This window comes from Lentzea sokolovensis, from assembly GCF_033949975.1.
GTDB lineage: Bacteria > Actinomycetota > Actinomycetes > Mycobacteriales > Pseudonocardiaceae > Lentzea > Lentzea sokolovensis.
This window is the reverse complement of record NZ_JAXAVU010000004.1, coordinates 1,148,831-1,206,501: the sequence shown is the minus strand read 5'-3', so window position 1 is coordinate 1,206,501 and position 57,671 is coordinate 1,148,831. Positions and strand designations below refer to the sequence as shown.

Here is a 57,671-nt window from a genome sequence, read left to right as displayed (position 1 = left end):
TGGTGCAGGAACACCAGCGGAACCCCCTCGGTGAGGCCGATCTCGCGGTAGGCGAACGGGGTGCCGTCGACGTCGACAGTGCGCGTGACAGCGGAGTTTGCAGACATGGTTCCTCGCGGATTCATAGAATAACGATCGCTATGTAACGAGCGTTATCGTATGATCATGACCCCGGTGGAAGTCAAGTGGGGAGCTCGGCGTGCGGTACGCGAAGGACCACAAGGAGCAGGCCAGAACCGCGATCCTGGCCGCGGCCGGACGCCGGTTGAAGGAGAAGGGCTTCCACGGCGTGGGCGTGGACGGTCTCGCCGCGGCCGCCGAGGTCACCTCCGGTGCGATCTACTCCCACTTCGGGAGCAAGGAAGGGTTCCTGGAACAGGTGATCCGCGCGAACGTCAGCCCGGAGTTCGAGGCGCTCCAGGTCGCCGACACCGACGAACGACGCCGCAGGCTGGTCGAACTCGTCTACAGCTACCTGAGCGAGGAGCACTGCGAGGGCGTCGCCGACGGTTGCGTGCTGACGGCGCTCACGGCGGACGTCGCCAGGTCCGGCGACTCGGTGCGCGAGGTCTACCAGCTGCAGATCTCCCGCATGGTCGCGCTCGTCCTGCCCGCCATGCCCGGTGACTTCGAGGAGCAGAGGCGGCGCGCCTGGGCGCTCGTCGCCGCCATCATCGGCGCGGTGTCGGTCGCGCGCGCACTGCCGGCCGGAGCGCACCGCGACGCCGTTCTCCAGTCCACGCTGCGCTCGATCGAGGAGTCGATCGCGCACTCCTGACCCGCTGCCTCTCTTCGGGGCGCTGAGCAACAGAACCGCATCTGGGGCTAGCGCATACCGAAGATTGCATACAGTATGGGCATAGGAGGTGCAGACGATGAGCAGGCGGAAGAAGACCGAGCCCTACGTGCGGCTGACCCAGCCACTGGTGCGCGACGCGGGAGTCCTGCGGCCGGCCACCTGGGAAGAGGCGCTGGACAAGGCAGCAGAGGGCTTCCGCAGGAACGTGGCCAGCGGTGGTCCGGACGCGTTCGGCATGTTCTCCTGTGCGCGGGCCACCAACGAGATGAACTACATGGCCCAGAAGTTCACGCGTGCGGTGATCGGCACGAACAACGTCGACTCGTGCAACCGCACGTGTCACGCCCCGAGCGTGGCCGGACTGGCCAAGGTGTTCGGCAGCGGCGGCGGTACCTCCTCCTATCAGGAGATCGAGGACGCCGACCTGATCGTGCTGTGGGGCTCGAACGCGCGGGAGGCGCACCCGATCTTCTTCCAGCACGTGCTGAAGGCGGTCAACAAGGGCGCGAAGCTGTACGTGGTCGACCCGCGGCTGACCAGCACCGGCAAGTGGGCGCACGGGTGGTTGCGGCTCAAGGTCGGCACGGACATCCCACTGGCGCACGCCATCGCGCGGGAGATCATCGCGTCGAACCTCACGAACATGTCGTTCGTCGAGCGGGCGACCGAGGGCTTCCAGGAGTTCGTGAAGGCCGTCGAGCCGTGGACGCTGCCGGTCGCCGAGCTGGAGACCGGGGTGCCGGCCGCGCTCATCCGCGAGCTCGCGCACGCCTACGCCAAGGCGGATCGCGGGCAACTGAGCTGGACGCTCGGCATCACCGAGCACCACAACGGTACGAACAACGTGCTGAGCCTCATCAACCTGTCGCTGCTGACCGGGCAGGTCGGGCGGTACGGCGCCGGGCTGAACCCGTTGCGCGGGCAGAACAACGTGCAGGGCGGTGGCGACATGGGCGCCATTCCCGACCGGCTGCCCGGTTTCCAGGACATCACCGATCCCGGTGTCGCCAAGAAGTTCAACGACGCGTGGGGCTCGAACTTCAAGGCCGCCAAGGGCTGGAACCTCACCCAGATGCTGGAGGCGATGGAACGCGGTGACATGACCACCGTGTACATCATCGGCGAGAACCCGGTGCAGTCCGAGGCCGACTGCGAGCACACGATCAAACGACTGTCCAACTTGGACCACGTCGTGGTGCAGGACATCTTCCTCACCAAAACCGCGCAGCTCGCGCACGTCGTGCTTCCCGCGGCGGCGGCGTGGTGCGAGACCGACGGCACGTTCACGAACAGCGAGCGCCGGGTGCAGCGGGTCAGGAAAGCCCTCACTCCGCCCGAGGGTGCGCGCGACGACATCGAGATCATGGGTGAGATCGCGACCAGGCTCGGGGCAGACTGGCAGCACAAGACCGGGCAGGACGTGTGGGACGAGCTGCGCAGCCTGTCGCCCATCCACACCGGCATGACCTACGACCGGCTGGAGAAGCTCGGCGGCATCCAGTGGCCGTGCCCTGACGAGAACTCCCTCGAACCCAGCTTCCTGCACGGCAGGCTCTGGGAGGAGGACCCGGTCAAGCGCGGCATGCCCGCGACGTTCTCGCCGGTGCCGCACAGCCCGCCCGTCGACGAGCTGACGGAGGAGTTCCCGTTCCGGCTCACGACCGGACGCCGGCTCGACTCCTACAACACCGGGGTGCAGTCGAGCGGGTTCGAGTCGCCGCTGCGCATGGGCGAGACGCTCGACCTGTGCCCGCAGGACGCCGAGATGCTCGGGGTCACTGCGGGTGAGGAGGTGGCGATCACCAGCAGGCGCGGGCAGATCCAGGCGCCGGTGCGGATCGACGACGGACTGACGCCGGGCCTGGTGTTCATGACGTTCCACTTCCCCGACGAGATCGACGTCAACATCATCACGATCGAGGCGACCTGCCCGATCGCGGGAACGGCCGAGTACAAGGCCGCGGCAATCCGCATCGAGAAGCTTCCGGTGAAGGTGGGCTGAGTGGATCTCAAACTGCTCGACGTCGAACCGTCCGAGGCCGAACGCGTCGTCGTGGACCTGTTCACCGGCATGGGACGGGACCAGTTGCTGCCCGCCCTGCACGCGGTCAACGACCGGGTCGGCTGGATCAGCCAGGGCGCGCTGAACCACATCTGCCGCGTCCTGCACGTCCCACCGGCCGAGGCCTACGGGGTGGCGAGCTTCTACTCGCTGTTCTCGCTGACCGAACGTCCGGCGAAGGTCGTGCACGTCTGCGTCGACCTGGCCTGCCAGGTCAACGGCGCGAAGGCTTTGTGCGACAGGCTGACCGTCGAGCTCGGTCCGGCCGGGGCGAAGAGCGGCTGGTTGCGCAGCCCGTGTCTCGGGGTGTGCGAGAAAGCTCCGGCCGCGCTCGCGTTCGAGGCGGGGGAGGTGGCGAAGGAGCAGCTCCTGGCGCCCACCCACGCCGGTGAGGTGATCGCGGTGGCGGCCGCCGGTCCCTCTCCTGTGGACGGTGGGCGCGCGGAGGTTCCGCAGGCCGGTGCGGCCGGCCTGCGGCTGCTCAAACGGGTCGGCGTCGTCGATCCGGAGTCGCTCGACGACTACCGGGCGACGGGCGGCTACGCGGCGTTGCGGACGGCTCTCCTCCTGGGTCCGTCCGGGGTGATCCGCGAGGTCACCGACGCCAAGCTGATGGGCCGCGGCGGCGCGGCGTTCCCGACGGGACGCAAGTGGGACGCGACCGCCCGCCAACCCGTCCGGCCGCACTACCTGGTCTGCAACGCGGACGAGAGCGAGCCCGGCACGTTCAAGGACCGGTTGCTGATGGAGGGCGACCCGTTCGCGGTGATCGAGTCCATGACGATCGCCGGGTTCGCGGCCGGTTGCTCGCGCGGCTACCTCTACCTGCGTGGCGAGTACCCGAGGGCGCTGCACCTGCTGCGCAACGCCATCGCGCGGGCCCGTGAGCGCAACTTCCTCGGCGAGAACATCATGGGACACGAAGGTTTCTCGTTCGACATCGAGATCCGCCGCGGCGCCGGGGCGTACATCTGCGGCGAGGAAACGGCGATCTTCAACTCCATCGAGGGCTTCCGCGGTGAGCCGCGCTCGAAGCCGCCGTTCCCGGTGGAGTCGGGGCTCTTCGGCAAACCGACTGTGGTCAACAACGTGGAGACGCTGGTCAACGTGCCGGTGATCCTCACGGAGGGATGCGAGGCCTACACCCGCATCGGCACCGAGGCCTCGACGGGCCCGAAGCTCTTCTGCCTGTCGGGCAACGTGAGTCGTCCGGGCGTGTACGAGGTGCCGTTCGGCACCACGCTCGGAGAACTCCTCGACCTGGCGGGTGGCGTGCCGCCAGGCCGGGAGCTGCGAGCGGTACTGCTCGGCGGGGCGGCAGGCGGGTTCGTCCGCCCGGACGAGCTCGACCTGCCGCTCACCATGGAGGACGCGCGCGCCGCCGGGACCACGCTCGGCTCCGGCGTCGTGCTGGTGCTGGACGACACGGCCGACCTGGGCAGCTTCCTGTTGCGCATCGCCGCGTTCTTCCGCGACGAGTCGTGCGGCCAGTGCGTGCCGTGCCGGATCGGCACCGTGCGCCAGGAAGAGGCGATGCACCGGTTGGTGGGCAAGCGTCCGCTGAGCACTTCGGCTGCTGATCTCCAGCTGCTGCGGGAAGTCGGGCAGGTCATGCGCGACTCGTCGATCTGCGGTCTGGGCCAGACAGCCTGGAACGCCATCGAATCAGCTCTCGACCGGTTGGGCTACGCGCAGGAGGCGGCGTCATGACCATCGTGGAGATCGGCCTTCCGAAGCGACTGGTCGAGCTGACTTTGGACGGCGAGTCCGTGCGCGTGCCGGAGGGCGCGACGATCCTGGACGCCTGTACGGCCAAGGGAAAGTCGATCCCGACACTCTGCTACGGCGACACTCTGAAGCCCGCAAACGCTTGCCGCGTCTGCATGGTCGAGGTCGAAGGGGCGCGCACTTTGGTGCCGTCGTGCTCGCGCAAGGTTGAGCCGGGCATGGTCGTGCGCACGGACTCCGAACGCACGCAACACAGTCGCAAGCTCGTGCTGGAACTTCTCGGGTCCGCCACGGACCTCTCCACCACGCCGCACGTGGACGAGTGGATGTCCGCGTGCGGCGCCGACCCCTCCCGCTTCGGGCCGCCGGCGCCGCCGTCGACCGACCGGGACGATCGCCGGGCGGGCGAGCACGAGGAGCCTGACGGCAGGACCGCCGCCACCGTGGCGCAGCCGACCAAAGTGGACAATCCGCTGTACGTTCGCGACTTGGGCAAGTGCATCATGTGTTACAAGTGCGTCGACGCGTGCGGCGACCAGTGGCAGAACACCTTCGCGATCTCGGTGGCGGGTCGCGGCTTCGACTCGCGGATCTCCACGGAGTTCTCCGTGCCACTGCCCGAAAGCGCTTGCGTGTACTGCGGCAACTGCATCGAGGTCTGCCCGACCGGTGCGCTGAGCTTCAAGCGTGAGCACGACAAGCGCGAAGACGGCACCTGGGACGAAGAGGTCCAGACCCAGACGACGACCATCTGCACGTTCTGCGGTGTCGGGTGCAACCTCACCTTGCACGTGCAGGACAACGAGATCGTGAAGGTCACGTCGCCGCACGAAAGCACGGTCACGCACGGAAACCTGTGCATCAAGGGCCGTTTCGGCTGGCAGCACGTGCAAAATCGCTGATCAAGCATCCGGGAGGGCGCTCCGATGTCGTTGATCCTCAAGCCAGGAACCTCGTGGCACGACGTCTACTCGCAATGCGTGAAAGCCGCACCCGAGGCGTTCCACGACGATCGGCTGCTCAACCACTTCGGCGGCGAGTGGAGTCGTTCCGGCGAACCGATGCCCGCCACCACGCCGGTCGACGGCTCCACCATCGCAGGCCCGCCGTTCCTCGACTTCGACGTCGCGGGACGAGCCGTGGTCGCGGCCGTCGACCAGCACATCGAGTGGCGCAACGTGTCGCTGGCGGAACGCAAAGCCCGTGTGACGGAGGCGTTGGACGCGCTCACCGAGCACCGCGACCTGCTGTCGTTGCTGCTGGTGTGGGAGATCGGCAAGCCGTGGCGGCTCGCGACGGCCGACGTCGACCGCTGCATCGAGGGCGTGCGCTGGTACGTCGAGGAGATCGACTCGATGCTCGTCGGCCGGGAGCCGTTGAACGGCCCGGTCAGCAACATCGCCTCGTGGAACTACCCGATGAGCGTGCTGATGCACGCGATGCTGGTGCAGGTGCTGGCGGGCAACGCCGTCATCGCCAAGGCACCGACGGACGGCGGCGTCAGCTGCCTGACCCTGGCGACGGCGCTGGCCGTGCGGTCGGGGCTGCCGTTGACGCTGGTGTCCGGAAGCGGAGCGGAACTCGCGCCGGTGCTGGTCGGGTCGTCGTTCCTGGGCTGTGTGTCCTTTGTGGGCGGTCGCGATGTCGGCAGTGCCATCGCGACGCGCCTGGTCGACTCGAACCGCAGGCACGTCCTGGAGCAGGAGGGCCTGAACTGCTGGGGCATCTGGGAGACCGACTCCTGGGACATGCTCGGCACGCAGATTCGCAAGGCGTTCGACTACGGCAAGCAGCGCTGCACCGCCTATCCGCGCTACGTCGTGCAGCGGTCGTTGTTCGACAAGTTCCTGAGCGTGTACCTGCCCGCCGTACGGGACGTGAAGTTCGGTCATCCGCTCGCCGTCGCCTTGCCCGGCGACGAGCTGCCCGAACTGGACTTCGGGCCGTTGATCAACGACGCGAAGGCCAAGGAGCTCGGCGACGTCGTGGACGAGGCGGTCCGGGCCGGTGGCGTGCCGCTGTACCGGGGTTCGCTGGATTCCGGCCGGTTCCTGCCCGGTCAGCAGACCGCCGCCTACCTGGCTCCGGTCGCGATCCTCGACCCGCCGCGGTCGTCGGTGCTGCACCACGCCGAGCCGTTCGGGCCGGTCGACACGATCGTCCTGGTGGACACCGAGGCCGAGTTGCTGGCCGCGATGAACGCTTCGAACGGTGCCCTGGTCGCGTCTCTGGCCTGCGACGACGAGGCCACGGCTCGACGACTGAGCGAGGACGTCCAGGCGTTCAAGGTCGGCATCAACAAGCCGCGGTCGCGGGGTGACCGGGACGAGGTGTTCGGCGGGCGCGGCGCCTCGTGGCGCGGTGCGTTCGTGGGCGGCTCGTTGCTCGTGCGCGCCGTGACGGAGGGCCTGCCCGACGAACGCATGTACGGCAACTTCCCCTCCTATTCGCTCTACCCGCCCACGTGACGTATCGGGCGGACCTGCTCCGCATCGTGCAGACCGTGGTGGCGCCGAACGCCGCGGACATCGACCAGCACTCCAGATTCCCGCGCGCCGCCCTGAACGCCCTGGGCGCGCGCGGCCTGCTGGGCATGACGATCTCCCGCACGGTCGGCGGGGGAGGCCAGGACGTCCGATCTGCTGGACGGGTGGTCGAGGAGGTCGCAAAGGTTTGCGGCGCAACGGCTTCCGTCCTGCGCTCGCACTACTCGGCATCCGCTGTGCTGGACCGGTCGGGCCCGCACTGGTTGCGCGCGGAGATCGCGGCGGGCCGGCACCTGTCGACGCTGGCGGCGTTCGGTCCGTCGGGTGAGATGTCGACGCACGGCGATGTGGTGCAGGTGCGGGCGCGCAAGAGCTGGGTGATCGCGGCCGGTGAGGCGGACAGCTACGTCTGGTCGTGCGGCTCGGAGTTGTTGCTGGTTCCCGCCGAGGCACCTGGCCTGCTCGTCCCGGCCGATCATGCCGGAATGGGCCTGCGTGGCACCGTCGCCACCTGCGTGGAGGCGGATCCGGTGCGAGTGCCCGCATCCAACCTGCTGTGGTCGGAGGAACTCGCGTTCCCGTGGTTCATGGTGCTCGGGGCCGCGGTGTCGCTGGGACTGATGGAGGGCGCGCTGGCGGCGGCGATCGGGCATCTGGGCGGCGGCGATCCGCGCACCCGGTCCGATCTGGCTCGGATGAGGCTGCGGACCGACGCGCTCAGGGTGCTCTACAACGACACGCTGTCTGCGGTGACGTGGCATCCCGAACGCTCGGCTGACCGCGTGCGGCTGCTGGCGGTCACCGCGACCGAGGCCGCCGTCGCGGTGACGGACCTGGCGATGAAGGTGTGCGGGGACGCGGCGTTCCGCCGGGATCTGGGCATCGAGCGCCGGTTCCGGGACGCGCGTGCGGCGGCCGCGATCGAGCCGACCGTCGACGTTCTGCTGGATTCAGTGGAGATCTGAATGTCGGTTGGCCAGGGTCGCGAGCATGTCTGACGGTTGCCGGCCGTGCTCATCGGCATGATCGCGATCGGCGACGTCGTCGGCCTTCTACGAGGCCAGTGGCAGGAAGTAGACGAGTGCGTCGTTCACGCCGTCGAGCCCGATGACGTCGTGGGCGATGTCGTCGTAGAACCCGCCGACCAGTCCGGTCCGGATGCCCAGGTTCGCCGCGGTGACGGTGAGGTTCTGGGCGAGATGCCCTGCCTCGGTGAACGCGAACCTGAGCGCTCGCAGGCCGTAGGTCTGCCGCAGTGAGCCGAGTCTGATGTACAGAGCCAGGACGGCAGGGGTGCCGGCGAGTTCGGTGGTGCCCTCGCCGAACCACATCGAGGTCGCCTCCAGGTCCTCGATCGACGGCGCCTCACCGAACCAGGTGAGGGCTCGCTCGACCTCGTTGACCTCGTAGCGTCCGCGGGCCAGGCCGTCGACGTTCAGCGCGATCAGCCTGATCCGGGCGCAGTACTGGGCGCCCGCACTCGGGTACGGCCACCTGCCGTCCTTCGGGGACATCGCGTTCCACAGCAGGGTCCCGAGCTGTCCGGCGTCGAGCTCGCCGGTCAGGTCGCGGCTGGTCCTGCGAGCCCTGAGGGTGTCGGTGTCCACCGTGGAGGGAAGGGACGTGGTGGCGGGCCAGGACTGCCTCGGCTCCGCTGTCTTGCGGGGCAGTTGGTCGCTGAAGCCCGGCAGGAACTTGCTCGCCTCCAGGTAACGGCGGTCCGGCGCGGTCTCGCCGTCGTCGTGGAAGTCCGTCAAACCGTTGGGGGACAGGGCGGCGGCCGCGGTCGTCCAGCAGATCATGCGCTCTTCGTTGGGTGTGATGCCCATGCGGTTGAGCAGCATGTGCAGCTGCGAGGCCCAGACGTACGGCAGCCAGACGTCGAGGCGCTGTTTGGCCTCGTTGATCGTCGTGCGCCAGTGGGCGATGGCGCCTCGCGGCTCACGATGCCAGCGCGCGGCCAGGTCGCGGCCGCGTTTGGCGAGGAGCTGGTTGGCGGCGTGCTGGGAGCCGATGGTCGGCGCGGGGGCCCGCTCCCGGACGTTGCGCCAGCCGGAACCGAGGCTGCGCAGCCAACTCGCGGCCTGCGGCAGGTTCAGGTCGAGCGCCTTGGCCGTCGCGATCGTCAGGTCGATGGCGGCGGTGAGGCGTGCGCTGTCGGTGTGGGCCGCCTTGAGCACGGCGACGGCGACCTCGGTGCTGTGGCAGAACACCTCCTCGGCGATCGGCAGCGCCTGCGGGCCGCCGTACCGTTCGGTTTCCGGGACGTACTCGACCTCGCGGACGTCGCCGTGCGGGAGCCAGTCCGGTTCGCCTTGTTCTGTCGCGAATTCTTGCACCGCGATGAGTTCTTCCAGTTGCCGCTGGAGCTTGTCGACGTTCTGCGCGTTCTTGATCCTGACGCGGAGGTGCGGGCCGGTCTCCCAGTAGCGCAGGAAGTACCACTCCTGGCCGGCCATCGCGGGGGCCAGCGTCTCGGCCACGAACGTGTCGAGGTCCGCTCGGTTCCAGTTGACCCTGCAGTGCAGGCCGGTCCAGGTCACAGCTGCTCCAACGGTGGTTCAGGGAAACGGGTGGGGATGTCCGGCCTTGCGGTTCAGGCGGGGAAGACCGTGTGTCCGGCGGTGCAGGTGGCCGAACGTCATGGGCAGCGTTCCCGGCACGATGACCTTGGCGGAGTGCAGCCCGAGGGTGATCGCCGTGTGCGGGTCGGACTGGTCGACCGCGATCAGCTCCAGGCCTTTGTTCTTCAGGTCTTCCGCGTAGTGGTCGAGCAGCTCCTTGAGATCGGTGTGGTGGGGCTGGGTGCTCAGGGCTTGCGGGGGTTCGTCGCTGACCAGAGACGCGTATCGGTCTCTCGCCTCCGGCAGGGTGTTGACCGCGACGTGGTCGTCCATGCTTCTGACCTGCGACGGGTCGTGGAGCAGGGTCAGCAGACGTTCTCTTTGGTAGGCCTCGGGGTTCTCTCGCGCGCGGTCGGCGAACGCCTCGACGTCCACGGCGACCTCGACCGCTGCCGACCGCATGGCCCTGGTGGGGTCCGGGCTGGCTCCCGCGGCGAAGAACGCCTGGGGCAGGCCTTTTCTGGTGGTTCTGGCCAGGGTGAGCACTGCCGGGATGCCGAGGTCGTTGGTGGCGTCGAGGAACAGGAGCTCGTAGCCGAGTTCTTCGAGCCGGTCGGTGAGGTGGTGCAGCAGTGGGTCCGGTGGGAGCTTGATCCTGGTCAGCGGCGTTTGGGCGTACCAGGCCATCAGGAACGCGTCGCGTTCGGCCACCTCGAACAGGCCGTGCAGCACGGCTTCGGTCAGGCTGTTGCCCAGCCCGCAACCGTTGGACGTCTCGTGGACGAACCGTTGTTCTGGCGGCGTGTGCGCTGCCCAGTACGCGACCTGCTCCGGTACCTGGATCGGCTTGCGCCGGGTGTACGACCAGCCCTGCGTCCAGCGGAACTTCAGGTCCGGGTGGTAGGTGTCGCCGAAGTCGTTGAGGCCCAGGGTTTCCGGGTCGAGTGCCTGGTCCGCTCCCAGCTCGGCGAACGAGGCTTCGAGTGCGCTCGGGACGCGGGGGCGCATGCCGTTGAGTCGTTCGATCGCCTCGAAGATCGCGACCCGTTCGGCCTCGTCGAACGACGTCGTGCGGCCGTAGCCCGCGGTGTGGGAGTCGAGTTCGGCGGTGACCGTGGCCAGAGGCAGGTCTCCGGTGCGGAACAGCGCGGTGACCGGTCCGTGCCTGAAGTCGACCACGGCGTCTTTCAGTCCGTCCACTGTGGTCTTGTCGTTCGGGGTGCGGAGTTCACCCAGGGGTGTCGCGGTTTCCTCGACGGTGCTGGATTCCGGAGCGCAGCAGGTGCCGGGTGCGATCCGGTGAGTGGACACCAGTCCGAGGTCGGTGCGGATCGCGATCACGGTGTCGTGTTCCCGGCCTTGGAGTGCCGTGACCAGGGGCTGGAACGCCGGTGCGATCAGGCCTTCCAGCTGGAGGTTCTGGCGTGGCGCCCGTGCGGTTGCCAGCCGTGCGTTCTCGGCGCAGTCGACGCAGACGTTCGCGGTCGGGCCGATGAGGACCAGGCCGCCGTCCACGCGGGTCATCGGTAGGCCTTCAGACCGGCGGCGCGGAGTTCCGGGTCGAGCCGGAGCGGGACGACCCGGACGCCCGGCAGCCTCGCGATCGCCTGCTGGAGCCGTTCTTCACGGTCTCGCACGTCGGCGGGCCACTGCCACTGCCTCGTGACCCAGCCGGGGTTGTCGGCGGTCTTGCTGGGTGCCGCGCCGTTGAGGTGGGCGGTGCCGGTGCGGCCTGCCTGGGCGTGGCCCGTGGCGGCGAGCGCGGCGAAGGCCACCGCGTCCGCGGCCGTCGCCTCGACGGCCCACGCGAGGATCTGCCGGCCGTTGCTGACCTCTGCCTTGTACGCGCCCGGTGCGAGACGCTCGACCCGGACGACCGCCGGGACGCCGAACCTCGCGGTCAGCGCCTTCCACCAGCGGTGCGCGGTCGGGTCGCTGGTCCACTCGTGCGCGTCGGCCGGCTCGCCCCGGTGATGGCGTGCGGCCCGGCGCAGTGCGGCGCCTCGGGCGTGGGTTTCATCGATGCCGATCACGCCGTCGGTCTTGAGGGCGTTGAGGGCGGCGTTGAGACGGGCGGCGTCGGCGGTGGTGCCGATGCCGAGGGCGTCGCCTGAGGTGGCGAGGTTGGCCGGCACCTGGGGGAGAGGGCCGAACTCAGGGGTGTCGACCGGGCCCAGTTCGCTGTCTGTCAGGGCTTCGAGGGCTTGCCACGGGTCTGACGGGGGAGGGCCTTGTAGAAGCGGGTGATAAGTGGCGCGGAGTGGGCTCGCGTGGGCCACCAGGGCCATCGGGTAGGTGTCGGCGAGCTCGGCGGCTGGGTCGGGCAGGCCCGCGATGGCGCAGACGAGGCGGTGGACGGCGGCGGATCCGATGAGGGTGGCCAGGATCTCGGGTGGTTCGCCGGTGATGCCCAGTCTTGCGGCGGTGCGCATAGTCACTTCAGTGTTGAGTGAAGTGAAACCCTCGGGGGCGGACGGGAGCACATAGCCGGCTTCGGTTCCACAACCCGCCTGGACGATGAGGTCGCCTGCGGAGATGACGAGTTCCCGGCTGGTGGAGGGAACGGCCGCGTCGCTGTCGCGGGGGAGCCCGGTGGTCGGCTGGTTCTCGCCGGCCTGAGGGGTGATGGGCTCGGGTGCCTTCGGGGTCGGTTCGTTCTTGCCGGCCTGAAGCTCACGTGCCTTTGTGGCCGTTCCTGACCGCTGAACCGCCAGCCCCACCGCCTCCGCCGCCTGAACAGCCGCGCGCTCCAGCGGCCCGTGTCCCGACACGATCACCGTGGCCGCCCGAAGCCGCCTCCAGGCCTCCACCGGTTCCGCGGCCGCGGACTCCAGCCAGGCCGCCACCTCCGGCGCGGGCATGTCGGTACCCCACGCCGGCATCTCGACCAGCATGTCGTGCTCCCACAACTGGTCCAGGATCAGCGAGACCGCCGCCCGCACGGCCGGAGCCGCGTCGGGCGGCACCTCCAGCGATGCCCGCGGGATTCCCGCCTCCAACTGCGGAGCGAGGCGTTGCCACACCTTCCACAGGCCGGTTCCGCCCGAGAGGGTGCAGCTGGACGCCCAGCCGCGCAGGTGCAGGCCGTCGGCGGTCGGGGTGGCGGTGACGACTGGGCGCAGCCGTACGAGCACGCGCGTCACCCCACCTTCGGCAGGGCGGCGAACTGTTCGGCCCAGGTGGTGCCGAGGACCTTCTGTGCGGCGTTGGCCAGGAGGTGAGCGGCGGCGTAGCGCTCCATCGGGGTGACGTCGCAGATCGCCAGGAGTTGGTAGAGAACGTTGGTGCCCAGGCGGTAGACGGTCATCGAGCGGGCGATCGCCGGGTCGGAGAGGTCCACGGTCCACATGGCGGTGTGGTAGTCGGTGAACTTCGTTCGCTCGCCGTAGTTGTAGCGGCGGATGGCGTCCTGGTCGCCGACCTCGTAGGCCCGTTCGCCGTGGCGTGGGTTGGGGTCGGAGGTGAGCAGGCCCGCGTCGTAGCGTTCCTGGGCGGTCAGGCGCAGGGCGATGGTCCAGGTCTGCCAGGCCGCTTCGAGGTGCGTGGTGGGGTGGCCCTGGGCTACCTGTTCGACCAGAGTGCAGGCGGCGGAAGCGTTTGCGGTCCAGATCGAGTCCAGTTTGGACCGGATTGTGCCGTCGGGATCGCTGGCGAGCAGGAAGTCTTCCACGTGGGAGAGGAACGAGTGGTAGCCGTACTGCAGGCCGGCCGGGTAGCGGCTCGCGTGGACGGCCATCGCGGTCAACGCGAGTGTCGGGCGTGACACGGACAGCGAGTGGCGCAACGCGGGCAGGCCCAGGCGGAGGCCTTCCGCGCGCAGCGAAACGTGAGCAGGGGGCAGGAAAGCGCGGGCGCGGGAGTCGTCCGTCGGCTCGATGCGCACGGAGTTGTTGGGGTGGAAAGGGGTGAACGGCGGCAGCAGCAGCTCGGCCACGGCCGCGGACTCGGCGTGAGCGAGCAGCTCGGACTCCGAAAGCTCCACTGTGGAGGGATGCGCGGCCAGGTAGGAACGGAGCAGGGTCGCCACCAGCAACGCCGCTGTCGGGGCGGACGGACCGGACAGCACGACGCGGACGTGCGGGCCGTGCAGCCAGTGGCGTTCGACGTGGCCCACGACGTCGGCGAACGTGGATTCGGCGGCGGCCAGGGCGGGTAGGACGCCGTCGCGCAGCAGCGGGGCCTTGATCGGGTCGTGGTAGTAGCAGACGACGTCGGTCATCCGGCCCTCCGGTAGGTCTCCGCCACCACTTCGAGCACCTGGCCGGACGGGACCGGGAGTGCCTCGGTGAGGCGGACGTGGTCGCCGTAGCGGGACGTCAGGCGCGGCAGGCAGCGCAGGTGCAGTGCGTTGGTGAGGTCGGCGTACTGCGGTTTCGGGCCGTTCACGCGGGCCTCGAAGTCCTCGCGGGAGGTGATGACGCCGCCCATACCCGCGAACAGTTCCGCGGGCATGCCGTAGCGGGCGCGCAACGCGGTCGCGCCGGCCACCGACGAGAACGGCTCCGTCAAAGAAGAAGCCGGGAAGTCCCAGTAGCGGCGGCCGAGCACGACGTCGCGGTAGCGCAGCCGATCGGCGACCCGCACGTCCCCGTCCAACGACACCGGCTGCAAAGGGGAGAGGTCGGCCGCGCCGCAGGTCAGATCGGAGTACAGGGCGGCGACGCGGTCGGGCAGCGAGATCGGCATGAGATAGCCGAGGTACAGCACGTCCAGCACCGCGCCGTTGTCGCGGCGGCGCAGTCGCAGTTCGTCGTTCTGCTGGTCGTGGAAGACTTCCAGGGCGTCCGGGGTGTGGTCGGCCCAGTGCGGGTCCTCGCCGATCTCCGCGCGGCCGAGCAGCGGGTGCAGGTTCGGGTTGAAGCCCTGCACCGGCCGGTACTCCACGAAGCCGCGCGGGAACACACCGTCCAAAGTGGCCCGAACCGTCGCGTACGCCTCGGGTGGCAGCAGGTCGAGGAACCGGCCTGGGAAACGGCCGAAGCCGTCGTAGACGTGGTTCACCACCAGGCCGTCCGGTGACGGCTGGGCGAAGAAGGAGTACGAGGTCGGCCTGGTCTTCATCCACGCGGGCAGCAGGTCCGCGGCGGCCGTGACGACCTCGTCGGTGATCACGCCGTCCCGCACCAGGTCGGCGACCTGGGCCCGGCTCGCGCCGAGACCACCGGTCGGCACGCCGGACATGGCCTCGTGCATCAACGGCGCGCAGGCGGCGAGGCGAGCGGAGCCGCCGTGACCGAACTCCGAGACGAACAGGTCGCGGGAGTGCCGCCGGATCGCGAGGTGCCGGTCGAACAGCATCAGCAACGGGGTGAGACCGGCCAGTGATCGCACGCCGTCGTAGCCGTGTTCGCGGCCAAGACGAACGGGCATCGGCAGAATGACGTCCTCGCTCAACGGCGTCACGTCACCGAGTTCCGTGCCGACGACCGAGCCCAGCTCTTCCCACGACGCGAACAGCGCGGCCAGTGCGGCAGGCCGTTCAGAAGCACCGGTGTCGGCGAACGCCAGGGTGTCCCGGTAGATCGAGATCACCCGGTCGGCGAGCTCGGGCCTGCCGGTGTCGCGCAGCCACGAGGCCAGCGCGGGACAGGCCTCGGGGTCCTGCGGGTCGGCGGGCAGCACCGGTACGAGGAGCTTGATGTCGAGCAGCAACGCGACGTAGTGCTGCGCGCGGTCGGACTCGCCGTCGGGCAGCCGGGTCGCGAGGGCGCTGGCGAGCTCGGCGGGGCTGATGCCCTTGGGGTTGGCGCCGGTGAGGCCGATCAGGAACTGCAGCGGCGGGCTGGACGCCAGTTCGACGTCCTCCTCGATGCCGACGCTGGCGCGCAGCGGTCCGCGGGCGGGAACGTCGCGGCGGAACTTCACCTGGCCACCGTCGGCGTGCACGTCGGGCGCTAGGCGGTGGGGGTGGTCGAAGAGGTGGCCGCGATCGGCGAGCAGCGCGGCGATCAGCCGGGTCAGCAGCACCTGGCTGACCCGCGTGACGGCGACCGCTGTGCCGAAGTCCGGCGTGGGGGCGTCGGGGGACCAGGTGGCCCAGCCGACCGCCGCGTACCAGGACAGGGGACTGGTCTTCGACGTCGCGCGCAGGGCGTAGCGCAGCACGGTGGGTTCGGCCTTGCGGGAGCGCTTGTCCCCGGCACCGGCGCGGGCGAGCCCCTGCCAGAGGTCGCGGCCGCTGAAGACGGCGGCCTTCCGCAGGGACTCGGTGCCGCACAACGACGCGAGCACCTCGCGTTCGGCGGCGAGCGCGTCCGGCAGCAGCTGATCGATCTCCGCGGTCACCTCAGCGCGGTGATCCATGGCCGACAACCACTCGCCCAGCTGCGGAAACCGCGAGACCAGCCCATCGGCCTCCGAGCGAAGCGAAGGCCGCGGCGACCGTCCGTTGTGGACGTCACGGCGCAACGGCAGCACGACTGTGCGGTGGTAGGAGTCGGAGTGCGTGCCGACGCTGTCGTGCAGCAGGTCCGACACCGGGCCGGCCAGTGACAGCAGCGAGGCTTCGAGCGCCGCCAACGTCTCCACCGCCCGCCGGAACGGCGCTGCCGCCGCAGCGCCGTCCGGGTGCGGCAGGGCCGCCAGGCGCACGAGTGCGTATGGCGCTGTTTCTCCCTGCACGCGATCGCTCATGCGTTCTGGACGGGAGGCTGGGTGCAGCTGCTGCACGACGAGCTGCCACACGAGCACGACGAGGCGCCTCCGGAGGCACCGGACTCCGGCAACGCGACCGAGTCGCGCAGGGAGGTGACCGCGAGGTCGCCGAGCTCCAGGTCGTCAGGGTCGAAAGAGAGATCCTTCATGCCGTGTCCTCACGTCTTCAGTTGTTGTTGAACTCGCCCAGGGGCTGTTCAGCCAGGCTGAAGAAACGCGATACGGCACGGATCGCGCTTTGCTTGATCGCACGGACTACAGACGCGCGCGGACCTCGTCGGCCTTGGGCTCGCCCAGCTCCTCGAACAACGTCACGGACTCCAGCCAGCACTTCTCCGCGCCACGGCGGTCGCCGAGCCCGTCCAGCGCCAGCCCGAGGTTGTCCAGCGACTCGGCCTGCCCGTAGAGGTCGCCGATCGCCCGGAACGTCTCCAGCGCCCGGTCGACGTACGACACGGCCTCGGGGAAGTCGAGCAGCCCCCGGTACACCTCGCCGATGTTGTTGAGCAGGATCGCCTCGCTGTACGGGTCCTTGATGTCCTTGCGGATCTCCAACGCCCGCAGGTACCTCGCCAGCGCGACGTCGAACCGGCCCGCGTCGGCGTGCAGCAGCGCGATGTTGTTCAGCGTCACGGCTTCCGAGTGCAGGTTGCCCAGCTCACGCGCGATCTCGGCGGACTGCTCGTAGCACGCCAGCGCGTCCTCGGGCCGGCCCGTCACCATGTAGACGATGCCGAGGTTGTTGAGAGCCGGTTCCTGACGGGCTTTGTCGCCGGTCGCGCGGAAGATCGCGAGCGCCTGCTGGTTGCACTCGATGGACTCCTCGTGCCGCCGGACCTCGCGCAGCGCGATGCCCAGTGTGATCAGCATCCTGCCCTCGGCGCTGCGGTCACCGACCGAGCGTGCGGCGGCCAGCGCGACGCTGTGCGTGTCGAGCCAGTCCGCCCAGTGCTTGCGCAGGTTGAAGAAGTCCCACAGACATTGAGCCAGGCTCCAGCAGTGCTCCGGCAGCTCGTGACCGGCGGCGTCCCGCACCGCCGCGACCAGGTTCGCGCGTTCGGTGTCGCACCACAGCAGAGCGGCGTCGCGGTCGGCGAACGAACGTGCGTGCACGACCGGGTCCGCGGGGCTGATGTCCAGCTTGCGCTGCGGGTTGAGCTGCTGCGCGCTCTGCCACGACGTGTGCACGTACCAGTCGAGCACGCGGCGCCGCGCCAACGCACGGGCGGGCGGCGGTTCGGCGGCGGTGACCTGCTCGACGGCGTACGTGCGCAGCAGGTCGTGCAGGCCGTAGCGGCCTGGGGTGTGTTGCTGCAACAGGTGTTCGTCGAGCAACGTCTCCAGCAGGTCGCCGGCCTCGTGCGGGGTCAGTCCGGCGAGCGCGGCGGCCGAGTCGGCGGAGAAGTCCTCTCCCGGATGGAGTCCGAGGAGTCGAAACAGGCGCCTCTGGTTGTCCGGCAGCGCCTGGTACGAGAGGTCGAACACGCCCCGGACACCGAGACCGCCTCCCCGTTCGAGCTGGTCCACCAGGTCCCGCATCGTCCACTGTGGACGACGAGCTAGGCGCTTGGCTGCCAGTGCGACGGCGATCGGCAGGTGCCCGCAGAGCTCCGCGATCCGTTCCGCGGCTTCGCGATCGGCCTGCACGCGGTCCTCGCCGGCGATCCTGGAGAACAGCGCGAGCGCCTCGCCGGGCGTGAAGACGTCGAGGAACAGCGACTGCACGCCGTCCAGCCGCAGCAGCGTGCGGCGGCTGGTGATCAGCACCATGCAGGTGGAGCTGCCCGGCAGCAACGGCCGCACCTGGTCCTCGCCGGCTGCGTTGTCGAGCAGCACCAACGCGCGCTTGTCCGTCAGCCGGTCGCGGTAGAGCGCGGCCCGTTCCTCCAGCGAGGCCGGGATCTGGCCGCCGGGCACGCCGAGCAGCCGCAGGAAGCTCTCCAGCACGGCGGACGGGTCCGCGGGCAGTTCGTCGGCGTCGAAGCCGTGCAGGTCGGCCCACAGTTGCACGTCCGGGAAACGCTGAACGAGCCGGTGGGCCGCACGGACGGCCAGCTTCGTCTTGCCGACACCGGCCATGCCCTCGATCGCGGAGATCACGACGGTGGTCTGCGGTCCCGGCTCGCACAGCCGCCGCAGCTCGGACTCCCGGCCGGTGAACTCGGCGATGTCCATCGGCAGCTGGCGATGCGCGTTCAAAGCCGCGGGCGAGGGCACCCGGCTTTCGAGGATCACCTGCTGCAACTGGCGCAACCGCGCGCCCGGCTCGACGCCGATCTGCTCGACCACGTGCCTGCGGGCCGTCGCGAAGGCCTCCAGCGCCTCGCTGCGACGGCCCGAGCGATCCAGCGCCAGCATCAGCTGCGCCCAGAGCTCCTCGCGCAACGGGTGCAGCGCGGTCTCCCGCCGCAGCCGGTCGATCACGTCGTCGAACCGGCCGAGTTCCAGCGAGGTCTTGGCGAACCGCTCGACGGCGGTGAGGCGGCGTTCCTGGATTCGGGTGAACTCGGCGCGCAGCAACGGTCCCGCGTTGAGCTCGGCGGTCGGGATGCCGTGCCACCGGCCCAGCGCCTGCCCGAAGAGGTCCGCGGCCGCTTCCGAGTCGTTGTCCGCCAGGGCGTTCTCGCCCTCGCGGACGAGCTGGTCGAACGCGTCGAGGTCCAGTTCGCCGGGGTCGACCACGAGCTGGTAGCCGTGGCCGGGATGCGTGATCAGCCGTTCACCGAGGACCTTGCGCAACCCGGCGACGTACGTGCGCAGGTTCGACTCGGGCGACACCGGCGGCGAATCCCAGACCGCCTCCGTCAGCTGTGCGACGCTGACCGCCTCGTTCGCGTGCAGCAACAGCATGGTGAGCACCGCGCGCTGCCGGGGTCCGCCCAGCTCCAGCAGTGTGCCCGTCCGCCGTACCGCCAGCGAACCGAGCAGCAGGAACTCCACGGGTATATCGCTCCTCGATGATCCAGGCGTTGGGGTGCACAGCCATCCTCGCGCACTTCCTGACGGTCTGTGCACGGCCTGGGCGAAATCTGTGCACGCCCCCTGTCATCTTTGTGTCCAGAACCGGTACCTGCGCCGCCGGGCCCGAGAAACTCCCGGGAGTGGGGGTCGGCGCAGTTACCGGATCTGGTTCCCCCAGAACCCGGCCGGCGTGTGAAAGTCACCGCACACGTCGGCCACCTTTCGCAAGACCGGTGGCCCGGACGGGTCCCCCAGACTGAACCGGGCCACCACCTTGCGTTCGGGCTCTCAGCGAGCCCAGCGGGCGCGCAGAGTTCCTGTGAACGCCTCGAATTCGGCCGTCATCGACACTTCGTCCGGTTGGAGCAGCCACTGCTGCTGCAGTCCGTCGATCACCGCGATGGTCGTGCGCACGATCGAACCGACCGGGGCGTCCGCCGCGATCTCGCCGTCTTCCTGTCCTGAACGCACGGCAGCGGCCAGCCATCGCTGCAATCCGCTGTAGTGCTCCCGCACCCACGCGTGCGCGGGATGGGCGGGTTCGGTCGCCTCGGCGGCCAGTCGCACGAACAGGCCGACCAGGTGCGGCCGCGCCGAGTTGCGCGCCACCAGGGCGGCCAGCGCGTCGAACGCCGCCCAGCCCAGCGGCGGACCCGCACTTCCCGCGAGGAATTCGCCGTCCTGCCGGTCTCGTTCCTCCAGCACGGCGGTCAGCAGCACTGCCTTGCTCGGGAAGTGGTGCAGCAGACCGGACTGCGACAGACCCGTCTTCGCCGCCACGGCCGCCACCGAGGTTCCCTTGAAACCGGTCAGCGCGAACAGTTCGGTCGCCACGGCCACGGCTTTGGCCCTGGATTCCTCACCGGAGACGTCCACCCGCGACTTGGCCCGGTACCGGGGCGGGACCGACACGGCGTCACCTCACTCCTGATCAGCGGGCAGGGTAACGCGGACGTCGCCGAGCCCGCGTGCGATCAGCACCTCGCCGCCGCCGACCGGCTGCCAGCCGTCCGCCCACACCCGTTGGGCCCGCGGGTCGCACAGCACCTCGACCCTTGTGCTCTGACCTGCCTCGACATCGGCCACGGCGAACCCGACGAGACGGACCGTCTCGTCTCGCGGGCGGAGGTAGACCTGCACGACCTCGCGGCCGGCCCGTTCACCGGTGTTGGTGAGCTCCACCGACACCGAGTCGAGCACGCCGTCCACAGTGGACCGCGAGGCGGCACCGTACTCCCAGGTCGTGTAGCCGAGTCCGTGGCCGAACCAGAACAACGGATCGCTCGCACCGCGGTAGCCGATCGCGGTTCCTTCCGAGTACACCAGTTCGCCGTTGGACGGAATCAGCGGCAACGCGTCGGAGTCGGCGCGCGGGAACGTCGTGACCAGTCGCCCGGCCGGTTCGACGTGGCCGAGCAACGCGGCCGCGACGGCGTCACCGGCTTCCTGACCGGGCAGTCCCGCCCACAGCACGGCGTCGACCTGCGCGAGCCACGGCATGAGCACGGGCGTGGCGGCGTTCACCACGACCACCGTGCGCTTTGCGGCCGCCGCCACTGCCGCGACCAGTGCGTCCTGCTCGCCGGGCAACGCGAGCGTGGTCTTGTCGAAGCCCTCGGTCTCCTGCTCCTCGGTGAGTCCGACGACCACGACCGCCACGTCGGCCTCACGCGCGGCCCGCACCGCGGCACCGATCGCGTCGGCGGGAGCGCGGGGGACCGGCTGGGTGATCAGGCCGACCAGCGCGCTGGCCTCGCGGACACGGGCCGTGATCCGGTCGCCGGGCGACAGCAGGACCTCGGCCGTCCAGTGCGGTGGCTTCAGCAGCGCCTCCTCGACGATGCCGTTGGCCCAGGCCAGAAGCGTGGCGTACCGGCGGCCGGCGACGTCCAGCGTCCAGTCGCCGAACCCGCGCACCCCGATCAGCATCCGCGTCGGCTCGTCCAGCACGACCTCGCCGGACACCTCGATCGACGCCGCGCCCTGCGCCCATCCGCCGTACGCCGCGAGCTCGGCGATCTCCATCTCGCGCGAGGCCAGCACTTCGCCATCAGCGTCGTACGTCGTGGCGCGAATGTCCTTGAGCACCCCGGGACCGGGAGCGGCGTACCGGAGCCGGACCTCCACACCGTCCACAACGGACACCGCTGAGCCGAGCTGTGAGGCCAGACCGTCCGCGATGCTGATGACGTGCGGCGGCCGCACCCCGGCCGAACCGCCGCCCTGGGCGACGGTGTCGATCGCGTGCCGCCCGATCAGCGCGACGCTGGAATCCTGCAACGGCAGCACGCCGGAGTTCTTCAGCACGGTCATGCCACCTGCCGCGAACCTCCGCAACTGCTCGCGGCGCACCTCGCTGTCGGGCGCGGGCAGGTCCTGCGGCCAGGAGCGTTGCTCGCCCAACGCCCCGGTCCGCGACGCGAGAAGCAGCAGGCGGCCCAGGTGGTCGTCGATGGTCGACTCGGCGACCTCGCCGGCCTTCACGGCCGCGACCAGGTCGTCCTCCCACGGTCCACCGGGACCGGGCATGACCAGGTCGAGGCCGCCGTTCGCGCTGGCCGCCGTGGACTTCGTGGCGAACCAGTCGGACATCAGCAGGCCGTCGAAACCCCACTCGCCCTTCAGCACGCCCTCGACCAGTTGGGTGTGCTCGGTCGCGGGGACGCCGTTGACCAGGTTGTAGGCCGCCATGATCGCCCACGGCGCGGAGTCCTCGACGACGATCTCGAACGGCAGCAGGTAGATCTCGCGCAACGTCTTCTCGTCCAGGACCATGCTCGCCGTGCGCCGCTCGGTCTCGGACTCGTTGGCCACGTAGTGCTTCGGCGTCGCCGCGATGCCCTTGTCCTGCAAACCCCGCACGTACGCGGCCGCGATCACGCCCGTCAGCAGCGGATCTTCGCTGTAGGCCTCGAACAGCCGGCCACCGAGCGCCGTGCGGTGGAGGTTGATCGTCGGGCCGAGCACGACGTGGACCTGTTGTGCCGCCGCCTCGTCCGCGAGCACCTCGCCGACCTCGCGGGCCAGCGCCGGGTCCCAGTGCTGGGCGAGCAACGTGGCGTTCGGCAGCACGCAGGCGATCGTGCCGCCGCGCAGTTCGGCGCCGCGGACACCCGTCGGGCCGTCGGACACCTTCAGCGACGCCAGCCCGATCTCCGGCTCCGGGTGCAGCGCGAACAGCGCGGAACCGGTCAGCAACCGGACTTTCCGCGGCAGGTCCAGCCGGGCAATCGCTTCCTGGGTGTCCATGCGTCCGAGCAGACCAGAACCACCGACCGAGTGGTCGGTCGGTATACCGTGCTGTTACCTCTAGGTTATGGCGCTGTGATGTGACGCGGCGCGGCACACCCGTGGCACGCCTCTACCTGTGTCCAAGGGGAGGGGAATGGTGATGAAGATCGAGGTGCGGCTGCTCGGGCCGCTCGAGGTGCGCGGACCGAACGGGCCGGTGCACTTCACCGGGGCACGGCGGCGGGCCGTGTTCGCGTTGCTGGCGTTGCGGACCGGCCGGTTGGTGTCGAGGTCGGCGCTGGTCGACGGCCTGTGGGGCGAGGACGTGCCGCCCACGGGGACCAAGACCCTGCAGGGGCACGTCGCGAAGGTCCGAAGAGCGCTGGAGCTGGCCGGCGCGGACGGCGTGGTGCTGACGCGCGAACCCGGCTACCTGCTCGACGTCACGCAGGTCGTGGTCGACGTCGAGGAGTTCGACGAGCACCTGCGGTGCGGCAGGTACGCGGAGGCGCTGGCGTTGCACCGCGGTGATCCGCTGGCGGACTGCCCGGTCGAGGGCTGGGCGGGCGCGGAGATCGTGCGGCTGCGGGAGGCGCTGGCGTTCGCGGAGGAGAACCAGGCGGCGGCGCTGTGCCTGGACGGCCGGTACGCCGAGGCGATCACCCAGCTCGAACGGCTCGTCGCGCTCTACCCGCTGCGGGAGTCGTTGTGGGAGCTGCTGATGGAGGCCCAGCACCGGGCGGGCCGCGCCGGTGACGCGCTGCGCACCTACCGGCGGGTGCGGGCGCTGCTCGTCGAGGAGTTCGGCATGGAACCCGGCTCGGCGTTGCGGCGCAGGGAGGCCGCCGTTCTGGCGGGGTAGGGGCTCCGCGACTCGTGTCGGGGGTGCGAGCCGCGGAGCTGGATCGTGGCTCGCCCTGGGGGGCGCGAGCCACGATCCGGTTCTCCCCCCGAAGAACCTGTTCTCCCCTTGCCCCGAAGTCTGCGGGCCCTCGGTGGCCAACCGGTTGCCGCGCGGTGGTCAAGATCAGTCGGGCTGGTACGAACAGTGATAGCCCGTGGTCACGGCCTTGCGCAGCGCGTCCGCCGTCGGCTGCTCGGTCGCCGCGATCGTGTCGATGGCGCGGCGGATCGCCTTGCGCACAGCGGTTCTGGCGCGTTCGGCCGGGCCCGCGAAGTTCCGGCCACGACCACCCATGCCGGTCTCGCGTTCGAGGTGGCTGAGCAACGCCTCCAGTTCGGCTTCGGCGCGCGGCGTCGGGTTGTCGTCGAGCTGCGCGCGAAGGTCGCGGATGCGTGTGAGATAGGCGGCGCGGGCCACGGGATCGAGCACCGGCTGGTTGCCGCTGTCCTGCCCGCCGACGAGTTCCAGCGCGGCGATCTCTACGCCCGGATCGGCCACGAGCCGCGCGAGGTAGCGCATGCCGACGAGGTCCTCGACGCGCGTTTCCCTGCCCTGGTGGGAGACGATCCACCACGCGTTCTCCTTGCGGATCACGATCCGGCCGGACAGCCCGTCGCGGGCCTGCGCCCACATCGCGGCGCGCGCGGTCATGCCGATCACGTTCGCGTCGCGGATGGCGACGTCGAACAACGCCCTGCCCCGCTCGCCGCCGACGGTCTGGGCCAGCGTGGCGCGGGCGTAGGCGGTCATCGGCAGGTTGCCGAGCCGGATGTTGGTGGTGACAGCGCGTTCCAGGTGCCCGGTGGCGAGCGCGGGCTCGCCGAACGTCGTGGCGGCGATGCCCAGCAGCAGTTCGGTCGAGCCGAAGCAGACGATCGCGGTGGCCGGCACGACCGGTAGCGGCGCGAACGGTCCGAGCAGCCGGTAGGCCTCCCGCGCGATGTCGGCCTCGCCCAGCGCCGCGGCCACGTGCACCACGCAGAACAGGCACGTGATCCAGGTGCTGGACAACGGAACCGCGGTGAGTCCGTTGATGGTCAGCCGGTGCAACGCCGACCGTGCGCGATCCCGTTGGCCCGCTTCGAGTGCCAGCAGCGCGAGCGCGGCCTCGAAGCTGAACTCCAGGTCCGGCAGCGTGGGGGAGTGCGTGACCTGCTCGGCCAGGTCGACGAGTTCGCCGCCGCGGCCCTGCAACCAGCGGATCGCGAACAGGTGCGTGCTGTGGAACGTCTCCGCGTCCACGTCGCCCGCTTCGAGCCCGAGTCGCAGACAGGCCAGGGACTTCTGCTCGGCCTCGGCGAACCGGCCGGCCCGGATCGTGCGCATGACGTCGATCGCGGCGTGGAAGAACAGCAGCCCCGGATACCCGGACGCCCGCCGCGCCAGTTCGACCTGCGACCGTTCCGCGTGTGGGTCTCCCAGGCAGAACAGGTCCATCGTGCGGCGGCACAGACCGCTGAGCGCCAACAGGTCCAGCCCCGCCGCCGACGCCACGGAGATGAGCTCGTCGGCCAGCGCCAGCCGGAAGGCCGTGTGCTCCGGTGACCACAACGCGTGATGTGCCAACGACAAGGCCTCGGCCAAGGTCAATTGGTCACCGGTGTTCCTGGCCTGCTCCAGCGCTTCCAGCACGCACTCGGTCTCGCGCCGGTCGTAGGCCTGTTCGGCCGCCAGCCTCGTGACCAGCCGGGTGCGCAGCGGTTCGGGCGGCTGTGCGGCGACGGCCTCGCGCAGCCGGGCGAGCGCCAGCGCGCGGTCGGCCCGGCCGCGGAACTTGTTGACCCACATGCCCGGCAGCCCCAGTGCCGCCTCCGGATCGCCGTCGCGGGCGGCTTGGTCGAGCAGGTCACGTGCCTCGGTGATCCGGCCCCTGGCCAGCACGGCGTGCGCCCGTTCGACGAGCCGGACCGCGTCGTCCAGCGCGGTCGTGCCGGTGGAGGTGACAACGATGACCACGGGCAACTGGTGGACGGTCCCGGCCACCAGTCGCGTCAGCTGGAAAGCCTCTTCGCCTGCCACGTCGACGTCGTCCATCAGGATCAACGCGGGCGTGCGCCTGAGGACGTCGACGACCTTCCGCGCGCAGACCTCGGGGCCGGCGTCCAGCGCCGCCGCGTCGCCGCCCAGACCGGCGAGGACGGCGTGCCACGGCCAGTACGCGGGAGCGTCCGCGCGACAGGTCGTCCAGACGACGGCAAGCCCCTGCGCCTGAGCCTGCTCCACGGCCTGGACCAGGTACTGCGTCCGTTCGGCGCCCGGCGGCCGGTTGACCGCGACGAGCTGCCCAGAGCCCAGTTTCGCCCGTTCGAACGCCGACTCCGGCACCAGCACCGCTTCACCCTCGAATGCACTTCTTCAGCCAGGACTGGGGCAACCTAGCGGAGGGCGGCGACCGGCACGTACGCGGTCGACACGCAGTGGGAAGTGCGTTGATACGAACAGCGGATCGGTATGGGCCGTGAGCGGGCATGGCCCGCCGCTGGGTCACGCGGGCTGATGCGGGAACATCGCGTACGACAGGTCGTCCGTCAGAGGCGTGGAGAGGTGAACTTCGCCCTCGGTGTCCTCAAAGGACAGCAACGCGCCCGCGCCGAACTCGCGCCGCTCGCCGTCCGACACCGTGACGGCGGCTCGTCCGGTCAGCACGATCAGCCACTGCCTGCGCGGGGCGACGTGGAGTTCCCACTCCGGTGTGCCGCCGGACGGTTGTTCGACGACCAGCATCGAGGCCGCGGGAAACGGGCCTGAGACGAGCAGCGGTGGCACGCCCTCGACCGTGACCGTTGGTGTGCCTTGTACGTCGACGTCCTCGAAGGCCGATTTGCCGTTCTCGTCCGTGAAACCCGCACGTACCGCATGATCCCGAGGCTACCCGCGGTCTTCGAGGTAGCGGGTGTGGTCTGCCTGCCGTTGCGCGTCGGCCGCGTGGAACCGTTCCGCGGTCCGGACGGCGTCGGCGTGCAGCAGGTCCAGCTGCCGCACCAGTTCCGCGCCCGAGCCACGTGCGGCGGCGTACCACCACGGCAGGTTCAGGTAGGTCTGCACGGACAGCGGCAGGTCGGTGCCGACGAGCCGGGTCACGGCGTGCAGCGCGTCCGGGTCGGCGCGCAGCTCACGCGGGCGGTCCAGCATGCCGCGCAGGACCTCGGCGATCTCCGCGAACCTCGGCGCGACCTCGTCCGGCACCCGGAATCCCCGGACCCGCTCGACCAGCGCGTCCAGTTCGGACCGCAGTGCGCCGGCTTCCTCCACCGGGTCGGTCACCAGCGTGACGCGCTCGGGCGGCGCGACCAGGGCTCCCACGCCGTAGAGGCCGATCACGACCAGGACCCAGTAGGAGCCGGCCAGTCCGGCGAAGTGCAGGCCGAGGCCGATCAGCCCGCCCGTGCAGCCGGCGAGGTTCTTCCAGGAGCCGAGATGTCTACTGATAGCCACGGATCTCCTTGAAGGCGGACGACAGCGAGCGGTTGCGGGCGTCGAACACCTTGCCGCCGCTCATCTTCGCCACCTGTTCCATCTCGGCCGTGGCGCTCTCGCCGAACAGCACCGGGAAGATCGGGATGCCCTTGAGGTTCTGCGGCAAACCCCGGTGGAACAGCTGGAAGTCGGTGACGTCCTCGCTGCCGGTGTTCTCGCCGTCGGTCATCAGCACGATCGACGTGAAGCGGTCGGGGTCGGCGTCGATCTGCTGGCGCAACACGTCGTAGCCGCCGCGCAGGCTGCTGTAGATCGCCGTGCCGCCGGCCGCGTCGAGTGACGTGGCGGTGTTCCGGATCTGGTCGAGGATCGGGCGCGGATCGTCCTGCGGCACCTCGTACTTCACCGCGGGCCGTGCGCTGCTGCTGAACGGCAGCAACGTCACCTGCTCGCGGCCGTGGAACCGGCTGAACCTGCCGGCGAGCGACTCGTCGGCCCCGGTCAACCCGACCAGCGCCTGGCGCAGGCCGTCGATGCGGTCGCCCTGCATGGATCCGGACGTGTCGAGCACGTAGAGCGTGCGCGACGGGCGTCGCAGCTGGTCGAAGTACGTGGTGATCAGACCGTCCACAGCGGACTGGCTGCCGGGGAACGGCAGTTCGACCAGGTCCCGCACGGTGAACTTGGCGTCCGGCCGCACCTGCGGCACGGCCGGTCGGCGGTGCGTGGTGTCCATGATCCTGCGCTGAACGTCCGCGCCGCGCAGGTACTCGGAGAGCTTCTGGTGCGCCTGACGGGCTTCCGAGGACGCCGACGTGAGCAGCGTGAGCGGATAGTCCGCCGTCACCACGCCGTCGCTCGGGTAGACCAGCGTCAACGGGTCGGGCGACGACAGCAGCACCGACTCGTAGTTGATCAGACCGTCCACTTCGGCCCCGGGATCTTCACCCCTGGCTCGGCGCTGGTAGGCCTCCGACAGCCAGCCGGACGACCCCGCCGACAGCGTCTGGGCCGAGAAGAACTGCTTGAGCTGCGGCGCCACGGCGTCGATCTTCGCCGCGTCCAGCGCGGAGCCCGACCCGGACAACGCGGCCGCGACGCCCACCAGTGCGGAGAACCCGGAGTTGGAGGCGGACGGATCGGTCATGCCGTAGGTGAACTTCCGCGCCCCGGCCGCCGCGGCGATCTCGGCCCAGCCGACGCGCCTGCCGTCCCAGCCCAGTTCCGCGACCTTCGCGGCGGGCAGGCCCAGCACGACGGGGGAGGACATCACCTTGGTCGGGGTGCCGAGCCGCTTCTGGGCCTCCGGCACGAGTTCCAGGTAGCGGTTGGAGGAGAACCAGACGGCGTCGAAGCCCTGTTCGGCGGTGCCGCTCGCGACCTTCTCGGCGCCCTCGACGGTGCCGCTGAAGCTGAACTTGACGCTGATGCCGGTGGCCTTGGCGGCCTCGTCGAGGATCGGCTGGAGGTCGGCCAGTTCGCTGCCCGCGAGGACGCGGAGAGTGCCGGGGGTGGCGTCGCCGACAGGTCTGGACGGGTCGGCTTCGTTGGAACATCCCACCAGCAGCGCCACTACGGCGACCGCGGGGATGAGGCGGCGGATCATGTGGGCTCCTTGGCGAGGAGGTGGCTGTGTGTGAGCGCGGCGGGCGGCGTACCGGAGGCGGTCACGCCTGCTCCCCGGTTTCCCTGACGCGGCTCAGGTGGTCGTGGGCGCGCCGGATCTCGGTGTCCAGCGCGGAGACCGTGCTGGACATGGAGTCGGCGGCGCGGGCCTTGAAGGCGTCGATCGCGTCGATCGCCGCGTAGATCTGGTCGAACGAGGTCCGCACCGCCTCGATGCCGACGGCCGGCGTCGACGCGATGCGCTGGATCTCCTCGCCCTGCAACGACATCAGCGTCGCGTTCGAGCGCAGGATCGAGTCGGTGAGGCCGCGCACGGCGTCGACCTGGTCGATCACCTCGCGCTGCCCGGCCAGTGCCGCCGCTACCGCCACGCCGATCCGCAACGCCGTGACGGTCGTGCTGACCGCCCGTTCGATGCCCTTGACCAGCTCGTCGTTGTTGCGGCGCACCACGTCCAGCGCCATGTACCCCTGCGCGCACACGGCCAACTGGGTCAGCAGGTCCTGATGCCGTTGCCGCAACCCGAACAGCACGTCGGCACGCAACGCCTGGGCGCGGGCGGGTTCGGCCAGGTCGAGGATCGCGATCTGGCGTTCGACGGCCTCGTCCATCTCGGCGGCCAGCGCGGCGTCCTGCGACAGCTTGGACATCAGGTCCCACAAGCGCTGCCGTTCGCCCTTGATGGCGGCGTTGTCGCGCTTCAGCGCGTCCTGGCCGGACCGCAGCTTCAGCACGATGCGGTTGAGCGGCTCGTCGGCCGCGCGCAGCCGTGCCAGCAGACCGCGGGCCGAGTTGCCGCCGGGGATGAATCCGAGGATCTTGCGGCCGGTCAGCCTGCTCAGGTCCTGTGGATCGAGCTCGCGAACGGACCTGCGCAGCTCGGTCAGGCTCGTCGAGACCTGGGCGCCGTGCGGCGACGAGGCGGACGCGAGCGTGCGGTCGAGCAGACGACCCGCGATCTGCGCCGCCAGCCGCATCTCCGCCTCGCCGAGGACCAGTGCCTCGTCGGCGATCCGGCTGAAGTCCGGTGACCGCGGGTCGACGGCGCCCAAAGCCGAGATGAAGGCCTCGGCGCGCGACGACAGCTCGGCCTTGGCGTCGTCGGCGACGGGGATCAGCCCGGCCGCGCGGTCGACCGGCACGGGTTCGACGGGATCCGGTGGCGTCAGCACGAAATCGGCCATGTCAGTACTGCTTCGCGATCGCTTCGAGCATCCGCTCCAGGGTCTCGTGGGCGGGCGGTTCGACCACGTCCACGACCGTCTGCGGCACGGTCAGGCCCTTCTCCCTGACGACTTCGTCGAAGTGCCTGGGATCGGCGGTGCGGAAGCCGAACGTCGCGGCGAGCCTGCCCAGTTCGGCGTCGCTCTGCAGCAACTGCCCGACGCGGTCGCCGGCCTCGCGCAACGGCACGAGCGTGTGCTTCGACAGCACCGTCGGCGCCGGGTAGAGCAGCTTCATGTCCGGCCGGACCGAGGAGTCGCCCCGCACCACCCTGTCCACGAACTGCGCCTCGTACGCCAGCACCAGCGGCGTCTTTCCCATCCCCGCGGACAGGTAGTCCTCGAACGGCCCCTCGCTGCTGCTCTGCGTGTATCCCTGCTCCAGGAACAGCTTCGACACCGCCGGCAGCACCTTCGCCTCGGCGTCCTGCGACGACACCACCCCGCCGTTGGCGACGAACGACGTGATCGCCAGGTACATCGCCGCCGAGTTCGAGTCACGCGGATCGGTCGTGGTGACGAGCAGGTTCTTGCGCGCGGGATAGGAGGTGTTGCCCGGCAACTGGTCCCAGCGCGTGCCCCTGGCCGCGAGTTCCAGGTAGGCCTGCACGTCGAACGTCTGGTAGCCCGGCCCGGACTTCACCACGCCGGCCTTCGTCAGCAGGTCGACGATCGGGTCGAACGTGGCGACCACCATCGGCGACGAGAACGGCGCGTACGTCCGCGCTGCCTTGCGATCGCGCTGGATCTTCTCAGCGGCGGGTGCCGAAGAAGGAAACGCGAAGTCGTACGAGTTCAGGTCCGTGGCCGTGGCGATCTGCCGCGACCCGGCCGGATCCACCTCGACCTTGAGCCCGTGCTTCGCGAACACGTCCTTGACCCGCTGGTCGGCGAAGAAGGCGAGCTTCTCCGAGCCGATCACGCCGCGCACGGTCTGGAGCCGGGCCGGTTCGCCTCCGCCCTGTCCCAGGACGATGGCCGTCACGACACCCACGAGCAGCACGACCGCAAGACCGATGCCGAGCGTTCTCTTCACTGTCCACCTCTACGAAAAGCCCTGTCAGAGAACAGATCTTTCGTCACTTCGACGCCGTGGCGGGGTGGCTGGTCGCAACCATGAGGTGAACAGTCGATGAACGGGCCGATGAGTTTCGCGAGGCTCGGAAGTCGGTATGGCTGAAGAGTCCGAATCGAGGAGGTTCCGCGATGAAGTTCGTGACGATCGGCTACGGAGAGCGTGCGGACTACGACCGAACGGCACCGGCCGTGCGCGATGAGGCGCACGCCCACGACGAACGGCTGAGGGCCGCCGGAGTCGAGATGGGGATCGCCGGAGCACCGATCCAGGTCCGCAACCCCGGCAACGCCGGCACGACCGTCGAGGACGGCCCGTTCCTCAAGTCCGACCTGCCGATCGCGGGGTTCGCGATCATCGAGGCGGAGTCCGTGGACGAGGCCGTGCGGATGGTGGCCGGGACTCCGTGCGCGGTGGCGCACGGAGTCGTCGAGGTGTGGCCGCTCCAGTCAGCCCAGGGGTGACCGGTCGCCCACGGACCACTTGTGGCCGAACGGATCAGTGAAGCCGCCCTGCCGGTGCGTGCCCCACGGCATCTCGTGACTCACGGCCGCGGAACCAGCGGCTCCCGCGGTCACAGCTCGCGCGATGACGCCGTCGGGGTCGTCGGTGAACAGTTCGATCCGCACGCTGGTGACGCCGCCGGGACTGGACTCCGCGGGGTTGTCCGGGTTGACCGCGTGAACGAAGAACGCGGCGCCGCCGATCTCCAGACCGGCGACGCCGCCGAGGTTCCACAGCTCCGTGGCGCCCAACGCGGCTTTGTACCAGGCAACGGCCGCGTCGGCGTCCGGAACGATCAGCATCACCGAGATCACCGGAGGTGTCGACATGGCGCCTAGCCTGCCGGATCCGCTCGTAGATCGCCGGACGATCAACGGCGGCGCAACCGCTTGTCCTGGAACCTAACTCAGCAACCAAGCGACGTCGCGCACCAGCGCGTGCCGCCAGCCTGCCCGGTCGTGCCCGGCGGGGGAACGGTTCACCCGCACCGTCGCACCCGCCTGCGCCGCAAGCTCTTCCACGGCTTCGCAGTGCCGGTGCATCCGCGGTTCGTGCTCGCCGACGTCGAACGCGACCCGCAGCCCGGACAGGTCCGGCAGAGAACCAAGGCGTTCCGCCGTGTCACCACCGGCAGGGCCGTCGAGCGAAAGTCCGTGTTCGGGCAGGTCACGCGCCCACCAGAACGATCCGGACTGGCAGGCCACCTTCGACACCAGGTCCGGGAAGTCCAGCGCGGCGCGGAACGCGCTGAGCCCGCCCAGACTTTGACCCGCGACCACGAACCGCGACAGGTCCACGGTCACGCCGTTCTCCGCGAGCAACGGCAGCAGTTCGTCCCGGATCGCCTGCCACAGCGCGGAAGAGCTGTACTCGGCGTCACGATCACGAGGCGTGGGCAGGAAAACCAGCGTGGCGGGCGGCATCTCGCCGTTCTTCACCGCCGACTCGAACGCGGCCACGGCTGGATGCACGTACATCCAGTCGTCGCCGTCGAGCAGCAGCACGACCGGCTCGCCACCCTGGTGCACGCGAACTGTCTTGCGCCCCAACGCCCCGTTCCACCGGATGCGCAGCGACGGCACGTCCAGCACCTCGTCCGGGCCGACGATCGGCCAGTGCGGCTGCGGTTCCAGGTCGGGGGTCGCGAAGATCGACCGGTTCGGGCCCGCGCCGGACGGGTTCGACGGATCGGCGTGCTCGTCGGAGTCGAAGAAGTGGTACGTCACGCGCAGCCGGGCCGGCATCTCGACCTCGGCCGACCAGAGATCGTCCTTCTCGTGCGTCAGCTCGACCGGGTCCAGCACGCTCTCGAACCGCACCGAGGCAGGGCCTCCACGCCACTCGAACCTCGTCATCGGGCCACCGCCAGCTGGTAGGAGGAGTCACGGCCGAGCAGTTCGCGGTGCGTGCCCTCGGACGTGACCGCGCCGCCGTCGAGCACGATCACCCGGTCGGCCACGTCGAGCAACGCCGGACTGCTGGTGATCACGATCGTCGTGCGGCCGCGGCGCAACTCGGTCAGGTTGCGGGCGATGAGCTGTTCGGTCACCGCGTCGACGGCCGTGGTCGGGTCGTGCAGCACCAGGATCTCCGGGTTCGCGGCCAGCGCACGGGCCAGCGACAACCGTTGCCGTTGCCCGCCGGACAGGTTCGCGCCCCGGTCGCGCACGGCGTAGTCGAGGCCGTCGGAGTGCAGAGCGACGACGTCGGTCAGCATCGCGGCGGACACGGCCTCGTCCACCAGCGTGCTGGAGCCGGCCGGATCCACGTTCTCCCGCAACGTTCCCGCGAACACCTCGTGGTGCGACGGGTTGACCAGCAGGTGGGTGCGCACGCTGTCGATCGTCAACGATGCCACCTCCTGCTTGCCCACCCGCACCACGCCTTCGTAGGAAGCCGGTGGCACGTCGACCGACAGCACCGACGCCAGCTCGGCCGCCGCCTGTGGCTGGTAGGCCGCGATCGCCACGAACTCACCGGGCAGCACGGAGAACGTCAAGTCCCGCAACGTTCCGTGCGTGACGCCGGCGACTTCGAGCCCGCTTTCCGGACCGGGCTCTTCCACGCCAGGGGTCATCAGCGCGGGCGCGGCGAGGATCAACGCCATCCGTTCGGCAGAGGCGCGCGCGATCATCACGTACTTGGGCATCTCCGAGAACAGCTTCAAGGGCTCGATCAGGAACTGCGCCAGGCCGACCGCCATCACGAGCTGACCGATGGTGATCTCGCCCTGGAACGTCAGCAGGCCCGCCCACAGCGTCACCGCCGCCGCCAGCAACGAGTTCAGCGCCAGCGCCAGCCCGGCGTAGACACCGTTCACGCGGGCCACGACGATCGACTGCTTCTTCGCCTCGGTGCTCACCCGGCGGTAGGCCTGGAAAGCCGCGTAGCTGCCACCGAACCCGTGCAACGGCCGCAGTCCGGCGATCAGGTCGGACACCTTCGCCCCGGCCCGCGCGACCTTCGCCTGCTGCACCTGGGTGTTGGTGCCGATCCGCCGCGACATCACGCTGAGCACGCTCAGGATCGCCGCCGTGCCGACGAACACCAGCACGCCCAAAGGCACGCTGATCACCGCCAGCACGACACCGGTGATCACCACCGACACCAGCGAGCTGATCAGCAGCGGCACCACCTCGATGATGTCCGCGGTCTGGTCGGCGTCCTCGGTGGCGATGGTGAGGACCTCGCCGGACTTCAGGTCGACCTCGCGCGCCACCGGCTGCAGGCCGCGGTCCGCGACCTCGACGCGCCACCGGTGCGCCTCGGTCGTGTTCGCCTTCTGCAGGATGCGCATGCCGAACCGCCACGAGTACGACACCGTGGCCATCACGAGGCCGAGCGCGAGCAGCGCCAGCCCGAGCGAGCTGAGCTGCCCGCCGCGCAGCGCGTACTCGACGATCACGCCGAGCAGGATCGGCACGGCGGTTTCGGCGGCCTGGTAGGACCCCATCAGCAGGGTCCCGGCCGCCATGGCGCCTCGGTTGCGGCGCAGGGCGACCCGGAGGATCTCCTTGCCCGTGCGGACTTCAGTGTTCGTCAACGTGCCGCGCAATCGCTTCGGGGGTGGAGAGGGACAGCAGGTCGCGGATCGTGACCACGGGACCGAACTCGCGGCGGAGCAGTCCGATGAGCCGCACCGCGAGCATCGAATGTCCGCCCAGGTCGGTGAAGCCGCTCGTCATGCCCACCTCGTCCTCGTCGAGATCGAGCGCCTCCGCGAACATCTCGCGGACGACGATCTCGGTCTCGGTCAGTTCGCGTTCCTCGACCTTGGTCATCAGGGTGCCGAGCGGACGGGCCTGCGGCAAGGCCGACGTGTCCGCCTTGCCGTTGACCGTGAGCGGGATCGCGTCCACCGCGGCGTAGTGCGAGGGCCGCAGGTAGTCGGGCAGGCCGGCGCCGACCTCCGCCGCGATCGACGGGATGTCCGCACCGTCGGTGAGAACGAGGTAGGCCGCGAGCCGGTACGCGCCGTCGACCTGCGGGTCGGCCTGCGCGACGGCCGCGACGAACCGGACCGCGTCGTGGGCGGCGAACCGCGCCTCGACCTCGCCCAGCTCCACGCGGTGCCCGCGGATCTTGACCTGCTTGTCCGTGCGGCCCAGGTAGAGCAGGTTGCCGTCCGGGCGCCGGATGACCAGGTCGCCGGTCCGGTACATCCGCTCACCGGGCACCCACGGGCAGGCCACGAACCGCTCGGCGGACTGCCCCGGTTGCCCGAGGTAGCCCCGCGCGATGCCCACGCCCGACACGTAGAGCTCGCCCGCGACACCGTCCGGCACGTGCCGCAGCCACGGGTCCAGGACGTAGACGTCGGTGTTGTCGATCGCCACGCCGACCACCGGGTCGACGCAGTCGAACGTGCCGACGCCCAGCGTGTTGATCGTGTACTCCGTTGGCCCGTAAAGGTTGTAGCCGATCGTGCCAGGAGTGTCCGCGAGCTGCTGCCACAACGTCGGCGTGACGGCCTCACCGCCCAGCAGCACCAGCGCGGGCTTGTGCTCGGCCGCGAGCAGCCCTTCGGCCACCAGTTGCTGCGCGTAGGTCGGCGTCACGTTGATGACGTCGATCTCGTGCTGGAGGCAGTACTCGACCAGCCCGGTGGCGTCGCGGCGCAGTTCCTCGTCGCAGATGTGCACCTCGTGGCCGTCGGCGAGCCAGAGCAGCTCCTCCCACGACATGTCGAAGGCGAACGACACGGTGTGCGCGATCCGGAACGTCCGGTGCCCGTGCTCGGCCAGCACCGGCTCGAAGATCCTGCGCTGGTGGTTGACCAGCATGTTCGTCAGGCCGGCGTACTCGGTCACGACGCCCTTGGGCTTGCCGGTCGAACCCGAGGTGTAGATCGTGTAGGCCGCGTGCTTGAGCCTGTTCGAGTCCTCGGGCGCGAACGTGGTCACCGGTTCGGCGTCCGGCCACGGCTCGTCCAGCTCGAAGGTGTCGCCCTGGATCCGCGGTGCCACCGCGGCGGTCGTGATGATCAGCGACGGGTGCGCGTCCTCGATGATCGCGGCGATCCGCTCGTCCGGGTGGTCCAGCTCCAGCGGCACGTACGCGGCGCCGCAGCGCAGGATTCCGAACAGCGCGACGACCCAGTCCAGCGAGCGCGGCACCGCGATGGCGACCGACGTCTCGACGCCGATTCCCTTGCCCGCCAGCACTCCGGCCAGGTGACGGCTGCGGTCCCTGAGCTCCGCGAACGTCATCGTCTTGCCGTGCGCGACGAGAGCGGTCCTGTCAGGACTGCGATCGGCGGCCTGATCGAACAGGTCGACCACGGTCAGGTTGCCGAAGTCGTTGGCGGGGTTGAGTTCCGGCTCCGGCCCCGTGCCGCGGATCGTGCCCAGCGGGCCTTCGGCGGTGGCGAGGTCGGCGAGGATCCGCAGGTAGTCGTCGAACAGCCGCTCGGCCAGTTCCGGTGCGGTGACCTCCGGCCGGTACTCCAGCTTGACCGTGAGCTGCCGGCCCGGCGTCACCACCCAGGTGAACGGGTAGTGCGTCGAGTCCTCCGACTCGTGGTCGACGATCCCGTTGCGGGCGTTGAGCTCGTCGAACGTGCTGTCGTCCAGGAAGTTCTGCAGCACGAACAGGTTGTCGAACAGCTGGTCGTGCCCGCTCGCCCGCTGGATCTCGCCGAGCCCCACGTGCTCGTGCTCCATGGCGTCGACCCGCGAGGCCTGCACGGTCGCGAGGAACTGGGCGGCGGTGTCCTGGGGGCGTGCCGAGACTCGCATCGGCACGGTGTTGAGCAGCACGCCGACGATGTTCTCGGTGCCCTCCTCCTCGCGTCCGGAGACGGTGACGCCGAAGACCGCGTCGCCCCGGCCGGTCTCGCTGCCGAGCATCAGCCCGAGCGCGCCCGTGACGACCGAGTTGAGCGTGACGCCGTGCCTGGCGGCCGCCTCCCTGATCCGGCTGGAGTCCTCTTCGGACAGCGTGCGCACGATCTTCGTCGGCAGAGCGTCCGAAGTGGACCCGTCGCCGAGCAGCGTCGGACCGGGCAGCTCCGCCAGGTACTGAGCCCAGAACCGTTCGGCGGCCTGCTGGTCCTTGGCCGCCAGCGCCCGGCAGTAGCTCTCGAAGCTCGGCGTGGCGGGCGTGGAGTCGATCGGCTCACCGGTGAGGAGCGCCTGGTACGCGCCGAACAGGTCGCGCAGCACGATCTCGCGCGACCAGCCGTCCCACAGCAGCAGGTGGTAGCTGAACAGCAACGCGTCCCGGCCGTCCGGCAGCCGCAGCACGGTGAGCCGCACCAGCGGGGGCCGTTCGAGGTCGAAGCCCGTGCCGCGGTCCTCGATCCGCAGCGCGTCCACGGCGTCCTGGTTCAGCACGTCGACGGTGCGGACCTCGACCTCACCGCCGGACGTGAGCACCTGGACCGGCGTGCCGTCCTCGTCCGCGAAGCCCGCGCCGACGACCGGGTGCTTGGCGATGACGTGCGCCATGGCCTTGCCGAGCTTGCCGGCGTCGAGGCGGCGGTCGAACGTGAAGTAGCTCTGCGCCACGTAGTGCCCGGCCGCGCTCAGCGCGGCCTGGAAGTACAGGCCGCGCTGCAACGGCGACACCGGAGCGGTGCGGGTCGCGGTGACCGAGGTGTCCGCGATGCGTTCCAGCGCGAGCAGCCAGCGTGCCGCGATCTCGTCCGACACGTCCTCGCTGAGCGCGAACGTCGCCCGCAGACTGCCGGTGCCCGTGTCGACCCAGCAGTTGACCTCGACGGCGTACGGGCTCGGCTGCGAGCCCATGTCGAAGTGGAGCGCCTGCGACTCGCTGCCCCGGCCCAGGTAGTTGAACAGCACCTGCGGCCTCGGCAGCGCGGCCAGCACCGGCGCGGTCTGCGGGTTCAGGTACCGCAACTGGCCATACCCGACGTGCTGCTCCTCGTCAGGCTGGCGCCGCACGAGCTCGCGTGCGGCGTCGACGGGGTTGGTGTGCGGGCTGAGCTTCACGGGCGCGATGGAGGTGAACCAGCCGACCGTGCGCGTGTAGTCGTGGTGTTCCAGCACCGGTACGCGGCCGTGGCGCTCCAGTTCGAGCACCAGGTCCGTGGGCGTGCCCTGGATTTCGGTGAGTGCTGTGCGCAGCGCACCTGCCAGCAGTTCGGTCAGGCCGATGCCGAGCGCGGTCGGCGCGGTGTGCACGACGCGGTCGGTGATGTCGGCGGACAGGTTGACCGTGACCTCGCGCTGGTCGCCGATCTGCGGGGTGAGGGACGGGGTGTCGAGCACCTCGATCCACCGGCGCAGGTCGCCGCCGGTGTGCGCGCTCAGGGCCAGCGCGCTGGTGTAGGCGGCGAACGAGGTGGTCGCGGGTGCCAGGTCCTCGCCGCGCAGGGCCGCGGTGATGTCGTCGAGCAGGATCAGCCAGGAGACGGCGTCGACGGCGAGGTGGTGCACCACGACGACGAGCGTGCGCGTGCTCTCGAGCCAGCCGAACTGGATCGTGCGGCCGGCTTCGGGGTCGACCCAGACGGCCGTCTGGTTCACCGCGACCGCGAGATCGTCCCCGTCCACCGACATGAGGTCGACGTCTCGGTCGGGATCGATGACCAGCGACCAGACACCGTGCTCGACCCGCAGGCGCATCCGCAGTGCGGGGTGAGCGTCGATGACGGCCTTCGCCGCCCGCCCGATGTCCCGCAGCTCGAGGCCTTCGGGCACCTGCAGCCGCCGCACCTGGACGAAGCGCTTCAGGTCGCCGCCCAGCTCCCGCTGCCGCAACACGATCGGCGTCGGTACCACCGGTCCGTCCTGAGCCTCGAACACCACCGGTGCCGCCACCGGCGCGACCGCGAACTTCTCCGCCAGCGCCCGAGGAGTCTTGTGCAGGAACAGGTCACGCGGCGCGATCCGCAGACCCGAGGCACGAGCCCGGTTGACCACACCGATCGCGATGATGCTGTCCCCGCCGGCCACGAAGAAGTCCGTGTCGGCGTCCACCGCGGATCCGGGAAGCACGTCCGCGAAGATGCCGACCAGCGACTCCAACGCCGGCGAGCCCGCGACGACAGGAGTGTCCTCGGTGGAGCGAGCACGTTGTTCCAACGCCTTGCGGTCCAGCTTGCCGTTCACCGTCAACGGCAACGCGTCCAGCGCGATCACCCGCTGCGGCACCATGTGCACCGGCAGCTTCGCCCCGAGGAACACGGTGATGTCGGTGGCAGGCGTGCCCACCACGTGCGCGACGAGATGGTCGGCGGTGTCCGCCACCGTCACGGCGACGTCGACGACACCCGGTACCGAGCGGATCGCCGACTCGACCTCGCCCAGCTCGATCCGGAATCCCTTGAGCTGCACCTGGTCGTCGGCGCGGCCGACGAACTCCAGCTCACCGTCGAGATTGCGGCGCGCGAGGTCACCGCTGTTGTACATGCGCGAGCCATCAGCGGCAAAAGGGTCCGCCACGAACCGGCCGCAGGTCAGATCCGGCCGGTTGTGATAGCCCAGAGCGAGCTGCGAGCCCGCCACGTAGATCGCGCCGACCTGCCCGGGAGCGACCGGACGCAGCGAGGCGTCCAGCAGGTACGTGCGCAGGCCGGGGATCGGCCCGCCGATCGGGCTGACCTCGCGCCCTGAGGCGAAGTCCGAGGAGTCCAGCACCCGATGCGTCACGTGGACCGTGGTCTCGGTGATGCCGTACATGTTGACCAGCTCGGGCCGCGAGGTGCCGTAACGCTCGACCCAGCCGCGCATCCGCGACAGCTCCAGGGCCTCACCGCCGAAGATCACCCGGCGCAACGCGGGCAGCGGCTCGCTGAGCCGGTCCGCCTCGACGAACTGGTAGAACGCCGACGGTGTCTGGTTCAGCACGGTGACACCACGCTGGCGAACCAGCCTGTGGAAGTCGACGGGTGAGCGCGTCAGGCCGTGGTCGGGAACGAGCAGTTCGCCGCCGTGGACCAGGGCGCCCCACAGCTCCCAGACCGCGAAGTCGAACGAGTACGAGTGGAACTGCGTCCACACGTCGTCCGGCCCGAAGTTCATGTCCGGCTGGGTGTTCGCCAGCAGCGACACCACGCTGGCGTGCGACACGACGACACCCTTGGGCTTGCCCGTGGAGCCGGACGTGTAGATCACGTAGGCCGGGTTGCGCCAGTCGAACGACGGAAGCTGTGCCTCGCCGGCGACTTCCTCGCCGTACACCAGCACCCGCGCCGACACGCCGGCCTCGACCAACAGGCGCTCGAAGCGTTCGCGGTGCTCGGCCTCGACCAGCACGACCTGCGGTGCGGAATCGGCGAGGACGTGCTGAAGTCGCTCGTCGGGGTAGGCGAGGTCCAACGGCACGTAGGCGCCGCCTGCCGACACGATGCCGACCAGCGCGACGACCTGCTGCAACGACCGCCCGATCGCGACCGCGACCCGTTGGCGCGGACCAACCCCCGCGTTCACCAACGAGCGCGCGAGCCGGTTCTTGGCGTCGGCCAGCATCCCGTACGACAGGCCCTCGGCGCTGCCGTCGAGGTGGCACATCGTCACAGCCCGCGCGGACGGGTCGCGCAAAGCCGTGGCATCGAACAGCTCCGCCAACGTCACAGGCTCGACAGAGGCCGCGGCACGCGCGGACGAAAGCGCGACCGCAGGGATGTTCTCCTCGTGCAGCAACGAGTTCAGCGTGTCCGAGAACGCCTGCAAGATCGTGCGAGCGCCTTCCGCGCGCACCACCGTCGTGTCGTAGATGAGGTTGAACCGCAGCGCGCCGTCGAGAGAACGCTCGACCACCAGCGTCAACGGGTAGTGCGGCGCGCCCTCGTTCACGACCTCGGCGATCTTGAACGGACCTTCCAGCGTCGTCACGTCCGTGGCGACGTCGAAGACCACGAGCGTGTCGAACGCCGAACCGTGCGGAGCCTGCCGCCCGATCCGGGTCAGCGACACGTGCTGGTGCGGCAACACCGCCGTCTGATGCGAGCGCACCGAATCCAGCAACGAACGTGCGGAAGAACCGGACCAGCCGACGCGCACCGGAATCGTGTTGATGAACAGGCCGACCATCTCGTCGATGCCCGGCACGTCGGCGTCACGACCGGACACCGTCGACCCGAACACGACGTCCTGGCTGCCCAGGATGCCGCCCAGCGTCACGCCCCACGCGCTGTGCACGGCGACGCTCAGCGACACACCGGCCGCACGCGTCGCGGCGTCCAGGTCCGGAGCCGCGTCGATCACCACGTCCTCGAACAGCTCAGACGGCGTGTGCCCCTCCGCCACGAACGAAGGCGCCGCGAGCCCGGCGAGCTCGGAGGACCAGACCCGGTCGCTCTCCGAGGCATCGGCGTTCACCAGCCAGCGCACGTAGTCGGCGTAACTGCCGCTCGGGTGCACCGAACCCGGCGTGGAGTACTCGGCCAGCAGCGCGCGCAGCATCGGCGGGACCGACCAGCCGTCCGCGATGATGTGGTGCACGGTCTGCACCAGCACGAACCGTTGCGGGGCCACCCGGATCAGCGTGAAGCGCATCAGCGGGCCGCGCGCGAGGTCGAAGCCGGCGACGCGGTCCCGTTCGGCGTACTCCTGGATCTCCTCGTCGGTCATGCCCTGACCGTCCACGGTGGAGAACTCCGGCCGGACACCGGACTCCAGCACCGACACGACCCGGCCGTCGTCGAGACCGACGAACCGGGCGGCGAGGTTCGGGAACAGCTCCAGCACACGGGCAGCGGCCGCTTCGAGCTTGCGGGCGTCCACGGGGCCGGTCAGCGTCAGCAGCTGCTGCTCGACGTACCGGTGGGCCGACTCGTCGTCGAACACCGAGTGGAAGTAGAGGCCTTCCTGCAGCGGAGTCAACGGCAGGATGTCGCGCAGCACCGCGGAATCCAGTGAGTCCACATCGGACTGGGCGAGCGGCAGCAGGTCGAAGTCGCTGGGAGAGTGGCCGCCCTGCGTCAACGCGGCGAGCCCCTCCAGCGCGGCCACGAAGTACGACCCGATCCGTGCGGTGTCCTCGTCGCTGAACACCCCGGACGGCCACGAGATCACCGTGACCAGTTCCAGCTCACCGTCCGCGCCGGGCTCGGCCGAGGCGTTGAACTCCAGCGCCCGCGGCAGTCGCATCGCCGGGTCGCGCTTCTCGCCGAGCTGACCGGCGTTCTCGGCGAGTTGCCAGTCGCCGGACGTGCCACCGGAGAACCGGCCGAGGTAGTTGAACAGCACCTGCGGCCGGGACGCGTCGAACTCCGCACGCCCCAGGTACTTCAACGCGCCGTAGGAGACACCGTTGCTCGGCACCCGAGCGAGGTCTTCCTTGACCCGCTTCAAAGCCGCACCGAGATCATCGGCGGAACCAGGATCCACCGTCACCGGGAACAGCGTCGTGAACCAGCCGACCGTCCGCGACAGATCGGGGTCGAGCGGCACGAACCGGCCCTCGCGGCCGTGGCCTTCGAGCTCGACGTGCGCGAACGTCTGCTCCTGCCCGTTGTCCCGCCGCCACCGGGCCAGCGCGACGGCGAGACCGGTCAGCAGCACGTCGTTGACCTTGGCGTGGAACAACGCCGGCACGTCGCCCAGCAACGCGGCGGTGACGGCGGAACCCACCGTGACCGTGCGAACCTGTTCGCCCGCGACGACATCGGCCTCGGTCAGCTCACGCCGCCCGAGCAACTGATCCACCCCCGGCAGCGGACGCTCGTAGTACGAACGATCTCCCTCGAACCCGGCCTTCTCCAGCAACTGGGTCCAGCGCCGGAACGACGTGCCGACCGGTCGCAGCTCGACCGGCACCCCGGAAGAAATCTGCTGCCAGGCCACGGCGAGATCGTCGAACAGGATCCGCCACGAGACACCGTCGATCACCACGTGGTGGATCACGATCACGAGCTGCCGGGCCTCAGGCCGCCACACCGCGCGCAGCATGACGCCCGCGTCCGGGTTCAGTCCCTCGGTCGCCGCCGCGACGCACTCCTCCAGCGGCGCATCACTCCGCTCCCACGACGCGGTGCCGTCCGCGGGGATGTCGAACGACCACCGCTCGCCCCGAACGAGCTTGGCCCGCAACATGTCGTGCCGCGCGACGACCGCGTCGAGGATCTGGGTCAGCGCGCCGGCGGTCAGGGAAGCCGGAGTGTTGAGCACGACCGACTGCACGAACCCGTCGATCGCGTCAGTCGTTTCCCCGAGCCACTGCACGATCGGCAGGCCGGCGACCGGACCGGTGGGAACGTCGTCGTGGTCGACCGCCGAAGCGCCGTCCCGCGACGCGACCGCGGCCAGAGCGCGCGGCGTGCGGTTCACGAAGATCTGGGTGGCGGTGACGAACACGCCCTCCGCCCGCAACGCGGACAGCAGCGAGATCGCCAGGATGCTGTCGCCGCCCAGTTCGAAGAAGTCCTGGTCGGCGCCGACCTGCTCGACCCGCAGCACCGACGCGACGGCGGCGCAGATCACGGCCTCGTCGTCGGTGGCCGCGGCCGTCACCGGCCCGGTCTCCACCACGGGCTCCGGCAGGGCGCGGCGGTCGAGCTTTCCGTTGGCGGTCAACGGGAACTCGCTCATCACCACGATGTGCGCGGGAACCATGTACTCGACGAGGTTCTCGACCGCCCACTGCTTCACGGCATCCGAGGTCAGGTCCGAGTCGGACGGCACGACGTACCCGACGAGGTAGTTGCCGCCCGCGGAGTTCTTCCTGACCACGACACAGGTGTGGCGCACCTGCGGGTGCTCGGCCAGCGCGACCTCGACGTCCTCCAGCTCCAGCCGCATGCCGCGGATCTTGACCTGGTTGTCGACGCGGCCGAGGAAGTCGAGCGATCCGTCCGGAGCGAACCGCGCCAGGTCACCGGTCCGGTAGAGCCGCGAGCCGTCAGTGGCGAACGGGTTCGCCACGAACCGCGACGCCGTCAGGCCCGGCGCGTTCACATACCCGCGCCCCAGCAGGAAACCGCCGATGTACAACTCGCCGCCGACGCCGACCGGGCACGGCCGCAGCTCGTCGTCCAGCACGTACAGGTCGGTGTTCGGATTCGCCCTGCCGATCGACGTCGACAGCCGCTCGGCCTCGCCGCGGTAGATCACGTGCGAGACGCCGATCGTCGCCTCGGCCGGGCCGTACCCGTGGTACATCGGGATGTCGAGCTGAGTGCGGAACCGGTCGTACAGCTCGGGCGTGAGCACCTCGCCGCCGCACCACACGTGCCGCAGACTGGCCAGCTCGCCGTCGCCCGCGATGTTCAGCAGCACGTCCAGCATCGAGGACACCAGGTACACGAACGTCACGCGGTGCCGGTCGATGGTCGCCAACAGGTGGTGCGGGTCGCGTTCGCCGCCGGACCGCACGACGACGGTCCGACCGCCGCACACCAGCGGCAGGAAGATCTCGTTGATGGAGATGTCGAACGACAGCGGCGCCTTGAACAGCGACGCGTCGGAGTGTCCGAAGTGGAGGATCTGGTCGACCTGCCACAGCAGGCGTTCGCTGATCGCCTCGTGCCGGATCATCGCGCCCTTGGGGCGGCCGGTCGAGCCGGACGTGAACATCACGTACGCGAGCTGTGCGCCGCGGATCGTGACATCGGTGGGATCGCCGGAGTGGTCCGAGAAACCCCAGGCGGAGAGGTCGACCTCGACGGCCGCGGGCTCATCTTCCTGGCCGTTGCCCAGGAGCAGGACGACCTGCGCGTCGGTGATCACGGACTCGCGCCGCGACGCCGGCCACTGCGGGTCGAGCGGCACGAACGCGGCCCCGGCCTGCAGCACGGCGAGCAGGCTGATCACCATCTCGGCCGAGCGCGGAAGCGAGATGCCGACGACCTGTTCGGCGCTGAGGCCGCGTTCGATCAGGTGGTGGGCGAGCTGGTTGGACCGGATCAGCGCCTCGCCGTAGGTGAACGCGCGGTCACCGTCGTTGATCGCGACCGCGTCCGGGCGCTGCCGGGCCTGCTCGCGGAACAGTTCCACGATGCTCGGCCGGTCACGCGGGAACTCGTTGTCGTTCCAGCGGGCCAGGTCCGCGAGTCGTTCCTCGACGGTCTGGGAGGTCAGCGTGCCGATGGTGCGGTTGGGGAACTCGGCCAGGTCGTCCAGCGCGCGCTGGGCCTCGGCCAGATCGACGCCGTCCGGAACGGGAACGGCCCAGCCGTCCGGCCGTTCGGCGACGTCCCAGGCCTGGCCCTTGTCGGCCCACACGAGCAGGTCGCTGAACAGCGTCGCGGGCGTGAGCTCGAACCCGTCGACCGAAAAACCGGGGTTCGCCCAGTGGTTCAGTGCGACGGCACTCGCGACGGCGATGGTCCGCTGCGGGTACTCACCGGCACGGCGCCGAACGGAGGCGATCCGGGCGGTCGAAAGAAGTACGTCACGGTCGGCCATCTGTTCCATCGACGACTCAGCCATCCCTTCACATCGGTGAAGGAAGCCTAACCTAAGTAGTTGTCGTTCCGAATCGCCAAGCGGCCCAAAGAGCTGCGTAACGCCCATCACGCGCCACGAGTTCTTCGTGGGTGCCGTGTTCCAGCACGCGACCCGCGTCGAGCACGGCGATCCGGTCCGCGGCGATGGCCTGGGTCAGGCGGTGCGCGACCAGAAGCGTGGTGCGGCCCCGGCAGGCCGCGAGCGCGGCTCGTTCCAGCGCGGCGGCACCCTGACTGCCCGCCTCGGCCGTCGACTCGTCCAGCACGACGACGGGGGAGCGGCCGAGCACCAGCCGGGCCAGCGCGATCTGGGCGATCTTGGTCACGTCGAGGCGTTCGCCACCCTCGCCGACATCGGTCTGCAGGCCTTGGGGCAACGTCTCGACCCACGTGTCCGCGCCGACGGTCCGCAACGCGTCCATCAGCTCGTCGTCGGTCGCGTCCGGTGCCGCCAGCCGCAGATCCTCCGCGAGAGGACCGGCGAAGACGTGGGCTTCCTGGGTCAGGATGCTGACCAGCGCGCGGGCGCCCGCCTCGTCCAGATCGACGAGATCGGACGAGCCGATGTGCACGGATCCGGCCAGCGGAGTGCCGGTGCCGGCGACCAACGCCGCCAGCGTCGTCTTGCCCGCCCCGGTCGCCCCCACCAGCGCCAGCGACGTGCCGGCGGGGATCTCCAGATCGATGTCCTGGAGCACGTCGTGCTCGGAATCGGGATAGCGGAAGGAAAGCCCGCGCACCGACACCGGAAGTGGTTGTGCGTCAGGGGCGACCGCCACCGCGCTGCGCACGAGTTCGTCGCCGTCGGATTCCGTCGTCACGCCGACCAGCCGCGTCAGCCCGGCACCGGACTTCTGCGCCTCGTCGAAGAACGCCATGATCAGGCCGAGCGGCACGAACAACTTGTGGAACAGCAGTGCGGCAACGGAGACCTGGCCCAGCGAGGACTGCCCGTTGGTCACCAGGAAGTAGCCGACGACGATGATCAGCCCGAGCCCGATGAACTCGGCGCGGTTCTCCCTGCCGATGAACCGGCCGAAGAACCGGAAGACGTCGATGCCGATGTCGCGCACCCGCCACGACTCCGCGGTCACCTTGTCCCGGAACACGTTCTCCAGGCGGTAGGCGCGCACGGTGGCGATGCCGTCGAGGCCGCTGATCAACGCCTGCGCGCGATCGGCCTGAGCCTCGGAACGGGCGCGGTAGAGAGGCTGGGAACGCGGCAGGTACCAGCGCAACGCCAGCCAGTAGGCGGGCAGCGCGCAGGCTCCGGCGAGACCGAGCCGCCAGTCGAGCCCGAACATGCCCGCGGTCGCGATCACGACCAGCACGACCGCCGAGAAGATCGTCGGAATGGCCGTGCGGAAACCCTTGGAGATCACCGCGACGTCGTCACCGACGCGCGAGAGCACGTCACCGCGGCCGACTTCCTCGATGCGCGCGCTCGGCATCCCGAGCACCGCGCGCACCGCGCCTTCCCGCAGGCGCGCCAGCATTTCCGCGCCCACCCGGCCGACGAGGTAGGTCGAGACCGCGGTCATGACCGCGCCGGCCAGCGCCGAGACGACGGTCGCGATGCCGATGGTCCAGAGGATCGACGCGTCGCGGCCCTGCACGACGCCGTCGACCACGGTGCCCAGCAGGAACACCGGGATGATCTGCAGCACCGCCCCGGCCACCGTCGCCAGGACGGTGGCGATCGGCAGGCCGGGGGCGGAGCGGCAGTGGTCGAGCACCCAGCGAGAGGCCTCCCGCCCGGACGCCGTGCGCAGGATCTTCGCCGGCGGGGCGGAGACGCTCGTGGTCACGAGGGGAGGCCTTTCGCTGGAACCTGGTGCGTCAGAACGAGAATCAGCCGGCCGACTTGGCGGCCTCGACCAGCTCGTCCACCGCGTAAGGCATGGACGCGAGGGTCGCCTGGGAGATCGCGGCACCGATGGCCGGGCCCTCGCTGTCGAGCAGCCAGTGGACCTTGCCCGCCTTGACCGCCGGCAGGTTGTTGAAGAGCTCGAAGCCCTTGAGCGACTTCTGGTCCGCCTCGTCCGCGATCACGAAGATGCGGTCGACGTTCATCACGTCGATGCGCTCGGGGGACAGCGTCACGAAGAACTTGCCGGCCGCGAGCTCGTCGATCTTCGTGTTGCCCTTGAAGCCGATGCCCGTGATCACCTGGCCGCGCACGTCGGTCGTGCTGAACGGCGCGACGGAGTCCTTGTACCAGGACGTGACGACCGCGGTCTCGTTCGCCCAGGCCGGGTTCGCCTTCTTGGCCTCGGCGAGCTTGTCGTCGATCGCCTTGATGGCCTTGGCGCCCTCGTCACCCTTGCCGACCGCCTTGGCGACCTGGAGCGCGTTGTCCTGCCACTTGGCGCTGAACGGCTCCTTCTCCTCCTTGGTCCTGCCGACCGTCGGAGCGATCTTGCTGAGCTTGTCGTACCAGGCCTGGTCGGCCTCGGAGTAGACCGCGACGATCAGGTCGGGACGCAGCTGCGCGATCTTCTCGTAGTTCGGCTCGGTGTCACCGTTCTTCATGATGACCTCGGGCGTGGTCGAACCCCACTTGTCCTTCACCCAGGCCCACTGGGTGTTGATGTCCGGGGTCTTGCCCTCGGGGTTGGGGTACTGGTCGACCATGCCGACCGGGACGACGCCGAGCGCGAGCAGAGTCTGGTCGTCGGTGTAGCCGAGGGAGACGACGCGCTTGGGCGCTTCCTTGATCTCCGTCGTGCCGAAGAAGTGCTCGACCTTGGTCGGGAACGTGCCACCGGAGGCGTTGTTCCCCGCAGGGGTCGTTTCAGGCGTGGAAGAACCGCACCCGGCGAGGACGCTGGCACCGACCAGTGCGGCTGCTGCCACAGCGGTCAGTCGCTTCCAGGTCATGGTCGTTCTCTGGCCCATTCGGCACCTCGTTCTTCGCTGCCCACGCGGCGGGGGAAATTAGGACAGCCGAACCTTATCACCCGGTTAGGGCAGGCTAACTTCGGTTTGGTCACTCTTCGATACCACGTGGGTCCGGCCGATCGGGACGATCAGCGGACGCTCGCTCACGGGGTCGTCGATGACCTTCGCCTGCAGGCCGAACGTGTCCAGCAACAGGTCGCTGGTGATCACGTCGCTGGGATGTCCCTGCGCGACGATGGATCCGGACTTCATCACGATCAGGTTGTCGCTGTAGCGGACGGCCAGGTTCAGGTCGTGCAGGACCATGACGATCGTGCAGCCGCCCTCGTGCAGGTCGTCGACGAGGTCGATCACGTCGATCGCGTGCGCGAGGTCCAGGTAGGTCGTCGGCTCGTCCAGCAGCAGCAGGTCCGTGCCCTGGGCGAGCGTCATGGAGATCCACACCCGCTGCCGCTGCCCACCGGACAGCGAGTCGACCGGGCGGTGGGCCAGATCTGCCACACCGGTCATGTGCAACGCCTTGGCGACGACATCGGCGTCGTCGCTCGACCACTGGCGCACCCAGCTCTGGTGCGGGTGCCGGCCGCGGGCCACCAGGTCGGCGACCGTCAGTCCCTCCGGCGCGATCGGGGTCTGCGGGAGCAGGCCCATCCGCTTCGCGACGTCCTTGGTCTTCAGTCGCGCGATGTCCCCGCCGTCGAGCAGCACCTTGCCCTGGCGCGGTTTGAGCAGCCGGGACAGCGTCCGCAGCAACGTCGACTTGCCGCAGCCGTTGGGGCCGATGACCGTCGTGATCACCCCGGCGGGGATGGCGACGTCCAGGTTGTCGAGCACGACCCGGTCGGCGTACCCGACCGTGACGCCCTCGGCGCCCAGTCGGGCGGCATCGTTGCGCAGCGCGGTCATAGGTCAACCTTACTTAACGGAGGCTTACCTCAGGCCGCGCGCTTCACGTTCGCGCGCACCAGCAGGTAGACGAGGAACGGTCCGCCGATGATCGCCGTGACGACGCCCACCGGCAGGTCGTTGGGCAGCACGCTGCGTGCCAGCAGGTCCGAGCCGATCAGCAGCAGCGCGCCGAACAGACCGGACGCCAGCAGCGGCGGCACTGGGGAGCGCAGCAGTCGCATGGTGATCTGCGGCGCGACCAGCGCGACGAACGGCACCGGGCCCGCGGCCGACACCGCGACGCCCGCGAGCAGCACCGCGCACAACAGCAGGACGGCGCGCACGGCCGAGTACCGGACGCCGAGTCCGGCCGCGACGTCGTCGCCGAAGTGCATCGGCTGGAGCTGGAAGGCGACCACCATCACGACGACGACCAGCGCGATCGTGACCCAGAGCGTCGTCCAGACCTCGGTCCACGTCCGCGAGTCGAGCGACCCGACGAGCCAGCGTTGCGCGCGGGCGACGTCGCGGATGTCGGCCAGCACCAGCAGCCACGTCGTGAGCGCCTGCATGACCGCGCTGACCGAGACGCCGATGAGGATCAACCGGAACCCGTCGATGCCCTTCTTCCACGCCATGAAGTAGACGAGCAGGCCCGTCAGCAGCCCGCCGGTCAGCGCCGCCGCCGGCAGCCCCATCGCGCCGCCGATCGCCGTGCCGCCACCGGCCGTCACGACGAAGACCGCGGTCGCACTGGCGCCGCCGGTGATGCCGAGCACGTCCGGGCTGGCCAGTGCGTTGCGGGCGATCGACTGCGTGAGCGCGCCGGAGATCCCGAGCGCGACGCCGGCGATGAGACCGACCAGGGCGCGCGGCATCCGCAGGTCCATGATCACGAACTCGTCGACCCGCTCGCCCTGCCCGAACAGCGTCCTGATCACGGCGGGTAGCTCGATCGTGAAGTCGCCGATCGAGATCGACACGCAGAAGATCAGGAACGTCAGCGCCGCCAGCACGACCGTGACGAGCACGGCCCACGGCCGCCAGACCCAGGACCAGCCGCCGACGCGGAGGCCGCGGTGCATTTCGGGTGCCTTGATCATGCCTGCCTGAACTTCCCGAGCCAGACCAGCACCGCGAAGAACGGGGCGCCGAGGAGGGCGATGACGATGCCGGCCTGCAGTTCGGCCGGCCGCACGACGAGCCGTCCCGCGATGTCGCCGACCAGCAGCACGGCCGCGCCGAGCAACCCCGCGTACGGCACGAGCCAGCGGTAGTCCGGTCCGGTGAGCCACCGCGCGATGTGCGCGACCATCAGGCCGAGGAACGCGATCGGCCCGCACGCCGCCGTCGCCGCACCCGCGAGCAGCGTGACGGCGACGACGCCGACGGTGCGTCCCGCCGCGATGTTCACGCCGAGGCCGCGCGCGACGTCGTCACCGAGGTTGAGCAGGTTGAGCACCGGCAGGTTGATCAGCGCCAGGACGAGTCCGACGCCGACGAAGATCGCCGCGACCACGATCACGTTCCACCCGACGCCCTGCACCGAGCCCGCGTTCCAGAACCGCAACACGTCGAGCGTCTGCTTGTCGCCCAACGCCACCGCGGTCGTCATCGCGGCCAGGAACACCGTGACGCCCTGGCCCGCCAACGCGAGCGTGAGCGGGTTGCCGGAGCCGCGGCCGAGGCTCGACAGCCCGAACACCACCACGCCCGCCACCGCGGCGCCGAGGAACGCGAACCACATGTACTGGACCGGGTTCTGCAGGCCGAACAGGTAGACCGAGAGCACCACGGCGAACGACGCCCCGGAGTTGACGCCGAGCAGACCGGTGTCCGCGATGGGGTTGCGGGTGTGCCCCTGGATCAACGCGCCCGCGACGCCGAGCGCGAGGCCCGCCACGAGCGCCAGCACCGTCCGCGGTATGCGCAGCGTCTGCACGATCAGCGTGATCTCGGTGAGCCGCTGGTCGCCGCCGGCGTCGCCGAACAGCCCCTGCCACACCTCGGCCGGGCTGAGCGACCGCGCGCCGATCACCAGTGACAGCACCGACGCCACGGCCAGCAACACCAGCAGACCCACCAGCCCGAGACGCCGCCGCCGGTGCGGGCTCTCCAGCGCCGGCGCGGGTTCGAGCCCGCGTTGCTCCACGACCATGCTCACGACGGGTTACGTTAGCTCCCGCCCGTCGCATTGACCTAGGGCACCCTTACCTAACCCCTGGTCTCGATGGCCCTCACGGTCTTCTCAAGAGCCCCGCCGAGCACCTTCTTGCCGAGCAACCCGAGCGAGAGCCCGAGCAGCTTCCCCTTGAAGTTCTTGCCCTCGCGCACCACGTGGGCGTGCACGAGCGTCGTTCCGTCGGCCTGCTTGGTGAACGTGTAGTTGTGGCCGGACCGTCCGCCCCACACGTTGGAGTCGACGGTGGTCAGCACGACTCGGCTGACGTCGGACCAGTCGTAGTGCAGGCGTTCCCAGATGCCGCCGGACCCCTCGGTGACGTCGGCGAACGTGTCGCCCCGGTCGTGCACCCGCAGGTCGGCGTCGGCGCTGTTGGGGAACAGGTCCGCGCGGCCGGGGCCGAAGTCGGTGAGCCCGGCGACGAACTGCTCGGGCGTCGCGGTGGTCTGCTGGGTCAGGGTGATGGTGGGCATGTCGTCCGCTCCTCGTGATGCTGTGTGCAGGAGTCAGACTTCCCCGGCCAGGGGGTTGTTCGCGCCCGTGAGTGTCCCTGGTCCCCGTAGGCGGGAACCCCGGCCGCGGTGCCCGCACAGCACCGCGGCCGAGGCTGTCAGGTGGTGCAGGCCGCCTGGTTGAGCGTGACGGCCGAGGGAGCGCTTGCCGTGCCGTTGGCGGTGAAACCGAGCGATACCGCCGCTCCCGCACCCAGAGACGGGCTGTGCGACGGCCCGGTCACGGTGACCGTGGCACCGGTCTGGCTGAAGGTGCCGTTCCAGCCGTTGGAGATGGTGACGCCGCTGGGCAGCGTGAACGCGACGGTCCACGGATTGGCGGCGCTCGTCCCCGTGTTGGTGACGGTCAGCGCGCCCTGGAAGCCGCCCTGCCACGAGTTGTCCAGCTTCCAGGCCGACTTGCAGCCGCCCGTGCCACCACCGGAGGTGGTCGTGGTCGTCGTCGGGCCGGGACCTCCACCCGCGGGCGGGATGAGGTAGGGCTGGAGGATGTTCTGCTTCGCCTGGTTCACCGTGGTCCAGTCGTCACCGACGATGCCGCCGGTGTCACCGGAGTTGGGGTTCCACGACCAGTAGGTGAACGAGATGCCGTTGACGCCGGTCCCGGTGTAGGCCATCAGGTTCTCCAGCCACACCTTGTCGACCGGGTTGGCCAGCGTGGTGCCGAACTCGCCCATCATGAGCGGCGCGATGTTCTGCTTGTACAGGTAGCCCCAGTACTTGTCCCAGATCGCAGGCATGTTCGCCGGGTAGTTCGGAGCGCTGAACCACGGCTGGTTGTAGACCGACGTGGCGTACTCGTGCGGGGAGTACACCAACCGGCCGGGCACGGACAGGCGCACCGGGAACTCGCCCGCCTTCGACAGGTTCCCACCCCACCAGCCGCAGTCCTCGTCGTTGGACGGGTCGCCGTCCCAGACGTTCGACAGTCCGCCGCTCGGGCAGCTCACGCCCTCGACGAAGATCAGCCAGTTCGGCTGCACACCCAGGATCGCGTTGCCCGCGCGTTCGGCGGCCAGCCGCCAGTCGCGGGCGGTGTCGCCGCAGCCCCAGCACGAACCGGTCGCGGCCGGGTTGGTGCCCTCGGCGTGCGGCTCGTTGTGCAGGTCGGCGCCGATGACCGTGGTGTTGCCCGCGTAGCGCTGGGCGAGCATCTTCCAGTCGTTGATCCAGGTGCTCTCCGGGACGCCCGCCGTGTACCAGAGGGCGCTCTGGCCGGCGCTGGTCGGCCGGTGCCGGTCGAGGATGACGCGCATCCCCTTCTGGCCCACGTGGTCGATGACCTTGTCGAGGATCTGCAACGGTGACAGTCCCACCAGGTCGGGGTTGGTGTAGTCGTTGATGCCGGTGGCCCTGGCATCGGGTTTCAGCGCGTCGTTGGAGAACGGGATGCGAAGGGTGTTGTAGCCCAGCTGCGCCATGTGGTCGAGCTGCTGTCGCCACGTGACGCTGGCCCAGAGGCCGTGGAAGGTCTTGTTGTCGGTCTCCATCCCGAACCAGTTGATGCCGGTCAGCCGGACCGTCGCGCCGGTGCTGTCCAGGATCCTGCTCCCGCTGGTGTGCAGGTACCCGGTGCCCGTGCCGCCCGCCGCCACTGCCGTGACCTGGCCGGTCGTGCCGATGGCGACCATCGCGCTCGCGGCTGTCACAGCCGCGAGCAGCGCGCCCAGAACCTTGTTCCGCCGCTTCATCCGCTCTCCTTTGAGCACAAGAGGTTCATGCCGCCGTGCGGCAGAGCGTTCCGTTCAGCCTGAACGCCGCCGGCGGGATGTTCGGCCCGGTGTAGTTGCCGACGTACCCGACGCCGACGGTCGCGTTCGGTTCGATGCGGGTGGATCCCGTGACGGTGACCGCGTTCCCGGTCTGGGTCCACGTCGCGTTCCAGCCCGACCCCACCTGCTGGCGCCCGGTGGGCCAGTCGAACGTCAGCGTCCAGTCGGAGATCGGGTGGGTGCCGGTGTTGGTGATGTCGATGCCGCCGACGTAGCCGCTGCTCCAGTCGGACACCGTGGACAGTCGCACCGCGCAGGTGCTCTGGGCGGGGCTGCCGGTGGTGACGGTGAGCGGGGGAGAGGCCCAGGACACGGCACCCGCGGCGGTGCGCGCCAGCACGTTGACCGTGTACCTGGTGCCGGGGTTGAGGTTGCCGACGGTGAACGAGGTGCCGGACGTCTCGCCCCACTGCTCCCCGGTCGTGCCGAGCTGACGGTGGACCTCGTACTTCACGGCGCCGGGAACCGGAGGCCAGGTGATCGTCGCGGTCCGGTCGGTGACCTCGGCCGAGGCCGGTCGTCCCGGTGCGGCGGGAAGCCGGGCCGGAGCGGACGGGTGCAGGACGAGCGTCGTGAGCGAGAACGGCGGCAGCGTCCGGCTGAGCACGTCGCCGTCGGTCGAGGTCGAGATTTCGGTGGCACCGTTGGTGAACGTGTGGACCGTCGGCGAGGCGGTGGACGGCGCATAACCGGCGTAGTCGATGGCGACCGTGCGTGCGTTGTCCGGGTCGGAGTTGAGCAACAACACCGCGAGATCGCCGTTCGGCCGGCGTGCCGCGTGCGCCCGGACCGACGGGTCACCGGAACCCGCCCGGACGAGCTGATCACCGGGGCGGGCGAACAGGCTCAGCATCTTGAGCGCGTGGTACGGCGCGAACGGGGTGTTCAGCGGTGGCTCGCACGCGCCGTCCTCCAGGCAGGTTCCGCTGGAGAGCAGGCCGAAGTCGTCGTAGTCGGGCTGACCGGCCACGGTGGACGCTCTGCCGGGACCGTTGTGGGTGTTCCACCAGTCGACGGTGAACACGCCGTTCTCCAGCAACGAGGTGTAGGCCTCGGCCGCGAACAGCGCGCCCGGCTGGGTGTTCCGGCCGTACGTGGTGTTCAGCTCGGTCATGGCGATCCCGATGCGCTCCGCGTCCGGCCCGGCGTAGCGGGCGATCTGCTGACGCAGCAGGTACGTCATGTCGGCGACCTGGTCCGCGCTCGCCATCGTCTCCGCCGCCGTCGACCCGCTGGGGTACCAGTGCACGACGACGAAGTCCACGTGCGGGCCCGCGATCGAGAGCACCGTCTGGTTCCAGTTCGCGGCGTCACCGGCGGCGACGATCGCGTCCGGCCAGTTCGCCGGTGTGGTGAGCACGGCGCCGATCTTGATCGTCGGGTCGACCGCCTTCATCGCCTGTGCGTAGGCCACGGTTTCCCTGGCGTAGCCGGCGGGACTCTTGTCGGGATGGTCGTCCGCCTCCCACGCGGAGCCGTAGTGGCCGTTGCCGTAGAGCTCGTTGCCGATCTCCCAGTACTTCGCGCCGTACCCCTTGGTGATGTTGGCGTAGCGCACCCAGTCGGCAGCCTCCTGCGGCGTGCCGGTGCCGTAGTTCGCGATGATGATCGGCTGCGCCTGAGCCCGGCGCACACCGGACATGAACGTGTCGAAGTCCGTGTTCGGTGCCACGTACCCGCCGGGGGCCGTGTGGTCCTTCCAGTGGTAGATGTCGCCGTACGAACCGCCCGGGTAGCGCATCATCCGCACGCCCGCGTCCCCGAGCAGGTCGGCCACCGCGTTCGTGCCGAGCTGGCTGTCCCAGATCGCGTGGTTCACGCCGAGAGCGGTGTCCGGCACGGTGGCCAGCCCCGCCCTCGCGTTGACCACGACCGTGGCGTCGGGAGCACTGGACGCCGTGGTCGCCACGGCCGGTAGTCCGGCCGCGACGAGCGCGGCCACCAGGAGAAGCCGGCGCCTTGCCATGCGCATCACGTCCTCGTCGACGGATCTGGGAGCGCTCCCAGACTCCTGTTCTGGTCGTCGAGGGTCAAGACTGCGTTCGGAGTCTTCGTGCGGGCCGTGGCCGTCCACATTCGACAGTCGAATCGAGTCGAACGCTTTGGGGGAGTGTGGAAACCTCAGGACGCGATGTCAGGTTGGTTGACCGAGGTCCGACGGTGTCTCCGGGGCGGGGTGGCCGCGTCTGTCACTCAATGCACCGTTGCGATCTCGGAGGGTGACGGATAAGGTGAAATTGGGAGCGCTCCCAGATCGATCGCTGTTGCTCGATCATCGGAGAATGGAGGCTCAACCATGCGTCTGCACACTACCTCCGGTTCCGTCGCCAGACGTAGAGGCATCATCGCCGTGATCGTCGGCATGCTGGCCTGCACCGTCCTCTGGGCCCCGCCGGCTTCGGCGCACGGCACCATCGTCGGCCCCGCGACCCGCGCCTACCAGTGCTGGAAGACCTGGGGCAGCCAGCACACGAATCCCGCTATGCAGCAACAGGATCCCATGTGCTGGCAGGCCTTCCAGGCCAACGCCGACACCATGTGGAACTGGATGAGCGCGCTGCGGGACGGGCTCGGCGGAAACTACCAGGGGGCGACCCCGGACGGGCAGCTCTGCAGCAACGCCCTCTCCCGCAACAACTCCCTGAACACACCTGGCCAGTGGAAGACCACCAACGTCGGCAGCACCTTCTCGATGCACCTGTACGACCAGGCCACTCATGGTGCCGACTACTTCAGGGTCTACGTGAGCAAGAACGGGTACGACCCCACCACTCAGAGACTCGGGTGGGGCAACCTGGACTTCATCACGCAGACCGGCAGGTACGCCCCTGCCAAGGACATCACGTTCAACGTCCAGACCTCCGGCGCCTACCGCGGACACCACATCGTGTTCACGATCTGGCAGGCGTCGCACCTGGACCAGGCCTACATGTGGTGCAGTGACGTGAACTTCGGTTAGAAGATCCGTCCGATGTGGTGCGTGCCCCCGGTGCTTTCCGCGGGCACGCACCCACGTCGTCAGTTGGCGTTCAGGCTTGGAGTTGCTCGCGCAGGCGTCCGGCCTCCTCCTCGCGGCCCTGCTGTTCGAGCAGGCCCAGCGCCCGTTGCCAGACCTCGGCGGCCTGGTCGGACTGTCCGAGCGCGAGGTGGGTGTGGCCGAGGTTCATCAACGTGTTGGCGGTGCCGTAGTCGTCGTCCGCCGTCCGGTACAGCTCGATCGCTCGCTCGTAGTGGGTGATCGCCGCCGCGTGGTTACCGCTCTGGTGCTCGACGCGGGCCAGGGTGTCGACGGCGGTCGCCTCACCGTGCCGGTCGCCCAGTTCGTGCAACAGTTCGAGGGCTTTGGCGGCGGACAGGCGGCCCTGCGCGGTGTCGCCGACCTCCGCCGCGCAGTGCCCGATGTTGTTGTGCGCCATGGCGATCAGCATCTTGTTGCCGGACTTCTCGTAGTGCGGGAGGGCGGCCTTGGCGTGCTCGAAGGCGCGTCCGTAGTCCGACCTGCTGGCCCACAGCCATGCGACCGTGCCGTGCGCGTCGGCGAGCGGCAGTGCCTCACCGACCTGTTCGGCGAGGGTGAGCGCTTCGCTCAGGTGGTGCTGGGCCTCGTCGTAGCGCTGGACCTGGCCGAGGCTGCCGCCCATGATCCGGTGCGCGACGGCCCGGTCCGCCGGGTCCTTCGCCGCGTCGATGGCCGTCTGCCACATGGCCAGTTCGTCGTCGAGGTGGCCGCGTTGCTGGTGGTACGCGTGCGAGACCCTCGCCAGCAGCACGACCTTGTCGCGCCAGTTGTGAGAGGCGGCGGCCTGCTGCACGGCCAGGCGCGTGCCCCGTTCCGCGTCGAACCACGCACGCGCACCGGCTTTGTCCGCGGCGGCGGTGATGTGCGTTCCTGGAGCCGGGCCGTCGAGGGTGATCAACGGGCGGTGCGGGTCGATCAGCCGGTCGTTGGCGTGCGCGGTGTGGACGTGGTGGTCGACCAGGCGGCGCAACGCCTCGTCGTGGTCGGTGTGCTTGGCCTGTGCGGCCGCGTAGGCCCGGACCAGGTCGTGCGTCCTGGCGCGGAACCCGGTGCCGATCGACACCAGCGACGCCTGTTCCAACTCCCGCAACGTCGTTCGTGCGTCCTCGACGGACAGAGCGGCGAGACTGGCCACCGCGGTCAGGCCGATGTCCTCGCCGGGCGCGATGCCCAGCAGTGCGAACAGGTCCCGCTGCCGGTCGGTCAGCGCCCGGTACGACCACGACAGCACGACCGGCACGCTGACGCTCGGGTCCGCGTCGAGCGCGCCGAGCCCGAGCTCCTCGAGCTGCCGGGCGATGGCGGCGAGCG

Annotated in this window: 38 protein-coding genes (2 of these 38 running past the window's edge); 9 read left to right on the top strand and 29 right to left on the bottom strand. The window is 69.7% G+C overall.

Annotated features, from left to right (window positions below; genetic code table 11):
* Positions 1-107, bottom strand: partial view of an alpha/beta fold hydrolase gene (locus tag SK854_RS10705; protein ID WP_319974865.1) — the start only. The gene continues 724 nt to the left of window position 1, outside the view; the window shows 107 of its 831 coding nt (coding positions 1-107); it begins with the start codon at positions 105-107; its stop codon lies off the left edge, out of view.
* A gap of 92 nt (positions 108-199) precedes the next feature.
* Between SK854_RS10705 and SK854_RS10700 the strand changes: the two genes are divergently transcribed.
* The 6 genes from SK854_RS10700 to SK854_RS10675 all read left to right on the top strand — a co-directional run bounded on the left by SK854_RS10700 (position 200) and on the right by SK854_RS10675 (position 8,040).
* On the top strand, positions 200-778 hold the full coding sequence (locus SK854_RS10700) for a TetR/AcrR family transcriptional regulator (protein WP_319974864.1): 579 nt from the start codon (positions 200-202) through the stop codon (positions 776-778).
* 97 nt (positions 779-875) lie between these two features.
* A complete protein-coding gene (locus SK854_RS10695; RefSeq protein ID WP_319974863.1) occupies positions 876-2,801 on the top strand; it encodes a molybdopterin oxidoreductase family protein in 1,926 nt (641 codons plus the stop codon).
* Positions 2,802-4,571: an NAD(P)H-dependent oxidoreductase subunit E gene (locus SK854_RS10690; RefSeq protein ID WP_319974862.1), complete on the top strand. Its 1,770-nt coding sequence runs from the start codon at positions 2,802-2,804 to the stop codon at positions 4,569-4,571.
* Complete coding sequence (locus tag SK854_RS10685; RefSeq protein WP_319974861.1) at positions 4,568-5,491, top strand: 2Fe-2S iron-sulfur cluster-binding protein; 924 nt, start codon at positions 4,568-4,570, stop codon at positions 5,489-5,491. Before SK854_RS10690 ends, SK854_RS10685 begins: the two co-directional genes overlap by 4 nt.
* A 24-nt stretch (positions 5,492-5,515) precedes the next feature.
* Entirely contained in the window at positions 5,516-7,057 is a 1,542-nt protein-coding gene (locus SK854_RS10680; protein WP_319974860.1) for an aldehyde dehydrogenase family protein, read from the top strand.
* Positions 7,054-8,040 carry an acyl-CoA dehydrogenase family protein gene (locus SK854_RS10675; protein ID WP_319974859.1) on the top strand — a complete coding sequence of 329 codons (987 nt, stop codon included), beginning with the start codon at positions 7,054-7,056 and terminating at the stop codon, positions 8,038-8,040. The genes SK854_RS10680 and SK854_RS10675 overlap by 4 nt, the downstream gene beginning before the upstream one ends.
* Before the next feature lie 87 nt (positions 8,041-8,127).
* On the opposite strand, the gene SK854_RS10670 is transcribed toward SK854_RS10675, so the two are convergent.
* The 9 genes from SK854_RS10670 to SK854_RS10630 all read right to left on the bottom strand — a co-directional run bounded on the left by SK854_RS10670 (position 8,128) and on the right by SK854_RS10630 (position 22,503).
* Positions 8,128-9,618 (bottom strand): thiopeptide-type bacteriocin biosynthesis protein, encoded by a 1,491-nt coding sequence (locus tag SK854_RS10670; RefSeq protein WP_319974858.1) that lies wholly within the window; start codon positions 9,616-9,618, stop codon positions 8,128-8,130.
* Positions 9,619-9,636: 18 nt separating this feature from the next.
* Positions 9,637-11,163: a YcaO-like family protein gene (locus SK854_RS10665; RefSeq protein WP_319974857.1), complete on the bottom strand. Its 1,527-nt coding sequence runs from the start codon at positions 11,161-11,163 to the stop codon at positions 9,637-9,639.
* Positions 11,160-12,782 (bottom strand): hypothetical protein, encoded by a 1,623-nt coding sequence (locus SK854_RS10660; RefSeq protein ID WP_319974856.1) that lies wholly within the window; start codon positions 12,780-12,782, stop codon positions 11,160-11,162. Before SK854_RS10660 ends, SK854_RS10665 begins: the two co-directional genes overlap by 4 nt.
* Positions 12,779-13,858, bottom strand: a complete 1,080-nt coding sequence (locus SK854_RS10655; protein WP_319974855.1) for a hypothetical protein — start codon at positions 13,856-13,858, stop codon at positions 12,779-12,781. The genes SK854_RS10660 and SK854_RS10655 overlap by 4 nt, the downstream gene beginning before the upstream one ends.
* On the bottom strand, positions 13,855-16,272 hold the full coding sequence (locus SK854_RS10650; protein WP_319974854.1) for a lantibiotic dehydratase: 2,418 nt from the start codon (positions 16,270-16,272) through the stop codon (positions 13,855-13,857). The genes SK854_RS10655 and SK854_RS10650 overlap by 4 nt, the downstream gene beginning before the upstream one ends.
* Positions 16,269-16,442 carry a thiazolylpeptide-type bacteriocin gene (locus SK854_RS10645; protein WP_094030699.1) on the bottom strand — a complete coding sequence of 58 codons (174 nt, stop codon included), beginning with the start codon at positions 16,440-16,442 and terminating at the stop codon, positions 16,269-16,271. The genes SK854_RS10650 and SK854_RS10645 overlap by 4 nt, the downstream gene beginning before the upstream one ends.
* Positions 16,443-16,548: 106 nt before the next feature.
* A complete protein-coding gene (locus SK854_RS10640) occupies positions 16,549-19,233 on the bottom strand; it encodes an AfsR/SARP family transcriptional regulator (protein ID WP_319974853.1) in 2,685 nt (894 codons plus the stop codon).
* Between the two features lie 309 nt (positions 19,234-19,542).
* The gene (locus tag SK854_RS10635) at positions 19,543-20,166 is read right to left on the bottom strand and encodes a TetR/AcrR family transcriptional regulator (protein WP_319974852.1); all 624 of its coding nucleotides are present in this window, start codon (positions 20,164-20,166) and stop codon (positions 19,543-19,545) included.
* Positions 20,167-20,175: 9 nt separating this feature from the next.
* Positions 20,176-22,503, bottom strand: a complete 2,328-nt coding sequence (locus SK854_RS10630) for a glycoside hydrolase family 3 protein (protein ID WP_319974851.1) — start codon at positions 22,501-22,503, stop codon at positions 20,176-20,178.
* Between the two features lie 142 nt (positions 22,504-22,645).
* Between SK854_RS10630 and SK854_RS10625 the strand changes: the two genes are divergently transcribed.
* Positions 22,646-23,347, top strand: a complete 702-nt coding sequence (locus tag SK854_RS10625; protein ID WP_319974850.1) for an AfsR/SARP family transcriptional regulator — start codon at positions 22,646-22,648, stop codon at positions 23,345-23,347.
* A gap of 165 nt (positions 23,348-23,512) precedes the next feature.
* Here SK854_RS10625 and SK854_RS10620 read toward each other — a convergent pair whose 3' ends face one another.
* From SK854_RS10620 to SK854_RS10595, 6 genes are all read right to left on the bottom strand, one after another.
* Positions 23,513-25,720 (bottom strand): hypothetical protein, encoded by a 2,208-nt coding sequence (locus tag SK854_RS10620; protein ID WP_319974849.1) that lies wholly within the window; start codon positions 25,718-25,720, stop codon positions 23,513-23,515.
* 153 nt (positions 25,721-25,873) lie between these two features.
* Positions 25,874-26,155, bottom strand: a complete 282-nt coding sequence (locus SK854_RS10615) for a cupin domain-containing protein (protein WP_319974848.1) — start codon at positions 26,153-26,155, stop codon at positions 25,874-25,876.
* 102 nt (positions 26,156-26,257) lie between these two features.
* Entirely contained in the window at positions 26,258-26,824 is a 567-nt protein-coding gene (locus SK854_RS10610) for a hypothetical protein (RefSeq protein WP_319974847.1), read from the bottom strand.
* The gene (locus SK854_RS10605; protein WP_319974846.1) at positions 26,811-28,412 is read right to left on the bottom strand and encodes a vWA domain-containing protein; all 1,602 of its coding nucleotides are present in this window, start codon (positions 28,410-28,412) and stop codon (positions 26,811-26,813) included. Before SK854_RS10605 ends, SK854_RS10610 begins: the two co-directional genes overlap by 14 nt.
* A 61-nt stretch (positions 28,413-28,473) precedes the next feature.
* Positions 28,474-29,616 (bottom strand): toxic anion resistance protein, encoded by a 1,143-nt coding sequence (locus SK854_RS10600; RefSeq protein ID WP_319974845.1) that lies wholly within the window; start codon positions 29,614-29,616, stop codon positions 28,474-28,476.
* Between the two features lies 1 nt (position 29,617).
* Positions 29,618-30,691: a hypothetical protein gene (locus tag SK854_RS10595; protein ID WP_319974844.1), complete on the bottom strand. Its 1,074-nt coding sequence runs from the start codon at positions 30,689-30,691 to the stop codon at positions 29,618-29,620.
* A 170-nt stretch (positions 30,692-30,861) separates the two neighbouring features.
* Between SK854_RS10595 and SK854_RS10590 the strand changes: the two genes are divergently transcribed.
* The gene (locus SK854_RS10590) at positions 30,862-31,194 is read left to right on the top strand and encodes a YciI family protein (RefSeq protein WP_319974843.1); all 333 of its coding nucleotides are present in this window, start codon (positions 30,862-30,864) and stop codon (positions 31,192-31,194) included.
* Here the strand turns inward: SK854_RS10590 and SK854_RS10585 are convergent.
* The 12 genes from SK854_RS10585 to SK854_RS10530 all read right to left on the bottom strand — a co-directional run bounded on the left by SK854_RS10585 (position 31,180) and on the right by SK854_RS10530 (position 55,307).
* Entirely contained in the window at positions 31,180-31,563 is a 384-nt protein-coding gene (locus SK854_RS10585) for a VOC family protein (protein WP_319974842.1), read from the bottom strand. The genes SK854_RS10590 and SK854_RS10585 overlap by 15 nt on opposite strands.
* Positions 31,564-31,635: 72 nt before the next feature.
* Complete coding sequence (locus SK854_RS10580; protein ID WP_319974841.1) at positions 31,636-32,589, bottom strand: alpha/beta hydrolase-fold protein; 954 nt, start codon at positions 32,587-32,589, stop codon at positions 31,636-31,638.
* Positions 32,586-34,277, bottom strand: a complete 1,692-nt coding sequence (locus SK854_RS10575) for an ABC transporter ATP-binding protein (RefSeq protein WP_319974840.1) — start codon at positions 34,275-34,277, stop codon at positions 32,586-32,588. Before SK854_RS10575 ends, SK854_RS10580 begins: the two co-directional genes overlap by 4 nt.
* Positions 34,264-45,069, bottom strand: a complete 10,806-nt coding sequence (locus SK854_RS10570; RefSeq protein ID WP_319974839.1) for a non-ribosomal peptide synthetase — start codon at positions 45,067-45,069, stop codon at positions 34,264-34,266. The genes SK854_RS10575 and SK854_RS10570 overlap by 14 nt, the downstream gene beginning before the upstream one ends.
* Positions 45,070-45,097: 28 nt before the next feature.
* Positions 45,098-46,894: an ABC transporter ATP-binding protein gene (locus tag SK854_RS10565; protein WP_319974838.1), complete on the bottom strand. Its 1,797-nt coding sequence runs from the start codon at positions 46,892-46,894 to the stop codon at positions 45,098-45,100.
* A 43-nt stretch (positions 46,895-46,937) separates the two neighbouring features.
* Entirely contained in the window at positions 46,938-47,966 is a 1,029-nt protein-coding gene (locus tag SK854_RS10560) for an iron-siderophore ABC transporter substrate-binding protein (protein WP_319974837.1), read from the bottom strand.
* Between the two features lie 84 nt (positions 47,967-48,050).
* Positions 48,051-48,893, bottom strand: a complete 843-nt coding sequence (locus SK854_RS10555; protein WP_319974836.1) for an ABC transporter ATP-binding protein — start codon at positions 48,891-48,893, stop codon at positions 48,051-48,053.
* A 29-nt stretch (positions 48,894-48,922) separates the two neighbouring features.
* Complete coding sequence (locus tag SK854_RS10550; RefSeq protein WP_319974835.1) at positions 48,923-49,978, bottom strand: FecCD family ABC transporter permease; 1,056 nt, start codon at positions 49,976-49,978, stop codon at positions 48,923-48,925.
* Positions 49,975-51,033 (bottom strand): FecCD family ABC transporter permease, encoded by a 1,059-nt coding sequence (locus SK854_RS10545; RefSeq protein WP_319974920.1) that lies wholly within the window; start codon positions 51,031-51,033, stop codon positions 49,975-49,977. The genes SK854_RS10550 and SK854_RS10545 overlap by 4 nt, the downstream gene beginning before the upstream one ends.
* Positions 51,034-51,089: 56 nt before the next feature.
* Entirely contained in the window at positions 51,090-51,530 is a 441-nt protein-coding gene (locus tag SK854_RS10540) for a hypothetical protein (protein ID WP_319974834.1), read from the bottom strand.
* 137 nt (positions 51,531-51,667) lie between these two features.
* Positions 51,668-53,260, bottom strand: a complete 1,593-nt coding sequence (locus SK854_RS10535) for a cellulase family glycosylhydrolase (RefSeq protein WP_319974833.1) — start codon at positions 53,258-53,260, stop codon at positions 51,668-51,670.
* A gap of 25 nt (positions 53,261-53,285) precedes the next feature.
* Complete coding sequence (locus SK854_RS10530; RefSeq protein ID WP_319974832.1) at positions 53,286-55,307, bottom strand: cellulose binding domain-containing protein; 2,022 nt, start codon at positions 55,305-55,307, stop codon at positions 53,286-53,288.
* A gap of 330 nt (positions 55,308-55,637) precedes the next feature.
* Here SK854_RS10530 and SK854_RS10525 point away from each other — a divergent pair, with 330 nt between their 5' ends.
* On the top strand, positions 55,638-56,300 hold the full coding sequence (locus SK854_RS10525; protein WP_319974831.1) for a lytic polysaccharide monooxygenase auxiliary activity family 9 protein: 663 nt from the start codon (positions 55,638-55,640) through the stop codon (positions 56,298-56,300).
* Positions 56,301-56,370: 70 nt separating this feature from the next.
* Here the strand turns inward: SK854_RS10525 and SK854_RS10520 are convergent, their stop codons facing one another.
* On the bottom strand, positions 56,371-57,671 hold the 3' end of the coding sequence (locus SK854_RS10520) for an AfsR/SARP family transcriptional regulator (RefSeq protein WP_319974830.1). 1,375 nt of this gene lie beyond the right edge of the window; 1,301 of the gene's 2,676 nt are visible here — the last part of the coding sequence; the start codon falls outside the window, past its right edge; its stop codon occupies positions 56,371-56,373.

Excerpts from the sequence above, each read along its gene's own strand:
- SK854_RS10695 (WP_319974863.1), top strand. The coding sequence starts at position 876 with ATGAGCAGGCGGAAGAAGACCGAGCCCTACGTGCGGCTGACCCAGCCA.
- SK854_RS10685 (WP_319974861.1), top strand. The coding sequence starts at position 4,568 with ATGACCATCGTGGAGATCGGCCTTCCGAAGCGACTGGTCGAGCTGACT.
- SK854_RS10680 (WP_319974860.1), top strand. The coding sequence starts at position 5,516 with ATGTCGTTGATCCTCAAGCCAGGAACCTCGTGGCACGACGTCTACTCG.
- SK854_RS10665 (WP_319974857.1), bottom strand. The coding sequence starts at position 11,163 with ATGACCCGCGTGGACGGCGGCCTGGTCCTCATCGGCCCGACCGCGAAC.
- SK854_RS10655 (WP_319974855.1), bottom strand. The coding sequence starts at position 13,858 with ATGACCGACGTCGTCTGCTACTACCACGACCCGATCAAGGCCCCGCTG.
- SK854_RS10650 (WP_319974854.1), bottom strand. The coding sequence starts at position 16,272 with ATGAGCGATCGCGTGCAGGGAGAAACAGCGCCATACGCACTCGTGCGC.
- SK854_RS10645 (WP_094030699.1), bottom strand. The coding sequence starts at position 16,442 with ATGAAGGATCTCTCTTTCGACCCTGACGACCTGGAGCTCGGCGACCTC.
- SK854_RS10630 (WP_319974851.1), bottom strand. The coding sequence starts at position 22,503 with ATGGACACCCAGGAAGCGATTGCCCGGCTGGACCTGCCGCGGAAAGTC.
- SK854_RS10625 (WP_319974850.1), top strand. The coding sequence starts at position 22,646 with ATGAAGATCGAGGTGCGGCTGCTCGGGCCGCTCGAGGTGCGCGGACCG.
- SK854_RS10605 (WP_319974846.1), bottom strand. The coding sequence starts at position 28,412 with ATGATCCGCCGCCTCATCCCCGCGGTCGCCGTAGTGGCGCTGCTGGTG.
- SK854_RS10600 (WP_319974845.1), bottom strand. The coding sequence starts at position 29,616 with ATGGCCGATTTCGTGCTGACGCCACCGGATCCCGTCGAACCCGTGCCG.
- SK854_RS10590 (WP_319974843.1), top strand. The coding sequence starts at position 30,862 with ATGAAGTTCGTGACGATCGGCTACGGAGAGCGTGCGGACTACGACCGA.
- SK854_RS10585 (WP_319974842.1), bottom strand. The coding sequence starts at position 31,563 with ATGTCGACACCTCCGGTGATCTCGGTGATGCTGATCGTTCCGGACGCC.
- SK854_RS10580 (WP_319974841.1), bottom strand. The coding sequence starts at position 32,589 with ATGACGAGGTTCGAGTGGCGTGGAGGCCCTGCCTCGGTGCGGTTCGAG.
- SK854_RS10570 (WP_319974839.1), bottom strand. The coding sequence starts at position 45,069 with ATGGCTGAGTCGTCGATGGAACAGATGGCCGACCGTGACGTACTTCTT.
- SK854_RS10560 (WP_319974837.1), bottom strand. The coding sequence starts at position 47,966 with ATGACCTGGAAGCGACTGACCGCTGTGGCAGCAGCCGCACTGGTCGGT.
- SK854_RS10555 (WP_319974836.1), bottom strand. The coding sequence starts at position 48,893 with ATGACCGCGCTGCGCAACGATGCCGCCCGACTGGGCGCCGAGGGCGTC.
- SK854_RS10550 (WP_319974835.1), bottom strand. The coding sequence starts at position 49,978 with ATGATCAAGGCACCCGAAATGCACCGCGGCCTCCGCGTCGGCGGCTGG.
- SK854_RS10545 (WP_319974920.1), bottom strand. The coding sequence starts at position 51,033 with ATGGTCGTGGAGCAACGCGGGCTCGAACCCGCGCCGGCGCTGGAGAGC.
- SK854_RS10540 (WP_319974834.1), bottom strand. The coding sequence starts at position 51,530 with ATGCCCACCATCACCCTGACCCAGCAGACCACCGCGACGCCCGAGCAG.
- SK854_RS10535 (WP_319974833.1), bottom strand. The coding sequence starts at position 53,260 with ATGAAGCGGCGGAACAAGGTTCTGGGCGCGCTGCTCGCGGCTGTGACA.
- SK854_RS10530 (WP_319974832.1), bottom strand. The coding sequence starts at position 55,307 with ATGGCAAGGCGCCGGCTTCTCCTGGTGGCCGCGCTCGTCGCGGCCGGA.
- SK854_RS10525 (WP_319974831.1), top strand. The coding sequence starts at position 55,638 with ATGCGTCTGCACACTACCTCCGGTTCCGTCGCCAGACGTAGAGGCATC.